The sequence below is a fragment of the Bradyrhizobium sp. WSM1743 genome, assembly GCF_000473065.1.
GTDB lineage: Bacteria > Pseudomonadota > Alphaproteobacteria > Rhizobiales > Xanthobacteraceae > Bradyrhizobium.
In genome coordinates this window covers 65,185-122,763 of the sequence record NZ_KI421492.1, presented here as the reverse complement: position 1 = coordinate 122,763, position 57,579 = coordinate 65,185, and the positions used below count along the sequence as shown (strand labels likewise).

Here is a 57,579-nt window from a genome sequence, read left to right as displayed (position 1 = left end):
CTGCGCGGCCGCATCGTCACCGTCGTCGACATGCGGGCCCGGCTCGGCCTGCCGAGACCTGAGGACGGCAAGACGGCGATGGCGGTCGGCGTCGACCTGCGCGGCGAATCCTATGGCCTGCTGATCGACCAGATCGGCGAGGTGCTGCGCCTGTCCGAGGACGGCAAGGAGGAGAACCCCGTCAACCTCGACCCCCGCATGGCCAAGCTCGCCGGCGGCGTCCACCGCCTCGACGGCCAGCTCATGGTCGTGCTCGACGTCGATCGCGTCCTCGAGCTCGAAACCAAAGTGCAGATGGCAGCGTAAGCCAACGAAAACATCGAAGCCGGAGAACCAAAATGAAAACGTGTTTGGTCGTCGATGATTCCAGCGTCGTACGCAAGATCGCGCGCCGGATCCTGGAAGGCCTGGAGTTCGAGGTCACCGAGGCCGAGGACGGCTCGAAGGCGCTCGAGATCTGTCAGCGCAAGCTGCCCGATGCGGTGCTGCTCGACTGGAACATGCCGGTCATGGACGGCTTCGAGTTCATGGGCCACATGCGCCGCCTGCCCGGCGGGGACCAGCCCAAGGTCGTGTTCTGCACCACCGAGAACAACGTGGCTCATATCGCTCAGGCGCTCTCTGGCGGCGCCAACGAGTACATCATGAAGCCCTTCGACAAAGACATCATCGCCGACAAGTTCGCTGAAGTTGGTCTGATCCCGGTCGGACAAGCCATGGTCTGAGTGTGTCTGGCCCAAAGTGTTTGGGCCAGAGTGTTCCAGTACAGCTTCGAAGAGGCCATCCGTGACCCCGACCGAGTATGAGTATCTGCGTAAGTTCCTGAAGGATAATTCCGGTCTCGACCTGTCAGCAGACAAGCAATACCTGATCGAAAGCCGCCTGCTGCCGCTCGCCCGCAAGGCCGGGCTCTCCGGCATCGCCGATCTCGTGCAGAAGCTGCAAGCCGGCTCGCGCCAGCTGATCACCGACGTGGTCGAAGCCATGACCACCAATGAGACCTTCTTCTTCCGCGACAAGGTCCCGTTCGAACATTTCCGCGACCACATCATGCCGGAGATCATCAAGGCGCGCGCCGGCAAACGCAGCGTGCGCATCTGGTGTGCCGCCGGCTCGACCGGCCAGGAGCCCTATTCGCTGGCGATGTGCCTGAAGGAGATGGGCGCGGCCCTCACCGGCTGGCGCGTCGAGATCATCGCGACCGACCTGTCGCAGGAGGTGCTCGAGAAGGCCAAGGCCGGCGTCTACAGCCAGTTCGAGGTGCAGCGCGGGCTGCCGATCCAGATGCTGGTGAAGTATTTCAAGCAGATCGGCGAGACCTGGCAGATCAATCCCGAATTGCGCGCGATGATCCAGCACCGCCAGCTCAACCTGCTGCACGATTTTGCCCAGCTCGGCACTTTCGACGTCATCTTCTGCCGCAACGTGCTGATCTATTTCGACCAGGACACCAAGATCAACATCTTCAACCGCCTGGCGCGCCAGATCGAGCCGGACGGCTTCCTGGTGCTGGGCGCTGCCGAAACCGTGGTCGGACTGACCGATACGTTCAGGCCGCTTCCGGAGCGGCGCGGCCTCTACAAGCCGAACGACCCGCGCGCGGCGGCGGCCAAGCCGGTTCTCGCCGCTACGGCGCCGCCGCGCATGGCGGCGATGGCGGGACGATAAGCATGGCCGAGGATGGCAAGGGCGCGGAGCGCGTGACATTCAGCCGAGGTTATGATGTCTGCATCATGGCCATCGATGGCACCTGGCGGCGCGACTGCAAGCTCAACGCGATCTCCGACACCGACGCCATTCTCACGGTGGAGGGCTCGATCCAGGGCTTGAACCTGAAAGAGTTCTTCCTGCTGCTGTCGTCGACGGGCCTCGCCTATCGTCGCTGCGAGCTGGTCCGCGTCAACGGCGCCGAAATGGACATCCAGTTCCTGCGCGGCAAGAACAGGAAGAAGCGCGGTACGGCCGGCGGCCACGACGCCGCGGCGTGATCTGGCCGCAGTCGTCGCCACTCTTTCCGATACGTTGCTTCACAATTGCTGAAAATATCAGAATCAATTGGCCGCATCAGCTTTACGTGCCCTAAGCGCGAGCCGTGTATCCGTTGACGGTCTCAATCTCAGGATACGGCAATGCCCAGAAGTTCTCTTTCCCCCATCCCGTCAAACCTGCCCGACGTCGCCGAGCGGCGTGCGCTTCAGCTCCTGGTGGTCGACGATGACGCCACGCAGCGCCGCCTGATCACGGTCGCCGCCAAGCAGGCCGGCCACGAAGTCACCGTGGCGCCATCCGTGGCGGACGCGATCGAGAAGCTCCGCGCTGCGCGCTTTGACTGCGTGACGCTCGATCTCGTGCTGGAGGACGGCGACGGCATCGACGTGCTGCGCGAGATGGCGAGCGTGAAATTTGCAGGCTCCGTGATCGTCATCAGCGGCATGGACGGCAAGCGCCGCAGTGCCGCCCGCAGCTTCGCCCGTTCCGTCGGGATCGAGCTTCAAAGTCTGCCGAAGCCGCTGGATCTCGCGGCTCTGCGCATCAGCCTCGCCAATCTCGGCAAGACCGCGATGGGCCTGCCGGCGATCCACACCTGGGGCGGTGTCGCCAACGACGCGATCGTGGAACGGCACCGCGCCTAAAGCGCGGAGCTGCTATGCGATCGGACGCGGTCGTCCGCCGCGCTATTCGGATTCCGACAGGCATTGCAGGGCGTGGCCGAGGCCGGCCCGGCAGGCGTTGAGGGCCGCGTTCGCGGTGGCATAACGGGGCGTGACGTCGTCGAGCAAGAAGACGTCCGCGGAACCTTCCGGATCGCTGCCGTGTTCTTGATCCATGGCTGCGGCGATCCGGCGCATGCTGGTCTCGATCTGTGCGATCAGTAAGCGAAGGTCCGCCGCAATCAGCTCACGGCTCTCGACTTCGGGCGTTGCGACAGGAGGCGGCGTGTCGGCCAAATTTAGCATGGATATTCTCCGTCAGCTGCAATTAGGCGCCACGCCGCTACTTGTGCGTTAAGTCCATGTCCCGTACAAATACGGGTGGGCCGAATCCGCGCCGAGCGCCATAACGATTGGCGCGGACGCGAGTCCTTCATGCCAACCGGATGTGGCACATGGCCGAACAAAGCTCTCGCGGTGAAATCTTCGTGGTCGACGACGACCCTGCCGTTCGCGACACCTTGTCGATGGTGTTGAAGGCGGCGGGCTATGAGGTGATCTGTTTTGCGGACGGCGCAGCGCTGCTCTCCGTCGCGCGAAACCGCACACCGGCTGCGATCCTGCTCGACGTGCATATTCCCGGAAAGTCGGGTCTCGACATCCTGAAGGAGTTGCAGGGCGAGGACTATCCGGCGCCGATCTTCATGATCTCCGGGCAGGGCGACATCGCGATGGCGGTGGGCGCGATCAAGAGCGGCGCGCTCGACTTCATCGAGAAGCCGTTCCGCGGCAGCGAGATCGTCGGCCGGCTCGACGAGGCGATCGGCGCCTATGCGCGCAGGCAGGCGGAGAACGCGTCTCCGAAATTCGGCTCGCTGCATTTCCCCGGACGCGAGCCGTTGACGCGCAGGGAGCGCGAGGTGCTGGAGCAGTTCGCCTCCGGCGCCTCCAACAAGGAAGCCGGCCGCACGCTCGGCATCAGCCCGCGCACAATCGAGGACCACCGCGCCAACATCATGAAGAAGCTCGGCGCGCGCAACGCCGCCGACCTGATCCGCATCGTGATGACCGCGGCCCAGCGCGCGTCGTAGCTCGCGAGGTCTTTTTCTCTCGTGCCCCGGACGCAGCGCGTCACATAGTGATGCGCTGCAGAGCCGGGGCCCATACCTCCAATTGCAAGGCAAGCAGTTCTGGGTCCCGGCTCTGCGTCGCAGCGCTTGCGCGCTGCGCCTTGTCCGGGACACGCGATGGTGCTCTATGCCTGCAGCGCCTTGCGGATGATCCGCGCCAGATCCGATTTGCGATAGGGCTTTGCGAGCAACAGAACACCCGAATCCAGCCGGCCGTGGTGGATGATCGCGTTCTCGGTATAGCCTGACGTGTAGACCACCTTGAGATCGGGGCGCGTCTTCTGAAGCTCGTCGGCGAGCTGCCGTCCGTTCATTTTGCCGGGCATGATGACGTCGGTGAACAGCAGGTCGAACGGCTTCCCGGCGGCGACGATCGCGAGCGCCTCGGCGGCGTTCGCGGCCTGCAAGGTGACGTAACCCAGCGAATGCAGCTGCGCCAGCACGTAGTCCCGCACCAGCCGGTCGTCCTCGACGACGAGGATCGTCTCGTGTCCGCCCTCGATCGTCGCGGGCGTCACGCCCTCGCCGACCGCTGTCGGCGTCTTGCCGGGCGGCAGATACATCTTGATCGTGGTGCCGTGGCCCTCCTCGCTATATATCTTGATGTGACCTGCGGACTGCTTGATGAAGCCGTAGACCATCGAAAGCCCGAGCCCGGTGCCTTTGCCCGGTCCCTTCGAGGTGAAGAAGGGGTCGAATACCCTGGCCAGCATGTTCGCAGGGATCCCGGTGCCGGTGTCGCTCACGGCGATCAGCACATAGTGCCCCGGCGGCACATCGTTCGCGCTGGCATACACCTCATCGAGATAGGCGACGCCAGTCTCCAGGATCAGCTTGCCGCCGCCGGGCATGGCGTCGCGAGCATTGAGCGCGAGGTTGAGGATCGCGGTGGTGAGCTGGTTGGGATCGACGATCCCGACGCAATTCTCGTCCTCGAACACCGATTCGATCTGGATCTGCTCGCCCAGCGTTGGCCGCAACAGCTTCGCGGTGTCGACGATCAGCGAGTTGATGTCGATCTCGCGCGGCTGCAGCGGCTGCTTGCGCGCGAAGGCGAGCAGGTGCTGGGTCAGATCGGCGCCGCGCGCGGCGGCCTCGTCGATCATCTTCGTGATGGCCGCGAGCTGCGGCTCTTTCGCGACCGCGTCCGCGAGAATCTCGATCGTCCCGGTGATGACGGTGAGAATGTTGTTGAAGTCATGCGCCACGCCGCCGGTGAGCTGGCCGACGGCCTCCATCTTCTCGGCATGGCGGATGCGCTCCTCGGCGGCCATCTTCTCGGTGAGGTCGCGGATGAATCCGTTGAACACAAAGCCATCGCGGCGTTTCAGCTCGGTAATGCTGAGTTCGACCTTGATAGCGGTTCCGTTACGGCGCTGGGCCTCGATATCGAAACGGCGGCCGAGGATTGCGGTTTCTCCGGTCGCCAGGAAACGCTCCATGCCGGCCGTGTGTGCGGACCGCTGAGCTTCTGGTATGATTAATGTGGTGAGCTTCCGGCCGATCGCCTCGCTACGAAGCCAGCCAAAGATTCTCTCGGCCTGCGAGTTCCAGTCCAGTATCGTTCCGGTTTCGTCGATTTGCACAAAACCATCGAGCGCGGTCTCGACGATGTTGCGGGCGAGGCGCTCGCTCTCGCGGAGCGATTCCTGCGCGAGCCGCGCCTCCGTCATGTCGCGTCCGACGAAGAAGAAACGCTGCGCCTGCTCGGACCAGTTGCCGAGCCAGGACAGCCAGACCTCGTGTCCGTTCTTGTGCAAGCAGCGGGTGTCGCCGAGCTTGCGATGTTCGCCACGCCGCACCGCGCGCATGTCCGCGCGGGACTGCTCCAGATGGTCGGGATGCGCGAAGTCGGCGCCGCTGCGGCCGATCATCTCGTCCGGCCGATAGCCGAGAATGGTCTCGCTGCTCGGGCTGATCTGCACGATATGGCCCCGCGCATCCATGACCATGATCAGGTCCTGCGACGTTTCGAAGATCTGGCGCCGCTCCTCGAGCTGCTGCTGCAGTGCCCGCTCGGCGCGGCGTGCCTCGGTCAGGCTGCGCGCAGATCCGGAGGCGCCGATGATCTCGCCCGACGGTCCCCTGATCGGCGAGAGGCCGAGCGAGATCTCGACCGGAGTGCCGTCCTTGCGCAGGCGCACCGTCTCGAAGCGTTCGATCGGCTCACCCCGCGCGATCCGCCGCAAATAGTCCTTGCCATGCTCACGGCGGTCGGGCGGCACAATGATCGACGTGGGCTTGCCGATCGCCTCATCCGCCGAATAGCCATAAAGACGCTCGGCGGCCGGATTCCAACCCGTGATGACGGCATCGAGCGTCTGCATCACGATCGCATCGTCGGAGGATTCCACCGCGGCGCTGAACAAGCTCTCGCGCGCCGCGTGATGGCTTCGCGCAGCCTCGGTGCGGCGATGCTCCTCGATCTCGCGTTCGAGCGCGGCTGTTTTCGCCCGGGTTTCCTCGACCATCTGGGCAAAGGCCCGTGCCAGCACGCCGGTCTCGCCGCTGGCATCGACGGGTATGTCCGCCGGCCGTCCGCTGCCGATGGCCTCCACCGCCTTGGTCAGACGCCCGATCGGGCGGGTCAATGAGCGCGCCAGCAGCACTGCGAGCGCGGCCGCGGCGAGAACGGCAAGCACGCCGACGAGCAGGGACGTCTTTTGAATGGCGGCCGGCACACGGCCGAAGACGGACGGGGGAACGGTCACGATGATGGCGACCCATTCCTTGCTCGCAAGCAGTGCCGGCGCGATGGCCGCGCCGCTCGGCCGGCCCGACTCATCGGTCGTGAGCCGCGTGGCTACGTCCGACGTGCCAGCCAGGGCCGAGAAGAATGGAAAGTCATTGCGCCAGTTGGTGGAATGGCCGCGCAATGAGCCGAATTCCTGTGTGCGGTCGGGATGGACGAGATAGTCGCCGCGCGAATTCACGACATAGAGCTCTCCTCCCGAACTCCTGGTCGAGCGGATGCGGTCGAGCGCCGGGCGCATGTCGATATTGGCGATGACGATTCCGAACGGCTTGTTGTCCGGCGTGAACAAGGGCGTCGCGACGCGAAGAGTCGGAACGTGCGGCTCCGTGGTCCCGCCCTGCCGCGTGGCGAGATCGACGGGCGAAACATAGATCTCGCCCGGCGCCAGCCGTATCGTTTCCTGGAAATAGGCTCGCTCGCCCTTGCCCTCCAGTTCGCCGTCGGGGACGATCCGGGCCGTCCCATTCGGGCCGGAGCGGTCGACGCGGACCAGCTCGCGCTGGTTATCGTCGAGACCGATGATTCGAAACTGTCCATAGCTGGGCTTGGCATCGATCTCGGCAGCAAGCCGGGCCGCGATGCGCTCGCGCCAGGTTTTCTCGGAGACGCCGTCGGAAGCGTCGATTCCTCCACCGAGGTGAGCGCGGATCAGGCCATTGATTGCCGCGGCGGAGCGATAGCCGGTCAAATCGCCGCGAGCGCCGGCGACGTAGGATTCGAGATTGGCTGCCAGCAGGCGGGACTGGGCTTCGACCCGCTCCAGGACCCGCGGAATGACGGCCTGTGTGGTGTTGCGATAGCCGAGCCATCCGACTGCGGCCACGGTGACCGCCACCAGCAGGATCATCGCGATGGCCAGCCGCGTTGCCAGCGTCGTTGCAAGTCTCATTGGGATATTCGCAGGAGTGGCCGTATCGCCGCGCCGTTTCTGCCTTGAGGAGGTGTTCTTGTCATCGGCGGCCGGAGCGGACATCGGACCCCTCCGTCTCGCCCGCCTTCAGGCAACCATCGACCACGGCAAGCAGTGCGCCGGGTCGGAACGGCTTTTGCAGGCTTGCCTAGCTTGGTCGCCATCTTCAGGAAGTCCGGCTCCGCCGGGGCCAGCGCCCGAATGCGACGCATCGTCTCCAGTCCGTCCATTCCGGGCATGAAGATATCGAGAAACAGCAGGTCGAACTGGCTGGCCTCGAACAACGCCGGTCCGTTGCGGCCATCGCCGGCGACCGTTACGTGATGACCGGCCCGTTCCAGCAGCAGCCGAATGGTGATCTGTACGGCCGGATCGTCATCCGCGATCAGGATGTTGGCCACGCCCGAAATCCTCCGAGGTCTGATGGAACGCCCCAGCGACCGCAAATCAAACCAATAAACACGAAATTGTTGCGCGGATTCCATCCGGCCTGCAAGCAGTTCGCGAGTGTCCCGGTGAATGCTCGTTTAAGCCAAAATTCTACGGCCAGGCCTATGCACGATTGCGTGCATTGGCCTTCGTGACGCCGATCGCCCTGTCTAATTGGCCAAATACTCCGGATGAAGACTCCGGATCTTGTCGAGCTCGCTCGGCGTGTCCTCGGGCCAGGGCGGGCTCGGTTGGTTCGAGAACCGCAACCTGCTCGACATACCTGCGGTCTTCGCAGGCCTCTTGACCGTGATCATCATCGGGCTCTTTGTCGAGAACCTGATCTTCCGCGCCATCGAGCGGAACACCGTCCAGAAATGGGGCACGCAATCATGACCAAGAAGAAGACGCCCGACCAGCTCCGCAGCGCGCGCTGGTTCGCGCCCGACGATCTCCGCTCGTTCGGCCACCGCTCCCGCACCATGCAGATGGGCTACGCGCCGGAGGAGTGGAAGGACCGCCCGATCATCGCGATCCTCAACACCTGGTCGGATGCGCAGCCCTGCCACATGCATTTCAAGTCGCGGGTCGACGACGTCAAGCGCGGCATCCTGATGGCCGGCGGCCTGCCGCTGGAAATGCCGGCGCTGTCGCTGTCGGAATCGCTGCTGAAGCCGACCACTATGCTCTATCGCAACCTGCTCGCCATGGACGCGGAGGAGCTGCTACGCAGCCATCCCGTCGATGGCGTAGTGCTGATGGGTGGCTGCGACAAGACCACGCCGGCGCTGCTCTTGGGCGCGACCTCGATGAACATCCCGGCGATCTATCTGCCGGCAGGCCCGATGCTGCGTGGCAATTGGAAGGGCAAGACGCTCGGCTCCGGCTCGGACGGCTGGAAATATTGGGACGAGCGCCGCGCCGGAAAGATCTCCGACAAGGATTGGCTCGACATCGAAGCCGGCATCGCCCGCAGCTACGGCACCTGCATGACCATGGGCACGGCCTCGACCATGACCGCGATTGCCGAGGCGATCGGCATGACGCTGCCCGGCGCCTCCTCGATTCCCGCCGCCGACGCCAACCACATCCGCATAGCCAGTGAATGCGGCCGCCGCATCGTCGAGATGGTCTGGGAGGACCTGACGCCGAAGGTGATCCAGACCCGGAAAGCCTTCGAGAACGCGATTGCGGTCGCCATGGCGATGGGCTGCTCCACCAACGCGATCATTCATCTGATCGCGCAGGCCCGCCGCGCCGGGCAGGACATCGGCCTCGACGATTTCGAGAAGGCGAGCCGCAAGGTGCCCGTCATCGCCAACGTCCGGCCCAGCGGCGATACCTATCTGATGGAAGACTTCTTCTATGCCGGCGGCCTGCCGGCGCTGATGGGCCAGATCAAGCAACATCTGCATCTCGACTGCATCACCGTCACCGGCAAGACGCTCGGTGAAAACATCGAGCATGCCGAAGTGCACAATGACGACGTGATCCGCTCGGTCGACAATCCCATCTACAAGGAAGGCGCGCTCGCCGTGCTCAAGGGCAACCTCGCGCCCGACGGCTGCGTCATCAAGCCCTCCGCCTGCGCGCCGCGCTTCCTCAAGCATACAGGACCTGCGCTGGTGTTCGATGACTACCCCTCGATGAAGAAGGCGGTCGACGATCCCGACCTCGATGTCACCGAAGACCACATCCTGATCCTGCGCAATGCGGGGCCGCAGGGCGGGCCGGGCATGCCCGAATGGGGCATGCTGCCGATCCCCACAAAACTCGTGAAGCAGGGCGTGCGCGACATGGTGCGCATCTCGGATGCGCGCATGAGCGGCACCAGCTATGGCGCCTGCATCCTGCACGTCTCGCCCGAATCCTACATCGGCGGCCCGCTGGCGCTGGTGCAGAGCGGCGATCGCATCACGCTCGACGTTGCCGCGCGCACCATCAATCTCGATGTGCCCGAGGCCGAGCTCGCCAAGCGTCGCGCTGCCTGGAAGCAGCCCGAGCGCCGCTTCGAGCGCGGCTATGGCTGGATGTTCACAAAACACATCAAGCAGGCCAATGACGGCTGCGACTTCGACTTCCTCGAGACCGATTTCGGCGCGCCGATCGGCGAGCCGTCGATTTATTGATGCTGTCGTTCCGGGGCGCGAAGCGAACCCGGAACTTCGAGATTCTCAGGTGCGCAACTGCGCACCATAGTTCGGCTTCGCCGCCCCGGAATGACGACAAGAAAGAGTACGAGATGACAAAACTCAGCGAAGCCACCCGCAACAAGCTCAAATCCGTCTCCACTGCCACCGTCGCCACCGCCTTGTTCAAGCGCGGCCTGCGCATCCAGATGATCCAGGACGTGCATCCGGTCGGCCCGGACCAGCCGACCATGGTCGGCGAGGCCTTCACGCTGCGCTACATGCCGGCGCGCGAGGACCTCAACACCATCGACGTCTTCAGGGATCGCTCCCATCCGCAGCGCAAGGCGGTCGAGGATTGTCCGCCGGGCGCGGTGCTGGTGATGGACAGCCGCAAGGACGCGCGCGCGGCCTCAGCCGGCGCGATCCTGGTGACGCGGCTGATGAAGCGCGGCGTCGCCGGCGTCGTCACCGATGGCGGCCTTCGCGATTCCGCAGAGATCGCCAAGCTCGGAATTCCCGCCTACCACCATCGTCCCAGCGCGCCGACCAACCTCACGCTGCACCAGGCCATCGAGATCAACGTCCCGATCGGCTGCGGCGATGCGCCGGTGTTCCCCGGCGACGTCATCCTCGGCGATGCCGACGGCGTCATCGTCATCCCCGCGCATCTCGCCGACGAGATCGCGGACGAAACTTTCGAGATGACCGCGTTCGAGGACTTCGTCACCGAGGAAGTCGGCAAGGGCCGCGGCATCTTCGGCCTCTATCCCGCCACCGATCCGCAGACGCTCACCGATTTTGCGGAATGGCGGAAGAAGAACGGGAGGTAGTTTCTTCGCCTCTCCCCGCTTGCGGAGTCTCCGCGACTGCTGGCGTGTTCGCGGATAGAGCCCCTCACCCCGACCCTCTCCCCGTAAGAACGGGGAGAGGGAGAAGAGTCACGCCTCCGCCATGCCCGCCGCCCACAGCGCGAACGCATACACGATCGCGACTTCGTCGAGCCGGTCGAAGCGTCCCGAGGCGCCGCCGTGGCCGGCGCCCATGTTGGTGCGGAGCAGGACCGGGCCGCCGCCGCTCATGGTAGCGCGCAGGCGCGCGATCCACTTGGCGGGCTCCCAATAGGTGACGCGCGGATCGGTCAATCCGCCCATCGCCAAAATCGCCGGATAGTCCTTCGCCGCGACATTGTCGTAAGGCGAGTAGGACAGGATGGTGCGAAAATCCGTCTCGCTCTCGATCGGGTTGCCCCATTCCGGCCATTCCGGCGGTGTCAGCGGCAGCGTGTCGTCGAGCATGGTGTTGAGCACGTCGACGAACGGCACCTCGGCGACGATGCCGGCGAACAATTCGCCGGCGCGGTTTGCGACCGCGCCCATCAGCATGCCGCCGGCCGAGCCGCCGTGGCCGACGATGCGCTTGGCGCTGGTGTACTTCGCATCGATCAGCGCGCGGGCGCTGGCTGCGAAATCGTCGAACGAGTTCGTCTTCTTCTCGCGCTTGCCGTCGAGATACCAGCCCCAGCCCTTGTCGGCGCCGCCGCGGATATGGGCGATGGCGTAGACGAAGCCGCGGTCGACCAGCGACAGGCGGTTGGCGCTGAACGAGGCCGGCATCGCCATGCCGTAGGAGCCGTAGCCGTAGAGCAGCAGAGGCGCCGAGCCGTCGAGCTTGAGCCCGCGGCGATGGAGGATCGAGACCGGCACCTCGGCGCCGTCATGCGATTTCGCCATGATGCGCGTGGTGACGTAGTCGGCAGCATCGTGGCCGGACGGGATCTCCTGCCGCTTGCGCAGCACGCGCGTGCGCTTGACCATGTCGTAATCGTAGACTTCCGACGACGTCGTCATCGACGAATAGGCAAAGCGCAAATTCGTCGTCTCGAATTCGTAGGAGCCCATCGTATCCAGCGAATAGGCGGCCTCGTCGAAAGCGATGGCGTGCTCTTCCTTGGTCGCAAGATCGCGGATCACGATCGCCGGCAGCGCATGCGCGCGCTCGAGCCGCACCAGATGGCCGGCATAGAGATCGATGTCGATGATGTAGATGCCGGGCCGATACGGGATCAGGTCGCGCCAGTTCGCCCGCTCGGGCGAAGAAAGCGGCGCCGTGACGATCTTGAAGTCGATGGCATCATCGGCATTGGTGAGGATGAACAGCTCGTCGCCACGGTCGGCGAGCGAATATTGCACGCCTTCCTCGCGCGCTGCGACGAGGCGCGGCGGCGCTTCGGGATTGGCGAGATCGATCAGCCGCTGCTCGCTTGTCTCGTGGTCGCCGCCGGCGATGACGCAGAAGCGGCCGCTGGTGCTCTCGTGCAGATGGGTGAACCAGCCGGCATCCTGCTCCTCATAGACCAGCGTATCGTCGGCCTGCTTGGTGCCGAGCTTGTGCCGCCACACCTGCATCGGCCGGTGATTGTCGTCGAGCTTCACATAGAAGAAGCTCTTGCAGTCGGCGGCCCAGACCACACCGCCGTCGGTCTCCTCGACGAGATCGTCGAGATCCGTCCCGGTCGCCCAGTCGCGCACGCGGATGGAGAAATATTCGGAGCCCTTGGTGTCGGCGCTCCAGGCCTGCCGCTTGTGATCATACGAGTGGCGGCTGCCGCCGAACTTGAAATATTGGTGGTTCTTGGCGAGCGCATCGCCATCGAGCACGATCTCGCCCTCGCCGCCGTCGCGCGGCATGCGGCCGAACAGCTCGTGCTGTCCGCCCTCGCGAAACCGGCGGAAATAGGCAAAGGGTCCGTCGGGTGACGGCACACTGGAATCGTCCTCCTTGATCCGCCCCCGCATCTCGCGCACCAGCGTCTTCTGCAGGCCCGCGGTGTGTCCGAGCAAGCTTTCGGTGTAGCCGTTCTCTTCATCCAGATATTTGCGGATATCAGGATCGAGCACGTTGGGGTCGCGCAGCACCTCCTGCCATTTCGCATCCTTCAGCCAGGCATAGTCGTCGGTCACGGCGATGCCGTGCCGCGTGAAGGAATGCGGCCGGCGCGGGGCGACGGGGGCGGTCTTGCTGCTGCTGTTGGGCAAATCGATCCTCGGCATAAAGGGGGCGTAGCTTGACCCTATATCAGATCGATGCCGGGGAACTTAAAGAAGGCTGATGCAAATGTGAGGCGCCGCGGCTGCGACACTCTCCGCCGTCGTCCCGGATCAGCGCTCCGCCCTGACAACGCTGCGCGTTGCCAGAGCTGCGCTTGTCGGGACGACATCGGAGTTTGTGGCGGGCACTTACGCCGCCACCTCTTCGCCGAGATACGCCACCGCCGCCTCCAGCCCGCCCTTGGCGTGCGGGATCTTCAGCGCGTTCAGGCCCACCTCGATCACGCCCAGCGTGCCGAGCAGCATCGGCGCATTCACATGCCCCATATGGGCGATGCGGAAAGCCTGTCCCGAGAGGTCGCCGATGCCGGTGCCGAGCACGACGCCGCACTTGTCCTTGCAATAGCGTTGCAGCACGGCGGGGTCGTGGCCGTTGCTCATGGTCACCGTGGTCACGGTGTTGGAGCGCTCGCTGGCCTCGGCCACGTTGAAGCCGAGCACCTGGCCTTCCGACCAGACGGAGACCGCGCGGCGAGCGGCTTCGCCAAGCAGGGCGTGGCGGCGGAAGGCGTTTTCAAGCCCTTCCTCGCGCAGCAGGTCGATCGCCTTGCGCAGCGCGAACAACAGGTGCACCGGCGCGGTGCCGGCATATTTGCGATAATTCTCGGTGCCCTCGCGCTCGCTCCAGCTCCAATAGGGCGTCGACATGTTCGCCTTCTTGTGCACCTCGAGCGCGCGCGCATTGGCGGCGACGAAGCCGAGGCCGGGCGGCGTCATCAGGCCCTTCTGCGAGCCGGACATCGCGACGTCGATGCCCCATTTGTCCATCTCGAACGGCATGCAGCCGAGCGATGCCACGGTGTCGACCATGTAGAGCGCGGGATGGCCGCTGGCCTTGATCGCCTTGCCGATCGCCTCGATGTCGTTCTGCACGCCGCTGGCCGTGTCGACCTGGACGACGACGACGGCCTTGATCCTGTGCTCCTTGTCGCGGCGCAGGCGCTCCTCGACCTCGTGCGGCCGCACCGCGCGGCGCCAGTCGCCCTTGAGCACCTCGACCTCGGCGCCCATCAGCGCCGCCGCATTGCCCCAGCCGATCGCAAAGCGCCCGCTCTCCAGCACCAGCACCTTGTCGCCGCGCGACAATACGTTGCTCAGCGCCGCTTCCCAGGCGCCGTGACCGTTGGCGATGTAGATGTAGGACTTGCCCTTGGTCACAAACAGCTTCGAGATGTCACTGAGCAGGCTCTCGGTCAGATCCAGCATCTCTTTGGAGTAGATGTCGATCGCCGGACGGTGCATCGCCCGCAGCACCTCGTCGGGCATCGTGGTGGGCCCGGGGATGGCCAGAAATTCCCGGCCCGCGCGAACGGTCATTGCTGTCAGTCCTTGTTGCTTGAGAACAGGATGGTGGGTCGCTGAGTCTCACTTTTACGCGGCGCGGCGCCGCAAGAAAAGCACGTAAAATGCAGGGCTGGGTTATCGCTTCGTCTCGCGGCAGCCGGCGGCCTCCGCCTCCTCGACCGAGCAGAACCAGCGGGTGCCCTTGCTGATCTTCATCTTGATCTGGGTGTACCAGCGGCTGGTCGGCTGGTGATAAATGCATTCGCCGGCGCTGTTCACATTGCCCTTGATGGTGCAGTCCGGCGAGGGCGCGACCGGCCCCGAGGCCGAGGCGAGCAGCACCGCATGCGCACCCTCCGGTGGCTTGGTGGCGCCCAGGATAGCGGTCTTCTTGTTGCGGACGCGCCAATCCCAGGGCGCGATAAAGGCGCCCTGCCACATGCCAGCTTTGGCCTCGCGTGCCGCAGCCTCGTCGGGCTCGTAGTCGTGCGAGATGCGGGTATAGGCTAGCGCCCAGCCGTTGCGCACCAACCATTTCTGGATGTCCTCGCCGCCGACGTCGCAGCGCGCCACGGTGCGGCCGCGCCGGTCCACCGACCTCGTGTGGCAGACCCAGGTCTTGCCTTCGGTGTATTTGGCGAGCTCGTCGCGGGCCGCGACGCCGCAGGTCCAGCGCTCGCTCTTGGTGTTGAGGCAGAGCTGATCGACCGCGGGCGCGTCGATGCCGCCGAGCCGGATGCGCGTGTTGCCGATCACCACGGCGTCGCCGGCGCGGACCTTTGCCGTGCCGGTGATGTCGGCGGCCTGCGCGAGCGAGGGGGCGAGCAGAGACAGCGCAATCAGGATCTTTCGCAACATGCCGGTCCGGTGTGATGAAAATCTCGATAGACGGCGCAATTGTGGTCGGCTTTTGGCCATCGGGCCAGCGTATGCCGAACAGATGGGCTTTCAACTTCCTGTCATTGGACCTCAGTCTCGTGTCCCGGACGCGGTGCGGCGTGCAACGCCGCTCCGCCGAGCCGGGACCCAGCAAGTTGCGCGCAGCGGTCTTGGCATGGGCCCCGGCTCAGCAGCGCACCGCTGAAAAGCGCTGCGTCCGGGGCACGTGGCCGTCTCACCCCCGCGCCAGCGCCCTTTTCGCCACCGCCAGCCCCATCAGCACGAACGCCGACGTCACCTCCGGCCCACCCACCAGAATCCGCGTCGGCGTCTTCATCTTGTTCCACTCATAGGCGCGGAACGGGCCGCGGCGGCCGCCTTCACCTAGCCCAGCGATGATGACGTTCAGCGCCGGTGCAAAGGCACGCGGGTCGGCGCCGAGATGGGCGAGCGCGATCAGCGCCAGCGCGGCGTCGAACACGTTCATCTCCGCGGCCATCAGCTCGCCCTTGACGTAGGACAGCACGCGGTGGCGGATGAAATCGAAATCGCCGTCGGGATCGATCGCGGCCTGCGCCGCCAGCGGCAATGCTAGAAAGGCGGCATAGCAGCGGCCGAAATAGGCGCTGTAGAGCTCCGGCAAATAATAGATGTGCGAGCGCGGGTTGGCGAAGGCGCCGCTCGCCGCCAGGCGCTTCTGGAAGCCGATGATCCGGTGCACGGTCGCGAGCCGTGCCGGCGTCTCAAGGATTTTCCAGCGTGCCAGGTTGCGAAAGCTGACCTCGAGAATGTCGAGATTGAGCGTGGGATCGAGATCGTTGCCGTAGGGACGCTCGCCTGCGAGATTGTCGATCCAGGTCGCAACCCCGCCCTCAAAGTCGATATTGTCGTTGAGCGGCACGGTCACCCGCGGCGCGTTGACGCCGGCGCGCACCTGATAGCCCGAGTAGAAATCCAGGAGCGGCTGGTCGATGATGGGGTCGGTGCAGCCGGCCTGCGTCGCTGCCGAGATCGAGCAGGCCGTGGTGTCGCAATCCGGCACGTAGATTCCGAAGCCAAGGTCCTGCTTGATTTGCGCGAAGTAGCGGGAGAACCGTGGATGCGGCGCCGGCGCGAGCGCGGTGATGACGTCAAAGCGCGCGCCGCCCAAGCCCTCGACCTCCTCGCGGCTGATGTTGACGCAGAAATCGACCATGTCGGCGATCGCGCGCTCCGCCGCGATCTTGTCGGCCGGCGAGGCGAGCCCGGTCTCGACATAGCTCAGCAGTGCCTCGATGAAGAATGCATCGTAATAGGCCGAGCGATGGCGGATCTGCACCGGCTCCCACATCGGCTCGGCAATGCCTTTCCAGGGCGGATTGACCACGGCGCGCGCCGGCGAGCGCGCGATGAAGACGCGGGCGAGATTGAACAGCAGCGAGGAATTCTTGTAGCCGCGTGCGTTCAGCCCCGTGAGCGCCATGATCAGCTCACGTCCGCGGAAATCGGGATCCCCGATCAGGTTGAAGGCGGCATAGGTCGGCAGGAAGCCGTTGCGGCGGTACGAACCGAGCAGATGCTGCGCGCAGTCGCGGATCGCGCCGTCGATCTGCGCGCTCTGCGGCAGGGCGGCGGTGAACGGCACCGGCGGCGGCTTGGGATGCTCGAGCGCGATGCTGTCGACGAGATCGGCGATCGGCCGCCCGACCGCCGCCCAGTCGGGCTGGATCTCGTCGCGGGCGTGGGTGAGTGCCTCGCGCAGCCGGCTCAGCCTGGCCTCGTCGCGCAGCTCGGGCAGGCCGGCGCGGCGGAGCAGTATCCGCAGCGCGGGATTGCCGAGTGCGGTCTTGTAGAATTTGGCCAGATGCGGATCGCCGCTGGCCGTGTCGGACAATACGGGATCGCAGACGTCGTATAGCGAGGGGCCGTCCTTCCGCGCCGTCAGCGCCCGGCAGGCGGCGCCGGCAAAATAATGAAAGCTCATGAAATACCTGGTCGCGGGGGGCCCGGCCGGGGCCGGCGAGCGCGCAGCCGTCCGCACACCACCCCCTGCAAGTCGTTGAAAAGGCTACCCGGATTCGCGGGAAATACAAATGTGATGGACGTCACGGAAAAGCCGGCACGAGGGGTGCGTAGTCGGCCTCCGGAAGGCTATGGGGGAACCAAAAATGCAGGAAACTGGCTCGGAGAATTAACCAACACATTCAGCTACTTAGCTCAAATTTTGAGCAATCTATTGCCCCAGGGCCTATATGCGGTTAAGGGTTTGTTTGGTGCGGCGCCGCAAATTGCGCGCAATTCGGGGGCACTTCCCCGGCCAATCCCTCAAACCTAAAGACGCTATCGCGCTACTCAAACAGTGTGCGCGCGCTTGGCTGGTCTTTGGCACAGGAAACGAACCGAGATGAATGTAAAGCAGCTCGAGCTTTCCCGACGTACGATCGCCGTCGCCGCCGCCCTCATCGGCACGGTGTCGCTCGTGATCGGCGCCCATGCTGCTCTCAACACGCGTGCGATCGACGCCGCCAAGGCTGTGACGACCGAGCAGATCACCGGTTCGATCGGCCAGAGCTCGCGCCTCGCGCTCGTCATCGGCAATGGACATTATCCCGACGCCAATGCGCCGCTGACGCAGTCGATCAACGACGCCCGCGCGCTGTCCTCGTCGCTGCGCAAGAACGGCTTTGACGTCGACATGGTGGAAGACGCGACCAAGGACGACATGGTCCGCGCCGTCAACCGCCTGAAGTCCCGGATCAAGCGCGACAGCGTCGTCATGCTGTTCTTCGGCGGCTACGGCGTGCAGGCGGGACGCGAGAGCTATATGCTGCCGGTCGACGCCGTGATCTGGAAGGAAAGCGACGTCCGCCGCCATGGCGTCTCCATCGACGGCGTGCTCGACATGATGAAGGAGCAGGGTGCCAAGGCCAAGCTGGTCGTGGTCGACGCCTCCCGGCGTAACCCTTACGAGCGCCGCTTCCGCTCCTACAGCCACGGTCTCGCGCCGATCAGCGCGTCCGACAATGCGCTGATCCTCACCTCCGCCTCGCCCGGCAAGGTCGTCGACGACGGCAAGGGCGAGCACAGCGTGCTGGTCAGCGAGTTCCTCAACAACCTCGGCAAGCCGGGCAGCGCCGAGAGCGTCTTCAACAAGACCCGCCTCGCCATCTCCCGCGCCTCAGAAGGCGATCAGGTCCCGACCGTGTCGTCATCGTTGCTCGAAGACGTCCATTTCGGCGAAGCCGGGGGCTAGTTTCTTACCTTCCCCTGAAGGGGGAGGGTCGATCGCGCGAAGCGCGAGCGGGGTGGGGTGATCTCTCCCCACGAACAGTGCCCGTGCCGAGAGATCACCCCACCCGCTTCGCATTTCGCTTCGCTGCATGCGAAGCGACCCACGGGCGAGCTACGCTCGTCCCGGACCCCTCCAGGGGAGGGTGAAGCATCCAGTTTCTCCGCGCGCTACTTCACCGCTTCCGCGCTCGCCATCACCGGACGCACCGGATCGCCTTCGCGCAGCAATGCGCCGGCGCGGGCGACGACGACATCGCCTTCGTTCAGGCCGTCGCGGACCTCGATATTGCCGCCCGACATCAAGCCGATCTCGACACGCTTGGTCTCGACGCGGTTGCGGCGGATCACCTGCACCACGGTGCCGGCGGATGAATATTGCACGGCGGTGAGCGGCACCGCGACGTTGCAGCTTTGCCCGGTCTTGATCAGCGCCCGCCCGCTCGCGTTCAGGAGCAGCCGCTTCTGCGAGGAGATGCCGATATAGACCATCCCCTGCTGAATGTTCGGCTCGACCGTCGGGCCGATGCGGCGCACCTTGCCGCTGATGTCGCCGGCGCCTGCGATCCGCACGGTGGCCTGCTGATTGACTGCGAGCTTGCGCACATCCGTGGTGGCCACGAGGCCGACGAGATCGTATTCGCTGCGCGCCACGATCGTGAACAGCGCCTCGCCCTTGGCCGAGGCGAAGTTGCCGATCTGCGCAGTCGAGGTCGCGATCACGCCCGCCACGGGTGCGGTGACCTGAAGCGTGCCGCCTTCGGGCAGCGCCAGCCGCGCCAGCACCTGGCCGGCGGTGGTGGTATCGCCCGCTTCCGCCAGCACCTCGGTGACCTTGAGGCCGGGTCGCTCGGGCCGCACCGAGGTTTCCTCCCGCGCGATGATCGTGCCGGTGGCTTCGACGATGTCGGAGAAGCAGGATTTCGCGACTTTCAGCACCGTGACCGCGGGCCCCTTGGGCGCATCGTCATCGGCGGCGCCGGCCGGATAGGGGGTGAAGACGAGCGCGCCGACAACGGCTGCTGGACACAGGTTTCGAACGACGGCACGGGACAAATGACGCATCGGAAATTCCACAGGGGCTATGCCTCCAATCGATAGCAGATGGCCGCCGCCCGCACTACGGCCGCGTGGTCCCGAGAGAGGATGCCGCGCCGCCGCTGGCAGTCGCGGCAAGTCCTTGATTAGTCGCGGGATTGGAGAACAGGTTCGCTCGAAGACGTCACGGCGCAGGGGCACGGACACCTGGGTGCGATCGCCCGGCTCATCAGTCAGCCGATGCTGCACGTTCAGGCCGGTCTGAGGGCATTTGAAGACAATCTGTCGGTCCATAGCCGGTGATATGGCCCGAAGGCGGACCCTGCGAAATTACGGGTGTTTACGTAGGTCCGCCGCCGCAGCCCCTCACGGCAGGCTCAGGAATTCGACCCAGTTCGGCTTCTTGCCGGTGGGGTAGGATTTCAGCCTGGCCAGCGCGCCGCTGCTTTGGTCGATGGCATAGACCGTCATGCTGTCCGAGAGCTCGCCGACCGCGGCGAGATAGCGCCCGCTTGAATCGATCTGGAAGCCGCGCGGCTGCTTCTCGGTCGGCACGCTGCCGATCGTGGTCAGCTTGCCGCTTGACCCATCGACCTTGTAGGCGGTGAGCGTGCTGGTGGTGCGCTCGGAGGCGTAGAGGAAGCGGCCGTCCGGAGTGATGTGGATGTCGGCGGCCCAAGGTTTGCCGGAAAACCCTTCCGGCAGCGCAGTGGTGCGCTGGATCTCGTCCCACGCGCCGCTTTTGGCTTCATAGGTGAATGCCGCGACGTCGCCGTTCAGCTCGTGGAGGAGATAGACGAACTTGCCGCCCGGGTGAAACACGAAGTGCCGCGGCCCCGATTTCTCCGGCACCTTGTGGGCCGGCGGATCGCTTGGCGTGAGCGTACCGGCGGCGGCGTCGAACGCGAAGCTCAGGATCTGGTCGGAGCCGAGATTGGTCGCGAACACGAAGCGGTTATCGGGCGAGGGCAGGAAGGCGTGGGCGTTCAGCCCGGTCGGGATCACCTGCTTGGGCTCGCCGACGACGCCGTTGGCAAGCAGCGGATTCAGCGCGACCTTGTTGCCGCCATAGGAGGCGCTGAACAGGAACTTGCCGCTGCGGTCGACGGCGATATGGGCCATGCTGTCCGCGAGCGGTCCGTTGCCGAGATGGCTGAGCTGGCCCGTCTTCGGGTCGATCGCAAAGCTCACCGCAAGGTATGGCTGCGAGCGGATGCCGGCGATCATCACGCGGTGGTCGGGCGTGATCGCGAGCGGCGTCGAGGAGCCGGGCTTTTCGACGCCCTTGAGGGCGGCCGTCTGCACGAGCGTCATCTCGCCGCTCTCGCTCATCTTGAACACGCTGATGTCGTTGCTGTCGGCGTTGCCGACATAGGCGAAGGTTTCGGCCATGCCGGCACGGACTCCAGAAATGAGAATGAGACAAGCGAACAGGACGGTGGCGATCGCAGCGCGTGGCGCGCGCGATGCGATGCATCGGATCGGTCTCAACATGGGCTCCTCCTGAAAGCCGGCTCGCGGCATTGTCGTTTTGCGGGCGAGGATAGCGGGAGGCGCGCCGCCGCACCAAACTCCAATTGGGATCGATCGATGCCGAAATCGTATCGGTCAGGATAGCGAGTTAACGCACCGCCGCCGTGCGGGAGGGCAGATGCGGGCCGGACGGGCGGTCCGGCGGCCCGAGCATGGTCCACACGGTGACCGCAACCAGGGTGGACGTCATGATGGTCCAGACGATCAGTCGTTTTCGCATCAGGCCAATCCCTCGGTAGAAATCGCGATGCACCAGGGCGCGCCGGCCATCGTGCACTACAAAGATGGGCGGTTCTATGAGCCCGTTCACAGTGCGAAAACGACCGATGCTGCTGCGAACCAATGCCGTGCGAACGCATTGAACCGCATGCCCCGCGAAAACGATCTCGAAGGAAGGCCCGACATGGGCGGCAAGCATGGCGGTCAAGCCGGCCAGCCCAAGCTTGCGCCGCGTCCGCACGAGGGCGAACGCGACGAGGACGTCGTGGCAAAGCGCCACACCGGCCAAACCGATCGGGCGCCGCCACCGACCAAACACAAATAGCGCCTCGCCCGCCCGCGCGCCGTTGCGGCGGGCCTCGCGCCGGAAACGCCGGCACCGCGATGCGGTTAGGGCGTGAATGAGAAAAGGGAGGCTGGCTCGTGTTTTGGATCTATTGGGACACCGCCTGGTCGCTGATCATCAGCGGCATCATGGTTGCCACCATCGTCAGCCACCCCGACGCCGAGTTCGCCGAAGTGCGGGCGGCCCGACGCTCGATGTGAGCTTCCCGATCCCGCGGCTCGTCCCGGCTCACGTCATGCTGCCGGGCATGAAGCAGCGGATCCTGGGACGGCCGTTGACGTAATAAGGCCAGACCATGGTGCGCCCGGCGCGGTTGGGCTCGGTGATGACGGTGTCGTCGGGCACCTCGATCCAGTTGCCGAGGAGCCGCACCCGGTAATGTCCGTCCCGCGTCTCCCAGTCGACGTCGGCCAGCGCAGTGCCGTCGGCGTCGGCACAACAAGGACCGCCGCCCTTGCTGTGCAGGCTCTCGAACCAGCCCTTGAGGGGAGAGTTTGCATAGCGCCCGTCGTCGCGGGCCTCCGCGGAGAGCCCGATGATGGCCGCAACCGCGACGAGAGGGATCATCCTGAAAGCCAAGACCGCCATGTCACCTCGCTCGCTATCGCACGCGCGCGCCACAGCGCAGCGAAAAGCCGCCTGCGACGCACGTGATGCAAAGTTAGCCGATGCCCGCCGGCCGGAGTTCCCGGCCGTCTCAGCGAGCCGATAACCGCGAACTCGGAGGTTTGATCCTATTTCGCGGAGGCGGTCGGGTGTCATGTGCAAGGTCAGCAAGTGAACCGAAGCGCACAGGCGAGGGGGCCTGCTTGTCTGGTTCGGAAGATCGGCTACAGCTGAACAAAGGGCAGGAATGACTTGGGAGGGGACATGTCCAACACGGGCTATGCACTGGCAGGCTTCGTCTCGTGGGCGCTCTTTCTGCTGGTCGTGATGGAGGCCATCCGAACGTATCTCGTGGCGACTGGAAAGGTTGCGGCCAACGCCTTCGCGCCGGACAACTCCGGACTATCGCCCTTCATGCAGCGTCTCGCACGGGCTCACGCGAATTGCGTCGAAGGTCTACCGATTTTCGGCGGCTTGTTGGCGATCGCGATCATGGTATCGAGAACAGATGTTACGGACCCTCTGGCGTTTTGGTTTCTTGGCGCACGGATTGTGCAGTCGATCATCCATCTCGCGTCGAACAGTCCGACGGCAGTAAGCCTCCGCTTCACCGCGTTCGCCGTCCAGATGGCGATTGGCATCTACTGGTCATGGAAGCTGATGGTCTAAGGACTGCTGCGAGTCACCAGTGCCGTCTCTGCTGTGATGCAGGAGTCCGAGTCGGCGGATTCGATGCCGCGGCTCGAAGCGACACTCACCGCTTGATCTCCCAGGTCAGCGCTTCCGCATTGCTCTTGGCGAATATCCTGGGCACGTCGAACTTGCCGGTCTTGAGGTCATAGCGGCATTTCCAATCCGCCAATCCCTTGACGGCGACGTTCTTCGGATGCTTGTCCATTTCGCCGGACAGCGAGATCAGGAGGTAGCGGTTGCTGGGCCAGTCGACGCCGAGCCAGCGATAAGCATCTTCGGTGCCCTTCATCAGATTGGCCGAGATGTGGTAGTCGAGCTTCATGTTCTTCGTGTCGGGCCTGCTGTGAAAATAGGCCCAGGCGAGATCGCTGAGCGATTTCTTCGTCGCGTTGACGAAGGTGCCTTTCTCGGCCCGGTAGAGCAAGAGGTCCTGCGAGCCCGAGCCGGTCTTCTGCATCCGCACCAGCCATTGCGAGTCGCCCGTGAAACGGAACCCGGCCGGATAGCCCTGCTCGGGCTTCAGCTCGGTCATCTCTTCGCCGCGTCGCGCCCAGACCTGCCATTTGAGGTCGAGATCCTCGTTCTCCTTCTTGTACTGTTCGAGCTTGGTGGCGCCGTCGGGCGAGGTGAAGGCGAGATCGGCATCGTCGGAAAGAGTGAAGCCGGGCGGCGGACCGGAGGCGGCCAATGCGGGCGAGGCGGCGGCCGTCAGGACAAGCGCCAGCCATCGCGCGGCACGGGAAAATACGGTCACGACAAAAATCCCTTGAAGAAATGCCGCGGTGCGGCCTTGATCGTTGGACACCCGCACGGTCGCTCCGGTTCATCCGCGCGAGGCATAATCCCATCGACCGTCTTGCTGCCGCAGCCAAATCGGCGCACTTTGCCGACCTCGGCTGATTTGCCATCCAAGGTCCTTTTCAGATGATCACCGCATCCAAGGCCTTCATTGCCTTCTGTCTGCTCGCGCTGGTCGGCACCGCGCTGGTGATCGGCCCGACCGAGCTGCGCCGCCTGCTCCCGGATGGAACGAACACCGCCGTTGCCGCCAAGCCCGATGCCCAGGTCGAACCCAAAGTCGAGTCCAAGGTGGAGCCCAAACCAGAGCTCAAGCCGGAACAGCCAAAGCTTGCCGCTAGCGCGCCGCCTGCACCGGCCTCCGAGCCGAAGGCGGGCGCGCTGGCCGAGACCCAGAAGCAGGTGGCCGCGCTCGGCGATCTCGCGCCGGTCAAGCCGGTGCCGGCGGATGCCGCTCCCCGCTTCGACGTCGCCCGCATCGACGATCACGGCGAGGCGGCGGTGATTGCGGGCCGCGCCATGCCGGGTGCAAGGGTCGAGCTGCTGCGCGACGGCAAGCCGCTCGATACCGTGGTCGCGGACGCCTCGGGCCAGTTCGTGATGACTCCGCCGCAGCTTCCTGCCGGTTCCTATGAACTGACGCTCCGGGCCAAGGCACCGGACGGCACAATTACGGAGTCCGGCCGGACCATGCCGGTGACCATCGCCGAGGCGGCGCCGCCGCCCGCGCGGCCCGCGCCAGTCGCGAAGCAGGATGTGCGGCAGGAGACGAAGCAGGCCGAGAAGCCCGACGATAAGCCCGATGTCGTGGCCGCCCTGCCGTCGGCCTCGCCGCGCCTGGCTTCAGTGCCCGACAGGCCAGCGGCCCGGCCGAAATTGATCGGCGCGCCAAAACCTAAGGCCCTGGCGCACGCGCCGGCGGCGACGGCGGTCGCATCGGCCTCGCCGGCGGACGTGCTCACCACCGCACCGGCGGAAGCAGGCGGCAGCCGGATCATCGCCCGCGGCGACAGCCTGTGGGCGCTCAGCCGGCTCGCCTACGGCGACGGCGCCCGTTACGGGGTGATCTTCAACGCCAACCGCGACAAGATCCACAACCCGAACCTGATCTATCCCGGCCAGACGTTTGTGATGCCGCAAAAGGCGCAGTGACGCCGCACCGGCATGGCCGGCGAGCGTTGCGACGCTTTGCCCTGCAACGCCGCGGAACATTCGGTTCCCTTGCGCGTCATTGTGATGCGACGCATTGCGCGCTTGGTGCGGGAGGGAGGACGTGGCCAGATCCGTGGTCAAGTCGGCGATCTTGTCGGGACGCATGGGCTTGGCGCTGGCCGGCGCGCTCCTGGTGATCGCGGCAGTGTTGCTGCCTAATAGGGCCGAGGCGCAGTTCGGATTGCGTGGCGGTCCGCTTGGGGTTGCGCGTTTCGCCGTCGGTCACATGATGGGCCTGTCGCGGTTGCGCCATTCCCGCATGGCCGTGCGCGGTGGCCGCTATCACTCCGCTGCGCTGAGGTCGCAGGACCCGCGCGGGGCCGAGCGCGGCCAGCTATCCAACCCTTACGTCCTGCGCGCGGCCCTCACGGCGCAAGCTGCGCTGGCGGGCTGGCAAGGCGGCCGCCGCCCGCAGGGCTGGTGGCGCCATCCCGACGGCAGCTACGGCTGGGTTGGCCCGGTGTTCTGGCCGTTCGCGCATGACGATCTCACCACCGCAATCATCTTCGGCGATTCGACCAGCCTCTCGCTGTACGGCTACGGCGACATCTATGCCGCACTCTTCACGCCCTATGCCGCGCCCGAGCTTGCCGCCTACACCGTGCCGCAAGGCCGGCGCGCGCGAAAAATCCCGTCCGCGGAAACGCTCTGCGAGGCCAGCGACACCGGCGGCCTGCCGGTCGACCGCATCGCGAGCGCTGTTCAGCCGAACGAGCTGCAGCGCACCGCGCTCGACGAGCTCGCATCGGCCTGGAATGCGGCGCGCGACACCATCCACACCGCCTGCCCGGCGCAGGCGCCCGCGAATGCGTCGGATCGCCTCGGCCTGATGCGCGAGCGCATCGAGGCCATGATCAAGGCGACGGACGCAATCGAAGCGCCGCTGACGAAGTTCGCCGGCCTGCTCAATGACGACCAGAAAGCCAGGCTCAACGCCCTCGCCAATGAGCGCCGCGCCGCGCTGGCGTCCTACCAGTCCAAAAATGCTGACAAGAACGCGAGCAAGGACGCCTCCAAGGACGGGCAGGCGGCCAAGGCCTGCCAGGCGGACTACGATCCTCTTTCTGACGAGAACGCGCAGCGCCAATACGAGCAACTCGTCCAGCAGCAATGGCCCGCCGCCGACATCGCCTCCACGCTCCACCTCGACGAGATCGCCCGCGCACGCCTCGAGGTGCTCCAGGACACCACGCTCCGCACCATGCAGACGCTGAGCGCCTGCCCGACAGAGCCCGCCGCAACCCCGCAGGCCCGCCTCGCCGCCGTGAAGACGCGGCTGCAGGCGATGCTGCAAGCGGTGAGCGGTGTGGCCGACGCGCTCGACGATTTCCAGGCGGATTTGAGCGACGAGCAGAAGGCGGGGTTCGAGGCGATCGGGCCGAAGCGGGGGGTGTGATTACCCGCACGCCCAGTCGAACTTCATATCCTTGAAATCCAGCTGCGCATTGCCACCGCCAAAATTGTAGCCGCCGAAATATTCCTCGAACTCGACGTAGAACGGGCTCATCTCCGGTACGGCCTGGCAGGGCCGCATGGTGCCGCCGAGATGGTTGTGGGCGTGATCCTTGGCCCAGTCGTGCAGGCGGAAATTGTCACTGCGCGGCACGCCGCCGATATAATAGTAGTAAGGCTGATAGCCGGTCGGCGGATTCTCGCGCGTGTACTCGTCCTGCGGGCCCTTGCCGGCATTGGGATCGCTCGCGCGCGGCGACAGCGCAATCGCGCGGGTCTCGCCGAGATCGGCGCGCGGTGGGGCAGCAAACATCTTCTTCGCGTAAGGCGCGGCAGCCTCGAAGAAGGCGCTGGCCCCGCCGACATCGAGCCAGCGCGGCCGCTCCCCCGTCGCCAGCGCAAGCGGCGCCGGCGGTGTCGCGAATGCGCCGTCATATTCGGACTGGGTCAGCAGCAAAGCGGCATATTCGTAGTCGAGAATGTCGGTCATGCGCGACAGCCGTGGATGCGATGGCAGCGCCAGCACGGCCTCGCGGATTTCAGGATCGTCGGGCGCGCCGCCGTCATTGTGATCGGGCGCCGTGGCGAAGAACGACACCGCGACGATGTCTTCGCCATGCACCCGATAATCTTCCGGCAGCAGAAGCGTAAAACCATGCATCAGCGGATAGCCGCTGACCGGATCGAGCGGCCATTGCTCGCTCGTGATGCCCGGCGGCAGCCCGTACACCCAGCCGTGATCGCGCGCGCGGTCCGCGGGCCGGTCCAGCATCTGCAAATCATAGGCACGCGAAGGCAAGGCAAGCGTCACGGGTCGTCTCCCAGAAATCGGCCTCGCCGTTGAGGCGATGGTTGGTCGCGGGGAGGAGGGATGTGGTTCGGGGCGTCTGCCGAGCGTTGCAACATTCAAGTGGTTTGCGGTGCTGCGCGCCCTGTTCCGTCACTCCTCAAGGAGGATATCGAGCGGATCGACGCCGCCAAGCCACCGGGGCCTGCTGTAAAGATCCCCGTGTGTGCGGTGTCACGCCGCCGATGTCAGCGGTCGCGCCCGTTCGATCCGCTTGCGATCGCGCGCTGAGTGCATCGCCTCCCACAAATCGGTTCGTCGCTGCACGTTCAGCCAGAAATCCGGGCTATTGCCGAACACGCGCGCCAGAATCAGCGCGGTGGCCGCGGTGACGTTGCGGCGGTCGTTGCAGAGTTCGTTGACGTGCTTGCGCTGCACCCCCATGGCCTCGGCCAACGCGCCCTGGGTCAGGCCCATCGGCTTCATGAATTCCTCGGTGAGGATTTCGCCGACCGTGGACGGCTTGCGCTTCGTCATCAGCATGGGTCACCTGTAGCTGTGGTCGTCCAGATAAAGGTCGGTCCATCCCCGCAAGCGATTGCGAGGGATACGAGATCGGCCCTCGGTGCTGTCGCAGCGCGACGAAGCACTGGAGAAGGCGTTCGTCCAGCTCAAGGCGCAGCAGGAAGAACGGCGAGCTGACCAAGCTGCTGCTCGCCGGTGTTTGCCCGATGAGTCAAACCGCGACGGCGCCCACGCGAGGTCCCTCGTAACCCATTGATTCCACAGCCCCCGCCTACTGTGCATGGGGTTGTTTTCGCACTTTTTGTGTTCGCTACCCCCGCCGCCGCACCGCCGCGGCGTCCACCACGTTCTCCACCTCCTCGCGCCAGCTCAAGATCTCCATCGCCAGCACCGGGTGATTGAACCCCTTCAGCTGGAGATCGTCGAGGGCGCGCGCCTCGACCCACGGCTCGACCATGCCGTAGACGCGGCGGCTGACCACGATCTGGCCTGCCTTGGCTTCGCCGCAGAGGCGGGAGGCGAGGTTGGTGACGCTGCCGATCGCGGCATATTCCAGCCGCTGCTCGAAACCGACCTGGCCGAGCGTGGCATAGCCGAGCGCGACGCCGATGCCGAACCCCAGGCTATGCCCGCGGTTGCGCCAGCGCTCGGTCAGCGGGCCGATGGTGTCGCGCATCTCCACCGCCATCTTCACCGCGCGCTTGATGTGGTCCTCGAACTGGATCGGCGCATTGAACAGGATCATCACGCCGTCGCCGGCATATTTGTCGAGCGTGCCCTCATATTTGAAGATCAGCTTGCCGAGCGCGGCGTGATATTCGCGCAGCACGTTCATCGCCTCTTCCGGCTCGGTCGCTTCCGTGAACGCGGTGAAGCCGCGCAGGTCGCAGAACACCACCGTGACCTCGCGGCGCTGGCTGGTGAGCAACCCTTCCGGGCTGTCGGAGGAGGCGATCAGCTGCGCCACCTGCGGCGCCAGGAAACGCTCGAGCTTGCGGATGCGCTCGATCTCGCCAAGCTGGGTCTTGACGCGCTCCTCCAGCGACTTGTTCCAGTCCTTGAGCTGCTCGGTCTGCTGCTTGAGCTTGTCGGCCTGGGCGCGCACGGTCTCGTGCGCCGCCTCCAGCGCGTGGCTCTTGTGCTCGACCTCGGTGAACAGGTGCGCATTGCGCATCGCCAGCACGGCCTGGTTGGCGAAGGTGCGCATCAGGCCGATGATGCTGGGCGCGAACGCGCCGCCGGCGCGGCGCAGGACCACCAGCGCGCCCAGCGTGCCCTGCTGGTCGACCAGCGGCACCACCAGCACCGAGCTGAAGCCGGCGGCGAGCGCGACCTCGCGCAGCGGCTGCTCGGCGGCATCGCCGAGCTCGGCAAGCGCGATCGGCTCGCCGCTTCTGGCAGCATCGCTCAGGATGTTGTCGCCTTCGCCGATGGTGACATGCGCGCCTTCGACGGATTTGTCGATGCCGTTGGCCTCGGCCAGGTTGAAGCGGCGCGCTTCGGCATCGAAGCCGTAGATCAGCACCGCGTCGGCACGGGTGATCTCGATCGCGCGGGCGGCGATGGTGGCAAGCACCGCGTTGAGATCGAGCGAGGAGGCCACCGCGCGGCCGACCTCCTCCAGCACCTTGAGCTCGTGGATCGATTGCGCGAGATCGCGCGTGCGCTCCTCGACCTTGGTCTCCAGGTTCGAATAGGTCTCCTGGATCTGGTCGGCCATGCGGTTGAACTGCCCGGCGAGGTCTTCCAGCTCGTCGGAGGTGTGCACGTCGATGCGGTGGCTGAAATCGCCTTCGCCGAGCCTGTGCGCGCCGTCGCGCAGCGCCGTGATCGGGATGATCATGCGGCGTGCCAGCAACGTGCCGGCCAGGATCGCGACCATCAGGCCCATGCCGATCAGAAGCGCGATGCGCACCAGCTGGTCACGGATCGGCATCAAGGCCTGCGTGGTCGGCTGCTCGAACAGCACGCTCCAGCCGAGCTTCGGCACGATGCTGGCGGCGCTCATCACCGCATGGCCGTTGAAGTCGGTGCCCGACGTGTCGGGCTCGTGGCCGGGCGCAATCGCAGCCGCCACCTGCGGCAGCTTGGAAAGGTCCTTGCCGATTTCGGGCACTTTTGATGACGTCGCCAGCACCCGGCCGCGCGGGTCGACGACATAGGCAAAGGCCGCCTTGCCGACCTGGGCGTCGGACAGGAAGTCGGAGAGGAAGCTGAGATCGATCTCGGCCACGGTGACGCCGGCATTGAAGCCGGAATGCGCCACCGAGATCGACATCAACGGCGTCCGGTCGGCGAACCAGGCCGGCGCATAGCTGACGCCGCGGGCGACGGCGTCGGTGAAGCGCATGTCGCGGGAGAGGTCGGCATTGCCGCCGGTCGTGGTCGACTGCCTGGAGACGCGCAGCACCTCGCGGCCTTCGCCGTTGAGCTGGAACAGCTGGTTGACGACCGAGACCTGGTGCAGGAGTGACGCGTAGTCGGCGCGGCGCTTCTCCAGCGTGTCCTGGCTCGCCCGCGTCACCCAGCTGATCTGGCGATCCAGCTCGGAGATCGACTGCTCGATCCGCCGGGCGGCTGCCTGCGCCTTGTCCTCCAGCCCGTCGGTCAGCTGTGTCCTCGTGGCGCGGTAGGAGATCCAGCTCTCCATCGCGCCGTTGACGGCGAGGACGAACACGACGAGGCCGACGAGGGAGACGACGTATTTGGCGAACAGGCCCTCGCGCAGAGATCGTGTCTTGTCGTTCGCTCCTGCCATCCCGATCCTCTCGCGCCGTCATCGACGCCGGCGCTACGGGCCGTACAGCCCCTTCCGGGCCGTTCTACCACAATTTGGGCCAAAGAGCCGTCGCGCGGCCGGTGTGGTTACTCCCTGTGGCCTCCCGCACAGGAAGAAGGGTGGTGAATTGTCGCAGCCCCATCCGCTCGGAGGAAGCAGCGGACGGAAAAGCCAATGTAAGGGGATTGGCCTGAAGTTATCGATTAAAGAGCTGCCGCAGCACGTCGTTCATTGGCTGACTGTCCTGCTGCGCGAGCGGCGGGTCCTCCAGAGCGGGGGCAGGCGAGGCCTGCGGCGCCGGTGAGGAGGGCGTTGCCGGCAGGCTGCGGCTGCGGCCGGTGCCAGTGCTGTTTCCTGCGCCACTGGAAAGCCCCTGCTGAATCAGATTGCCGATCGCCTCCCCCAGCGGGCCGCCGAGCAGGTTGTTTTGCCCCGGCTGCTGCGCTTGCGGATTGGCATTGCCGGTCGCATTGCCGCCGCCCGGTGCGGTGGTGCCACCAAGACCGAGGCTGCCCAGGATGTTGCCGAGCCCGGCGCCGTCAGGGCCGAACAGGCCTTTGCCCATCTCGCGCAGCTTGGCATAGGCGGCGTCGGGATTGTCCAGCATGCCGGCCATGTCAGGATAGATCCGCGGCTGCGACCAAGAGCCCTGGATCATCACGGGGATGCCGAAGCCGACCGGCTCGGAGGTGCGGCCCTGGCCTTCGGTCGTCATCACGAGCTTCGGCTCGACGCGAAAGCCCATCATCTTGGTGTCGAGCGCGATCGTACCGGCGCCGGTGACGCGCACCAGCGGCCCGATCAGGTTGAGATCGGTCGTCACCGCCTGGCCCTTGTCGATGCGGAAGGAGGCCGAGAGCTGCGACAGATCCGTGCTCTGCTCCTGACTGGGGTCCTGGTTTCCGTCCTGGTTTCCTTGCCAGCCGGACAGCGTGCTCGTCGTCAGCGAGCGGATCATCTGCGCGACATTGATGCCGCGGATGGCGCCGTCCTGAAAATTGACGAAAGCCGTGCCTTGCATGTTCGCCATCAGCGCGCGCTGGCTGTTGCCGGCGCTGCGCAAAGCGAGCTTGGCCTGCAGCTTGCCGTCGATGCGGTCGAATTCGGCGAGGCCCTGGAGCAGCGGCAGCGCGCGCACGCCGACGAGGTCGGAATGCATGGCAAAGCTCGGCGCGCCGGTGGTCGCATCCAGGATCACCTCGCCCGAGACTTGGCCGCCATAGGCACCGAGATTGGCGGTGCCGGCCTTCAGCACGCCGCCGGCGAGCTTGGCATCGAGCGCCAGCGGCGCGATGCGCGCATCGCCGATCACGGCCTCGTTCGCGGAGATCCTCACCTGCGCATCGACATAGTTGAGCCCGGATACGTCGATCGGCGCATTGCTCCAGGGCTGCCCGGACACGCCGTCCGGCGATTTCGCCAGCGGCATTGCGAGCCGCTGGAAGTCGAGGTCGACCTTGACCAGCGGCTTGCTCGCGATATCGACGGAAGCCCAGCCGTTGAATGCGCCGTCGCCGAGCTTGCCATTCACGCCGTTGATCATCACGACATCGCCATTGAGCCGCATCTCGGCATGGCCGGTGAGCTGGGACTTCAGCACGCTGGGCATGTCGATGGCGAAATCCACCGGAACCGTCGGCCGTTCGGCCGGCGAGCCCGGCGCGGTTGCCTTGATGTCGAACTTGGTCGGATGCTCGCCGACGCGCGCGGTGCCGGTGATATTGACCTTGCGGTCGCGGTCGACGATCGCATCGGCGTTGATGGCGCTGATGCGGCCCTCGACACGATCGCGCAGACGGGAGAACGCGACTTCGCCGTCGGTGACCTTGATGCGATCGATGGTCGCCCCGGTCATGTCGAGCGCGATCGGCTTCGACGGGGCGCCGGCATTTGGCAGGCGCTCACGCAGCAGTGGCTGGTAGAGCACGGGATGGGTGACGACGAGCTCGCTGATCTCAGGGCGGCCCGACCATACGCTGGCGAGCGACATGTCGGCCTGCACGCGGTCGACCGTCAGGCGCGTGATGCCGCTGCGGTCCTTGGGGTCGGCAAGCGTGAGGTCGTTCAGGGTGACGTTCAGCGTCGGCCACAGGCTGATCTTGGTGGTGCCGTCGATCGACAGGCGATAGCCGGTCGCACTGTCGACGCGCGAGGCGATCGTCGAGGTCAGGAAGCCCGAGGGGATCCCGACCACCAGCAGGATTGCGATCACGATGATGACGGCGGCCAAAGCCCCGCCGACGAATTTCAATGCTCTCATGTCGACTTTCCAACGACGGACAATCGGCGTCGAACCCGGCAGATGACCCGTCCTTTGCGCCTTGAGTTTATCCCCGGACGGGAAGCGGCTCCAAGCGCGTAAAAATAGTCAGGGGGTGCTGCAAAGTTATGTGACTTATGACACACTTCTCCCGCGCGGTTTTACGCGATCCTGAAGTTGATGGCTTCAAGCGATTTGCCGGGGAATAATGACCGGGACGTTCACAAGGACATTGACATGAGCAAGCAGGCCGAATTTGCGGTCATCCTGAAGATGAACCCGATGTTCGCTGATCTCGGCACAGACGAGCTCCAGCGGCTGTCCAATCTCTGCCACACCCAGCATTTGGGAAACGGCGAGGTGCTGTTCCAGAAGGGCGATCCCGGGGATGCGCTGTTCGGCGTGCGTCGCGGCCAGGTCCGGATCGAGACCGGCGCCTCCGACGGCAGCCGGCTGACGCTGAATTTCATGGGGCCGGGCGACCTGTTCGGCGAAGTCGCGGTGCTGGATGGTCAGAACCGCACGGCGGACGCCACCGCGGGCGAGGCCAGCGAATTGTTCGTGCTGCGGCGCGAAGATTTCCTCGGCTTCCTCGAGCGCGAGCCCAAGGTCGCGATCAAGATCATCGCCCTCTTGTGCCAGCGCATCCGCTGGCAGAGCGAGCGCATGGAAGAATCCATGCTGCAGCCGCTGCCGGTGCGGCTGGCACGGCGGCTCTGCGCGCTCGCCGCCGATTTCGGCTCCGAGGTCCACATCTCTCAGGAGCAGCTCGGCGTTTTCGTCGGCGCCGCCCGCGAAAGCGTCAACCGCCAGCTCCAGGCATGGCGCAAGGAAGCGATCCTGGATCTGCAGCGCGGCCGGATCTTGCTGCGGAACATGACGAAGCTGACGGCGATCGCGCGGAACGAGTAGGGCGGCTAAGTCCGTTCCTCACGACCGTGCTGAAAGGTCGATGACCGAATCCAGCAGCGCGACGGCTTCGGCGAGCACCGTTGCAACATCCTTCCCGCGCTCAGAGGCGATCTCCCTGAGACGAGCATCGGTGTCAGCGTCGATTTCAAGCGTGCGGCTTACAAGGTTCATGGTCAAAAGATAACAATTCGCCTGCGCATGTCGAGCCCGAGACCGCGGGAATATCTACTCCGCCGCCGGGTGCGCGATCTTCTTCGGTACCGGAGCCGCCTCCGCAGGCGCTGCTTCGTGATGGCCGGCAACTTCCGCATCCTCACTGTGCACGATGAGCCGCTTGGCGAAGCGCCAGATCAGGGCGCCGAAATCGTCCATCACCATGAACATCGCGGGCACGAACACCAGCGACAGGATGGTCGAGAAGATCAGGCCGCCGATCACCGCGAGCGCCATCGGCGAGCGGAACTCGCCGCCGGCGCCGACCGCGAGCGCGCTCGGCATCATGCCGGCGGCCATCGCGATCGTGGTCATCACGATCGGGCGGGCGCGCTTCATGCCGGCGTCGATCATGGCCTCCTCGCGCGGCTTGCCGGCGTGGATCGATTCGATGGCGAATTCCACCAGCATGATCGCGTTCTTGGTGACGATGCCCATCAGCATCAGGATGCCGATCCACACCGGCGTGGTGAGCTGCTTGCCGGTGACGAGCAGGGCCGCGATGGCGCCACCGATCGAGAGCGGCAGCGAGAACAGGATGGTGATCGGCTGCAGGAAGGTGCCGAACAGCAGCACCAGCACGGCGTAGACCATCATCAGTCCCGCCGTGATGGCGGTCGCGAAGCCATCCGACAATTCGTTCAGGCTTTCGGCGTCGCCGGAGGGCGAGACCTTCACGCCCTTCGGTAGCGTCTTCATGACCGGCAGGTCGTAGATCTTCTTGGTGGCATCGCCGAGCGCGGCGGAGCCGACGAGGTCGGCGGCAACAGTCGCCTGCCGTTCACGATCGTAGCGGTTGATGCTGGTCGGACCCTGGTCGAGCTTGACGTCGGCGATGACCGAGAGCGGCACGCCGCCCTTCTCGCCGCGCTCGCCGAGTGGCACGCGCAGCTGCTCCAGCGTCTTCAGATTGCCGCGGGCGGCATCCTCGAGCTGCACGCGGATCGGCACCAGGCGATCGCCCACGTCAAATTTGGCGAGTGCGGGTCCGACGTCGCCGATGGTGGCGACGCGGATGGTCTGCGACAGGCTTTCGGTGGAGACGCCGAGCCGTGCGGCGAGATCGGCGCGCGGCTCGATGCGCAGCTCGGGACGCTCCAGCGAGGTTTCCGAGATCACATTGGCGATGGTGGGAATGCGTTTCATCTGCGTCGCAAGCTCGCTCGCGACGTTGTTGACGATGTTGGGGTCGACACCGGTGACCACCAGCGAGATCGCGCGCAGGCCGTTCTCGTCCAGGAACCAGAAGCGGATATCGGGGACGTTCTCCAGCTCCTGGCTGATCGAGAATTCGAGCTCGCGCTGGGTGATGTCGCGGCTGTCCTTGGGCGTGTAGTTGATGATCAGGGCGGCCCGCCGGACTTCCTGGGTTCCCGGCGGGACGCGACCGCCGTCGACGAAGATGCTCTTGACCTCGGGCCGCTTGCGCAGGCGCGCGACGATGTCCTCGGTGACCTTTTCGGTGTAGGCGAGCTGGGTGCCCGGCGGCAGCTCGAGCGCAAGCAGCGAGCGGGCGCTGTCCTGGGCCGGTAGGAAGCCCTGCGGCAGCAGCGTGATGCTCCAGATCGAGGCGGCGAAGATTCCGAGGCCGATCAGCACCGTGATGAAATAGTGCTTCACCGACCAGGCCACGATTCCATGATAGGACCGCAAGATACGGCCGGGCGGCGGCTCCGCATGCGAACTGTGCTTGAGGAAGTAGGCGGCCAGCACCGGCGTGACGAAGCGGGCCGCAAGCAGCGAGAAGAACACCTGCACCGAGACCGTGATGCCGAACTGCTTGAAGAACTGTCCGGCGATGCCCGACATGAAGCTCGCGGGTGCGAAGATCGCGATGATGGTCAGCGAGATCGCGATCACAGCGAGGCCGATCTCGTCGGCGGCCTCCAGCGCGGCCCGGTAGGGCGACTTGCCCATGTTCATGTGCCGGACGATGTTCTCGATCTCGACGATGGCGTCGTCGACGAGAATACCAGTCGACAGCGTGATGGCGAGGAAGCTGACGAGGTTCAGCGAGAAGCCGAGCAGGTCCATCGCCCAGAACGCCGGGAAGATCGATAGCGGCAGCGAGATCGCGGCGATGATGGTCGCGCGCAGGTCGCGCAGGAACAGAAGCACGATGATGACGGCGAGGATGGCGCCTTCGAACAGGGTCGAGATCGCCGCGTGGTAATTGCCTTTGGTATATTCGACCGAGGTGTCGATCAGCTTCAGGTCGACATCGGGATAGGCGGCTTTCAGCGCGTCGATGCGCTTCTGCACGGCCTCGGCCACCTTCACGTCGCTGGCGCCCTTGGAACGCTTGATGCCGAGCGCGACCACCGGCTCGCCATTGAAGCGGGCAAAGGTGCGGCGGTCGGCGATGGTATCGGTGACGGTGCCGAGATCGTCGAGCCGGACCTCGCCGCCGCCGAACAGCGGGATCATGGTGCCGGCGAGATCGCCCAGCGTCTTGGCGCCAGCGAGCGTGCGGATCGCCTGGTCGTTCTTGCCGATCTCGGCGCGGCCGCCGGCGACGTCGACATTGGTGCCGCGCAGGCTCTGGCTGACATTGACGGCAGTCAGGCCCATCGCCTGCAGGCGATCGGGATCGAGCGAGACCAGGATCTCGCGCTCGACACCGCCGATGCGCTCGACCTGGGCGACGCCGCGCACGCCTTGCAGCGCGCGCTTGACCACGTCGTCGACGAAATAGGAGAGCTGCTCCGGCGTCTTGCCGGGCGAGATCGCGGCATAGGTCACGATCGGCAGGCCGATGACGTCGACGCGCTGGATCAGCGGCTCGGTGACGTTCTGCGGCAGGTTGGAGCGCACGCGAGTCACCGCGTCCTTGACGTCGTTGAGCGCGCGGTCCGTGTTGGTCTCGAGCGCGAATTGGATCGTGGTGACCGACAAGCCGTCGGTGATCTGCGAGGTGATGTGCCTGACGCCCTCGACGCCGGAGACCGCGTCTTCAACCGTCTTGGTGACCTGGGATTCGAGCTCGGCCGGCGCTGCGCCGAACTGCGAGACCGCAACCGAGATCACGGGGATGTCGGCCGAGGGCAGCCGTGTGATCGCGAGCTTGGTGAAGGAGGTCCAGCCGAGCACCAGCAGGATGATTGAAAAGACGACGGACGGCAGCGGATGACGTATAGACCATGCCGAGATATTGAGAGCCATCAGCGTACCCGCGTGCGATCGAGTTCATCGGCGAACATGGTCTTGATCTGGTCGCCGTCATGGAGCGAAGAGCCGGCGTCGGCCACGACGATTTCGCCGACCTCGAGCCCTTCCAGGATTTCTGTCGCGCTGTCGGACGACAGTCCGACCCGCACCTTGCGTGTCTCGACGATGTTGCCTTTGACGACCTGCACCGTCAGGTGATCGATCGCGGTCTTGGGCACTGCAACGCCGCAGCTTCGCTTGGCGTCGATCGAGGCGCGAGCGAACACGCCGACCTTCAGCGAGGGATTGTTGGTGACGCTGATGCGGACGCGCCCGAGCTGGGTGGTGCGGTCGATTTCGGGTGCAACCAGCCGGACCCGTCCGATCAAATCGGGCGCGTCGTCGCGGCTGATGCGCACGGTCGCGCCGGAACTGAGCTTGGACATGTGCACCGCCGGGACCTGGGCGTCGAGCTCGATCTCATTGTTGACGGCGATGCGGAACATCGGACCGGCCTGCGGCGAGGCCGGCGCGCCGACGATGGTGCGGACCTCGGTGATGAGACCCGGCGCGGGTGCTTTCATCGAGACCGGGCCTTGTGGGGCGGGTCGCTGCGGCTGGCCCGGAATCTGCGGCGGCGCGGTCAGGCGCGCCAGCTCCTGGTTGTCGGTGACCACAGTGCCTTCGCTGACCAGGAGGTCGGTGACCCTGGACCCCTCCTGGTCGGCAAGCACGACCGCCTCGCGGCGCGGCACGAAGAAGCCGGTCACCCGCACCAGGTCGGAGAAGCAGGCATTGGTCGACTTCGTCACGATGACGAGCGCCGTGCTTGGCGTCTCCTTCGGCTCGGCGCGCTTCCGATGCTCGAACAGATAATAGCCGACGCCGAGCGCGAGGACGAACACGACGGTTCCGGCCGGCTTGAGATATTCAGTCAAATTCATCGCGGAATCATCCTGACCTGGCTCACGGCCATCCGCGCGAGGCCCAAACAGAGCGCTTCCCGGAAATAAAGCGGCGTCCCGCAAGGCTGCGGGACGCGCTTTGGCAGCGAGACCTTACACCACATCACGACCTGTCACTGCAAAGGATTACGTCGTGCTCACTTCGATGCGGTGGTCTTGTTTTCCATGTTGACGACCTGCACGCGGCGATTGACCTCCGCCAGCGGCTGGCTCGGATTCTTGAGCTTGCTCTTGCCATAGCCGACGGTGACGAGATCGGTCGCGGAGATGTTGTACTTCTCGACGAGGTAGCGCTTGATCGAGTCCGCGCGACGCTCCGAGAGGTCCTGGTTGTAAGCTTCGCCGCCGGCGGCGTCGGTGTGGCCGGCGACCACGAAGGTCGAGCCCTTGAGGTCGGGACTGGTCAAGGCACGGCCGAGCGCCTGCACGGATGGCATCGACTTGGCGCTGATATTGGCGGAGTTGTAGTCGAACGTGATTTCGAGATCGATGTTCGGCTTGTCCTTGGCGACCGAAGCGATCTCCTCGCGCTCGGTCGACGATAGCGAGCGCGTTGAGCGGCCGCGCACGGACTGCAGCAGCTTGGTCTCCGCCGCGTTCGGCGCGGGTTCGGTCTGCGGGCCAATCGAGAGGCCGCGGGTCAGGGGCTTCTTCGGCGCCGGCGCCAGCGCGCGGACGATCTCGTCCTCGGTGACATTCTTGCTGTTGCCGTCATCGCCCGCGTATGCGGATGAGGTCGGCAATGACAGCGCGGCGCCGACGGTAATGATGGACAGGATCGCGGTAAGTCCTTTTGCAGTAGCCGATCTCATAGCCAGTCCCTCCTGCGCAGCCAGCTCGCGTGCATCCAAATTCCAGCAACATGCCCCGGAAAAGGACTGCTGCGGCATCCGCCCATTAGTGTTCCCTGGGCTGTTCAAGGTTCGAGGCTTGGACGGCCTCAACGCAAAAAATTATCAACGCACTCCGTAGCTTGCGAATTCCTGAACGATGTTCGGATCCATCGCCTTGGCATTGGCAATGTCCAGCGCCCCTTCCTGGGCCGAGCCGTTGCGTTGCTTGGCAAGGCCGCGTCCATAGAGCGAGGAGGTCAGGCGCGGATTGATCTTCAGGGCCGCGTCGAAATCGGCGATGGCGTTCTTCACCGCACCCGACTTGAGGTTGACGAGTCCGCGGCTGTCCAGCGCATCGACGAAGTTCGGCCGCAGCCGCAGCGCCTCGTTGCAATCCTTCAACGCGCCCTGGAGGTCGCCGACCACGGTGCGGGTCCAGCAGCGGTTGTTCAGCGCCTCGACATCCTTCGAATTGATCCGGAGGGTGTCGTCAAAATCCTTGATGGCGAGATTGTAGGCGCCCTTGCTGGCATAGACCTGGCCGCGCCGGTACAGCGCGTTCACGTCATCAGGATTGGCGGCAATCTTGGCGGTCAGGCTCTTGATCGTGGGATCGTCAGCCAGAACGGCGGCACTGGGTCCGCTGTCCGTGCTCGGCGCGGGAGCGGGATCAATCGGTTTCGCCGGCGGTGGCGGCGGGGGCAGAGCGGCCTCGATCTGCGGCTTCGGCGGTGGGGCCGGTGCAGGCGCAGGCGCAGGTGGAGCCGCAGGGGCGGGTGCCGCAGCAGTGTCGGCCGGCTTCGGCAGCGGAGGCGGTGCCGGCGGCGCGGGTGGAGCGGGCGGCGGGTTGTTGGCGACGACGGCCGGCGCAGCGGGAGGTGCGGGCGGTGGCGTTGCGGGACGCGATCCGCCGGCTCCCGGAATGAACGAGAAATCTTCGGCCAGTGACGAGGAAATCCACGGCACCTGCTCGCCGCGCGAGGCGCGGGTGACGCCCATCTTGGTGCGGTTCAGCGTCTCCTCGGCCATCAGGTCGGGGACGCGGATTTCCTTCAGCAGCTCCTGGACGAACAGGCTGTGGTCGCCGCCGGCGTCCGAGACCACCGAGGCCAGCGCCGCCGAATACATCACTAGCGTGCCGTTCGGCGCGATGACGGGCGTCAGGCCGGCCGAGAAGCTACGGAACCGGCGCTCGAACGGGTTGCGCCTGGAGGCATCGATCAGCGCGATCTTGACGCCGGCGCCGCGGGTGTTGAGCTCGCCGAGCACGGTCTCGAGGCTGAAACCGTCGCGGCGCACGTCGGATTCGGTCCAGATCTGCGCATCGACCGGCAGCAAATAGCTCTGGCGCGCCGACTGGATGCCGAAACCGCTGAAGAACACCAGCGCCACCGATCCCGGCTTGATCTTGCTGTAGAGCTTGTCGAAGGCGCGGCGCATGCCGTCGCCGGTCAGGTTCTCGCCGATCTCGACCGAAAAGCCGTCCCGCTTGAGCTCGTCGGCGACGTCGCGCGCATCGTTGATCGGTTCCTTCAACGGAGCATCCGCGTCCGGATATTTGGCGTTGCCGATGACCAGCGCAAAGCGGTCACCGGCCGCAAGCGATGGGACAGTCGGGACGAGCGAGATGAGCAAGGAGAGAAGAAAAAAGAAGCGAATTTTCATAATCAGCGCGGTCCAGCCAAAAAGGCGCCGTTCCAGCTTGCGCCGCGGCGACCTTAACTTACGCTTCCTGCATTATCAAACCGGGGACGGGGGGCGTCAACCGCTTGGAGATTCGGCATTATCGCGACGATTGACCGCAACGGATGGGTATGCCGCGAGGGGGATAGACGGGCTGTCATGGCAATGCTCGGCGCGACCTGGTTCGATCCTATCGGCAGCATGTTAGGGTCACCATGGCGATGAGAATGTGATTGGTCTCACATTGCAGCCCTGCCGCCGCCGCAACGCCCCACGTTTGACCTTTCCTGCCGGCGATGGCTTGGTGTGCTCGATCGTCCCACAGATCCAACTCAGAAAAGCAAGACCATGGGAAACGTCTACGAAATCTACGCCTTGCGCTACGCGACGATGTCGCCGCGCACCCCCCACATGAACTTCCTCCTGCCCGACCCGCATGACAGCGCGGCGCAGGATCTCGATTATTTCGTCTGGTTGATCCGAGGGCATGGCCGCGACATCCTGGTCGACACCGGCTTCAATGCCGAGGAGGCGAGCGCGCGGGCGCGCAAGCTGACGATCAATCCGGTCGATGCGCTGGAGCGTTTCGGCGTCGCGGCAACAGCCATTCGCGACGTCATCGTGACGCATCTGCACTACGACCATGCCGGCAATCTCGACCGCTTCCCGAATGCGCGCTTCCACCTCCAGGAGCGCGAGATGGCTTACGCGACCGGGCGCTGCATGTGCAACGGCCTGCTGCGCCACCCGTTCTCGGTCGAGCACGTCACGCAGATGGTGCGCCACGTCTATGGCGAGCGCGTCACCTTCTATTCCGGCGACGGCGAGGTCGCGCCCGAAGTCACCGTGCATCGCGTCGGCGGCCATTCCGACGGACTGCAGGTGGTCAAGGTCGAAACCGCGCGCGGGCCGGTGGTGCTGGCATCCGATGCTGCGCATTACTACGCCAATCTGCAGCGCAAGAGCCCGTTCCCGATCGTCTACAATGTCGGCGACATGGCCGCAGGCTGGGAGACAATCGAGCGCCTCGCCGGGCACCCCGATAGATTCATCCCCGGCCACGATCCGATCGTGACGGAGATCTATCCGCGCGCCAGCGACAAGGTCGACGCCTGGGCGCTGCACCTGCCGCCGACGCGATCGTTTGCGAAGTGACACGGTAGCGTCATTCCGGGGCGCGCAGAGCGCGAACCCGGAAGCCAGAGGTTGTGGAGCGAGATTCCGGGTTCGCCGCTTTGCGGTGCCCCGGAATGACAGCATCCACTAATACGCCTGCTTGGCGTCGGCCTCTTCGCTCGTCTGAATCAAATCGAGGCTCGCCTCGATCTTGCCGAGCAGGGCCGAGAGCTGCTTGCGCTCCTGCGCGGAGAGGCAGGCGAGGATCTCGTCCTCACGCCGCAGCAATTGCGGAAACAGCTCTTCATAGAGTGCGCGGCCCTTCCTGGTCAGCTGCAGGCGGAATTCGCGGCGGTCGGCTTCGTTCTCGACCCGCTCGATCAGCTCTTCGTGCAGCAGCATGGTGACCGCACGGCTGATGGTGGATTTGTGCGTGCGGGTGCATTGCGCGATGTACTGCGCGCTGCAGGCATCAACGCGGAAGCCGAGCGTGGCGATGACGCGCCAGGCCGGAATGTCGAGGCCATGCCGTTCCTGATATTCGACGGCAAGCGCGGAACTCACCTCCGCCGCAAGCCGGTTGAGACGGAACGGCACGAACTTGAACAAATCGAGCCGCGCCTTTGGTCGCGGTGAGGCCTCGTCGGTGTTCCGTGTCTTCAGCGCGAAGTCGCTGGATGTCCTCGCCAAGGAGAGCACTCCGAATTCCAGTTGACGGCCGGCCGGCTCCGGTCCAAAATAGTTGCACGTGAGACTATCTAGCAGATCAGTCCTCTCCTGACCAGAGCCGAGGTTAGTGTATGGCGCCGGCCAAATCCCAGTTCGGCTATCGACGCCACCCCGATCAGGATCGTCCCGGCCAGAATCCGGCGCATCCGGTCGTGGTCGTCGGCGCGGGTCCGGTCGGGCTGTCGCTGGCGATCGATCTTGCCCAGCGCGGTCAGCGCGTCGTGCTGCTGGATGACGCCGATCGCATCGGCGAAGGTTCGCGCGCGATCTGCTTCTCGAAGCGGTCGCTGGAATATTGGGACCGGCTCGGCGTCGGCGACCGCATGGTCGACAAGGGCGTGGTGTGGAGCGTCGGCCGCATCTTCCACGGCGAGCAGCAACTCTACCAGTTCAATCTGCTGCCGGAAGACGGTCACAAGCGGCCCGCCTTCATCAATCTCCAGCAATATTACGCCGAGGCCTATCTTGTCGATCGCATCAACGAGCTGCCCGAGATCGACCTGCGCTGGCGCAACAAGGTGACGGCGCTCGAGCAGCGCAACGATTCCGCGTTGCTGACGATCGAAACGCCGGAGGGCGCCTATCGCTTGAATGCGCAATATGTCATCGCCTGCGACGGCGCGCGGTCCTCGCTGCGGCAGATGGTCGGTGCGGAATTTGCCGGCCAAGTGTTCGAGGATCAGTTTCTGATCGCGGACGTCAAGATGACCGCGGAGTTTCCGACCGAGCGCTGGTTCTGGTTCGATCCGCCGTTCCATGCGGGACGCTCGGCGCTGCTGCACCGCCAGCCCGACGATGTCTGGCGCATCGATCTCCAGCTCAACCGTTACGCTGATCCTGTCGTCGAGAAGAAGCCGGAAAACGTGCGGCCGCGGATCGCGCGCATGCTCGGCCACGACGAGTTCCAGTTCGAGTGGATCTCGCTCTACAAATTCCAGTGCCGGCGGATGGACCGCTTCATCCATGGCCGTGTGGTCTTCGCCGGCGACTCCGCGCATCAGGTCTCGCCCTTCGGCGCGCGCGGCGCCAACTCCGGACTTGAGGACGCGGAGAATCTGTCCTGGAAGCTCGATCGCGTCTTGCGCGGCAGATCGCCCGCGATCCTGCTCGAAAGCTATCACATTGAGCGCAGCGCAGCGGCCGACGAGAACATTCGCGAATCCACCCGCTCGACCGATTTCATGGCACCAAACTCGCATCAGGAAGCGCGGCTGCGCAAGGCGGTGCTGTCGCTGGCCAAGGAAACGGAGTTCGGCAAGCGCATGGTCAATGGCGGCCGGCTGTCGGTGCCGTGCAGCTATGACTCGCCGCTGTCCTCGCTCGATGCGGATACGTGGCGCGGTGGACCCTCGCCCGGCTGCTCGATGCTCGACGCGCCCGTCGCAACGCGCGCCGGCGAGCAGATCTATCTGACGGATGCCTTCCGCGAGAGTGGAACGGACTTCACCTTGCTGTCGTTCAGCAATGGCGCGCCGATCGATGCGCCCGATGGCATCAAGGGCATCCGCATTGGTGGCGAGGGCGGACTTGCCGATCCCTCGGGCCTGGTCGCAAAGCGCTACCGCGCTGAGCCGGGTGCCGCCTATCTGCTGAGGCCCGACGGGTATGTCGCGGCGCGCTTCCGCCATCCGACGCGTTCGGCGATCGCGGCGGCGCTGGCGCGGGCCGAAGGTTTGTATTGAGGTTTCGCATGCCGCTTTCCACCAGCTCGAACTTCGCACGCCCGGACGATGCCTTCCGCGCCATCGTCGAGGCACATCGCGGTCTCACCGCGGAGCAGAGCGCCGATTTCGACGCGGCGCTGGTCCTGATCCTCGCCAATCATATCGGCGACATCGATGTGCTGCGCGAGGCGATCGGGCTTGCCAGGCGGCGCATGATCGACGGCCAGCAGCAGCAACAGCAACAACAATAAACCTGTAAGGACGAATTGATGGCGAAGAACTTCGCATCCACCGGCGATCTCTCCGAGAAGACAATCACCTTCTCCGAGATCGGCACCGATCTCTATGCCTTCACCGCCGAGGGCGATCCGAACACGGCCGTGATCGTCGGCGACGACGGCTGCCTCGTGTTCGATGCCCAGGCAACGCCGGCGATGGCGAACAAGGTGATCGAGCGCGTGCGCACCGTCACCGACAAGCCGATCAAATATGTCGTGCTGTCGCACTATCACGCCGTGCGCGTGCTCGGGGCCTCCGCCTACAAGGCGCAAGGCATCGTCGCCTCTCAGGAGACCTATCGGCTGATCGAGGAGCGCGGTAAGCAGGATTGGGATTCCGAATACGGCCGCTTTCCGCGGCTGTTCCAGGATGCCTCGAGCATTCCCGGCCTGACCTGGCCGACGCTGACCTTCGAAGGCGAGATGACGATTTACCTCGGCAAGCGCGAGGTGCGCCTGATGCAGCTTGGCGCGGGCCATACCTCCGGCGACATCGTCGCCTGGGTGCCGGACGCGGAGGTGATGTTCTCCGGCGACCTCATCGAATATCACTCGGCCTGCTATTGCGGCGATGCGCATTTGCGCGAATGGCCGATGACGCTGAACGAGATCCGCAACTTCAATCCCAAGGCGATCGCGCCGGGCCGCGGCGATGCGCTGAAGGGCACGGCCACCGTGCGCGAGGCCATCGCGATGACGCGGGATTTCGTCACCTCGCTCTATGGCGCGGCCGAAATCTCGGTCGCCAAGGGGCGTACGCTGAAGGAATCGATGGCGGCGACGCGAGAGGTGATGGATCCGAAATTTTCAAGCTTTGCCATCTACGAGCACTGCCTGCCGTTCAACGTGTCGCGCGCCTATGACGAAGCGTCGGGGATCGACGATCCCGTGATCTGGACCGACAAGCGCGACCAGGAAATGTGGGCCGCCCTGCAAGGAGGAGGATAGTTATGAACATCAATACCTCGCCTGACCAGATCATCCGCAGCTCGGCCCAGGTGACGCCGGGCTACATGTCCGGCTTCGGCAACAGTTTCGAGACCGAGGCGCTGCCGGGCGCGCTTCCGATCGGGCGCAACTCGCCGCAGCGCTGCGCCTACGGGCTCTATGCCGAGCAATTGTCGGGCTCGCCCTTCACCGCGCCGCGCGGCACCAATGAGCGCTCCTGGCTCTACCGCATCCGCCCCTCGGTGAAGCATTCCGGCCGCTTCGAGAAGGTCGATGCCGGTCTGTGGCGCTCGGCGCCTTGTCATGAATACGACCTGCCGATCGCGCAGCTGCGCTGGGATCCGACGCCGCTGCCGAAGGAGGAGCTCACCTTCGTTCAGGGCGTTCAGACCATGACGACGGCAGGTGACGTCAATACGCAGGCCGGCATGGCCGCGCATGTCTACCTCATCACCAAATCGATGGTGGACCAGCATTTCTACAATGCCGACGGCGAATTGCTGTTCGTGCTGCAGCAGGGCAATCTTCGCCTCGTCACCGAGTTCGGCCGCATCGATGCCGAGCCCGGCGAAATCGTGGTGATTCCGCGCGGCGTCAAGTTCCGCGTCGAGATCCCGAACGGTCCGGCGCGCGGCTATCTCTGCGAAAACTACGGCGGCGCCTTCACGCTGCCGGAGCGCGGGCCGATCGGCGCCAATTGTCTCGCCAATGCGCGCGACTTCCTGACGCCGGTCGCGAACTACGAGGACAAGGACACGCCGACCGAGCTGTTCGTGAAATGGGGCGGCTCGCTGTTCAAGACCACCTTGCCGCATTCGCCGATCGACGTCGTCGCCTGGCACGGCAATTACGCGCCGTACAAATATGATCTGCGCACGTTCTCGCCGGTCGGCGCGATCAGCTTCGACCATCCCGATCCCTCGATCTTCACGGTGCTGACCTCGCCATCGGAGACGGCGGGCACGGCGAACATCGACTTCGTCATCTTCCCGGAGCGCTGGATGGTTGCGGACAACACCTTCCGTCCGCCCTGGTATCACATGAACATCATGAGCGAGTTCATGGGCCTGATCTACGGCGTCTATGACGCCAAGCCGCAGGGCTTCGTCCCCGGCGGCATCTCCTTGCACAATTGCATGCTGCCGCATGGCCCCGACCGCGACGCCTTCGATCACGCCAGCAACGGCGAATTGAAGCCCGTGAAGCTGACCGGCACCATGGCCTTCATGTTCGAGACCCGCTATCCGCAGCGCGTCACCGCACACGCGGCGAAGTCGTCGACGCTGCAGGACGATTACGCCGATTGCTGGAAGGGCCTGGAAAAGCGGTTCGATCCGAACAAGCCCTAATCTTGCTTACCCTCCCCTGGAGGGGGAGGGTCGCTCGCGTCAGCGAGCGGGGTGGGGTGACAGTCTCTCCATTGAGGCGGTGCCCGAGTGGAGAGATCACCCCACCCCGTTTCGCATTCCGCTCCGCTTCATGCGAACCGACCCTCCCCCTCCAGGGGAGGGTGAAAGAGTTCAGCATCAGAATTTGCATCGGGAGAAACATGCCCCACCCCAACGACCCCAGCCTCCGCTCCTTCATCGACGTCGATCCTTCCTCGGACTTTCCGATCCAGAACTTGCCCTATGGCGTGTTCTCGACCGCGTCCAATCCGACGCCGCGGGTTGGGGTGGCAATCGGCAATTACGTGCTCGATCTCTGGGAGCTGGAGCAGGATTCCCGGCTCGATGTCGGCCCGCTCGGCGTTTTCTCCGGCGCCTCGCTCAATCCGTTCATGGCGCTGGGTCCAAAGGTCTGGTCGAAAACCCGCGCCCGTATCAGCGAGCTGTTGCGGCACGACAATCCGGAGCTGCGCGACAACGCGGAGCTGCGCAGCCGCGCACTCGTGCCGATGCGCGATGCGAGACTGCATCTGCCCTTCACGGTCTCCGGCTACACCGACTTCTATTCCTCGAAGGAGCACGCCACCAATGTCGGCGTCATGTTCCGCGGCAAGGACAACGCGCTGCAGCCGAACTGGCTGCACATGCCGATCGCCTATAACGGCCGTGCTTCCACCGTCGTGGTCTCCGGCACCAAGGTGAAGCGGCCGCGCGGGCAGCTGAAGCCGCCGAATGTGGAGCTGCCGAGCTTTGCGCCGTGCAAGCGGCTCGATTTCGAGCTGGAGATGGGCGTCGTGATCGGCCAGCCCTCGCCGATGGGCGGCATGCTCAGTGAGCAACAGGCGGAGGAGATGATCTTCGGCTTCGTGCTGCTCAACGACTGGAGCGCGCGCGACATCCAGCAGTGGGAATATGTGCCGCTCGGGCCGTTCCTCGCAAAAGCCTTCGCGACCTCGATCAGTCCCTGGGTGGTGACGCGCGAGGCGCTGGAGCCGTTCCGCCTGGAGGGCCCGGAGCAGGAGCCGGTGCCGCTCAACTATCTCAGGCAGGCCAAGCCGCAGAACTACGATGTCGAGCTCGACGTCTCCTTGCGCGCCGCGGATGCCAATGCGCCCGCCAGCATCAGCCGCACCAATTTCAAATACATGTACTGGTCCTCGGTGCAGCAATTGATGCACCACGCCTCAAGCGGCTGCGCCATGAATATCGGTGATCTCCTCGGGTCCGGCACCATCTCCGGGCCGGAGAAGAACCAGCGCGGCAGCCTGCTTGAGATCAGCTGGAACGGTACCGAGCCGGTCGAATTGCCCGGCGGCGCCAAGCGCTCGTTCCTGGAAGATGGCGACAGCCTCGTGATGCGCGGCTGGTGCCAAGGCAACGGCTATCGCATTGGCTTCGGCGAGGTCGAGGGGACGATTCTGGCGGCGGAGTAGTCTCGGTCCCTGCCACAGCCTCCGTCATTGCGAGCGCAGCGAAGCAATCCAGAATCTCTCCGCGGCGGCAGTCTGGATTGCTTCGTCGCAAGGGCTCCTCGCAATGACGTGGAGAGAGCCTACCGTTTCTCCGGCGGCACGTCGCGCACCCGCGCGCAATGTGCCGCGATGTCCTCCACGCTGTACTTCAGATGCACCCGCTTGTCGGACGGGACCTGTTTGCTCGTGCACACGCCCGCCCGCCATTCCTGCGCCGGCCTGATCGGGCGCGGGGCAAAGCCGCCGCCGCAGTTCGGGCAGACATTGAACAGCTTGGTCTCGACGCAGTCCGCACAGAACGTGCATTCATAGGAGCAGATCCGCGCATCCGTCGCGTCAGGCGGCAGGTCGCGGTCGCAATATTCGCAGTTCGGTCGCAGCTGGAGCGCCATGTTGAATCTCCGGACATGGAGCTGCGATCATCGCAGATCGCGCGCGTCGCGCGAATGCCATAGTTCCCTCGATTTCAGCCGGGCTTGATCTCCTTGAGCGGCAGCTTCGAGCTCTCCTTCAGCCTGTCCAGCACGATCGAGGAGCGCACATGCGCCACGCTCTGGTGCGGCATCAAGACGTCGTTGACGAGGTTGGAGAGGCCCTTGAGGTCGCGCAGCACAGCTTTGAGCACGTAGTCGGCATCGCCCGTCAGAGAATACGCCTCCTGGATCTCGTCGATCCGGTTCACCAGCGCGCGGAAGCGTTTGGAGTTGTCCGGCGAGTGGGTCGCAAGCCCGACCTGGATGAAGGCGATCACGCCGAAGCCGAGCGCCTCGCTGGAAAGATCAGCGTGATAGCCTGATATCACCTTCTCCTCCTCCAGCCGCATCCGCCGCCGCGAGCATTGCGAGGCGGAGAGGCCAGCTAGGTCGGCAAGCTCCTGGTTGGTGAGGCGGCCGTCGTCCTGCAGCGCACCCAGGATCTTGAGGTCGAAGGCATCCACGGAGATCATGCGTCAATCGCCAAATTCATGCACAAGTCGTGCATAGGCTAGCGGAATCGCGGCCTGTTTGCACGCCCCTTGCGCGCTGCACGAAGGATAATTCCTGTCAGCAGCAATTTGGGAGAACACCATGGGTCCGTTTCCGCACGATGCACCGCCGGCCACGATCAGTGCCGACAATCCGATGGGCACCGACGGCTTCGAGTTCGTCGAATACGCGCATCCCAATCCGGAAGAGCTGCACGCGCTGTTCAAGCTGATGGGCTATGCACCCGTCGCGCGGCATAGAACCAAGAAGATCACAGTCTATCGCCAGGGCGACATCAACTATCTCGTCAACGAGGAGCCGGGCACCCACGGCTATGAGTTCGTCGCGGCGCACGGCCCCTGCGCGCCATCGATGGCATTCCGTGTGGTCGATGCTCAGGCGGCGTATGATCGTGCGATCGCGCTCGGCGCCGAGCCTGCCGATGCATCATCCGCGCAGAAGACGCTCGACGTGCCCGCGATCAAGGGCATCGGCGGCAGCCTGCTTTATCTCGTCGATCGCTACGGTGACAAGGGTTCGGCCTACGATGCCGAATTCGAATGGCTGGGCGCGCGCGATCCGCGGCCGGTCGGCGCCGGCCTGTTCTATCTCGACCATCTCACCCATAACGTCCATCGCGGCCGCATGGATGTCTGGGCCGGCTTCTACGAAAAACTGTTCAACTTCCGCCAGATCCGTTTCTTCGACATCGAGGGCCGCGCCTCGGGCCTGTTCTCGCGCGCGCTGACCAGCCCGGACGGCAAGATCCGGATTCCGATCAACGAGGATGCCGGCGATTCCGGCCAGATCGAGGAATATCTCAAGACCTATCGCGGCGAAGGCATCCAGCACATCGCCTGCGGCTGCCGCGACATCTACCGCACCATCGAAGGCCTGCGCGAAGCCGGCCTGCCCTTCATGCCGTCGCCGCCCGACACCTATTTCGAGCGGATCGATGCGCGCCTGCCCAAGCACGGCGAAGACCTCGCACGGCTCCGGAAGAACGGTATCCTGATCGACGGCGAAGGCGTGGTCGAGGGCGGCCAGACCAAGGTGCTGCTGCAGATCTTCTCGGCCAACGCGATCGGCCCGATCTTCTTCGAGTTCATCCAGCGCAAGGGCGACGACGGTTTTGGCGAGGGCAATTTCAAGGCCCTGTTCGAATCGATCGAGGAGGATCAGATCCGCCGCGGGGTGCTGAAGGTGGAGAACGCGGCGTAGGGCGGCGCGATAGCCACGCTCGCGCATCATCCAAAGCTGTCGTCCCGGATCAGCGCTCCGCTCCGCTCGCTTGTCCGGGACGACAGTGATGATTGAAGCGAAAGCAGAGAGTCTAACGCCCGGCCCACGCCTTCGTCACCGCGGCGATATCCGCCGCTTCCGGCTCGCGCACGGCCGACGGCGTACGCGAAAACCGCGGCGCGGGCGCCGGCTGCTTCACGCCGTGGCGTTCGATGAAAACGTTGCGCGCGACCATGTGCGGATGCTGCGTGGCTTCCGACATGGTCAGCACCGGCGCGAAGCAGATGTCGGTGCCTTCCATGATCTTGCACCAGTCCTCGCGCGTCTTGCTCTTGAACACGGCCTTCAGCTTCTCCTTCAGCGCCGGCCAGGCCTTGCGGTCCATCTGCGCGTCGAAATCCGCATCCGTCAGGCCCGCATGCTCGCGCAGCAGCGCGTAGAATTGTGGCTCGATCGAGCCGATTGAAATGAAGTGTCCGCAGGCGCATTCATAGACGCCGTAGAAATGCGCGCCGCCGTCGAGGAAGTTCTGGTTGCGGCCCTCGGTCCAGCGGCCGAGCGTGGTCATGTCGAAGAAGAACGACATCAGCGAGGCCGCGCCGTCGCACATCGCGGCGTCGACCACCTGCCCCTTGCCGGACTTTTGCGCTTCCAGGAGCGCTGCGAGCACGCCGACGACGAGATAGAGCGCACCGCCGCCGAAATCGCCGACCAGGTTGAGCGGCGGCACCGGCGCTTCCTCCGTGCCGATCGCGGCGAGCGCGCCGGTGATGGAGATGTAGTTGATGTCATGGCCGGCGGCGTTGGCGAGCGGGCCTTCCTGGCCCCAGCCGGTCATGCGGCCATAGACCAGTTTCGGGTTGCGCGCGAGCACGACGTCCGGCCCGAGCCCGAGCCGCTCCATCACGCCGGGACGGAAACCTTCGACCAGCGCATCGGCGCTGGCGAGCAAGTCGAGCACCTCTGCGATCGCCGCCTTGTCCTTGAGGTCGAGCTCGATCACCTTGCGGCCGCGGCCCGCCACCGACTTCATGCTCTTCTTGGCACCGACCCGGTCGAGCGTGACGACGTCGGCACCCATGTCGGCCAGCATCATGCAGGCGAACGGGCCGGGGCCGATGCCGGCGAACTCGACGATGCGGAAGCCCGAGAGCGGGCCGGAGGTGCGGATGGACGAGTTTTGGGTGGGTTTATCGAGCACGTTGTTGTTTCCTCGGATCGCGGGCAAGTGCCGGTGATCCGGCAGGCGCCTCTGACGTTGCTCTTGGGGGCGAGTTAATTGGCTGATTAACTTTTCCCGCCTTCACGCCAGCGAGGCAAGCTGTTTTCATGCATAGGCGCATAATAAAAGCGGCGCGCACCGGAGTGCGCGCCGCGGAAAATTTGTGCTGAGACGCTGGCGCGGGATCGTCAGCCCGCTGCCGCCACCGCACGCTGCGCCATCACCTTGACGAGGTTGGCGCGGTACTCCGCCGTGCCATGGATGTCAGCGAGCAATCCGCTCGCCGGAATGCTGACGCTGTCGATCGCTGCCGGCGACCAGTTCGCCTTCAGCGCGGCCTCGATTGCGGGCACCCGCATCACGCCATTCTGCGAGGCGCCGGTGGCGGCGACCCGAACCTCGCCCGACTTGGTCTGCGCCACGAACACGCCGGTCAGCGCGAAGCGCGAGGCCGGGTGTCGCATCTTTTCGTAGCCTGCCTTCGTCGGCACCGGGAACGACACGGCGGTGATGATCTCGCCGTCTTCCAGTGCCGTGGTGAACAGGCCCTGGAAGAAATCCTCCGCCGCGATCGACCGCTTGTTGGTCTTCACGGTGGCGCCGAGCGCGAGCAGAGCGGCCGGGAAATCCGCGGCCGGATCGTTGTTGGCGATCGAGCCGCCGATCGTGCCGCGGTAACGCACGGCGGGATCGCCGAGCACCGAGGTGAGATAGGCGATTGCAGGGATCGCCTTCTTCACATCGGCATTCTGCATGATGTCGTAATAGGTTGTGGCCGCCTTGATGGTCAGCGTGTCGCCTGACAATTCGACGCCCTGCAGCTCCTTGATCCTGCCGAGATCGATCACGTCCGACGGCGCCGCAAGGCGCTGCTTCATGACCGGCAGCAGCGTCTGCCCGCCAGCGAGGAATTTCGCCTCGCTGCTCTTGCCGAACAGGCTGGCGGCTTCGTCGACAGAGGAGGGGCGATGATAGGTGGTCTGGTACATCTTTGGTCCTCCTTCTCAAGCCGCGTGGATCGTGCGCCACACCCGATCGGGGGTTGCGGGCATTTCCAGATTGTTCTTGCCGATCGCATCCGTGATCGCGTTGATCACGGCCGCAGACGCTCCGATCGCGCCGGCCTCACCGCAACCCTTGATGCCCAGGGGATTGCCCGGGCACAGCGTCGTGGTGTGGGAGAGATTGAACGAGGGCAGGTCGTCGGCGCGCGGCATGGCATAATCCATGAACGAGGCCGTGACCGGCTGGCCGTTGGCATCGTAGATGGCGTGCTCGAGCAGCGCCTGACCAATCCCTTGCGCGAGGCCGCCATGGACCTGGCCCTCGACGATCATCGGATTGATCAGCCGGCCGAAATCGTCGGCTGCGACGAAGTTGATGAACGAGGTCTTGCCGGTGCCAGGATCGACCTCGAGCTCGCAAATATAGGCGCCGGCCGGGAAGGTGAAGTTGGTCGGGTCGTAGAAGGCGCTCTCCTTCAGGCCCGGCTCCATGCCCTCAGGCAGATTATGCGCCGTGTAGGCCGCGAGCGCGACCATCGGGAACGCGATCGCCTTGTCGGTGCCGGTCACCTTGAACTCGCCATTCTCGATGACGATGTCGGCTTCCGACGCCTCCAGCGCATGCGCCGCGATCTTCTTGGCCTTGGATTCCATCTTCTCCATCGCCTTCAGGATTGCGGTGAGGCCGACGGCCGCCGAGCGCGACCCGTAGGTGCCCATGCCGAACTGCACCTTGTCGGTGTCGCCATGGACGATCGAGACCTGGCTGATGGGAACGCCGAGACGGTCTGCCACGAGCTGGCAGAAGGTGGTCTCGTGACCCTGGCCATGGCTGTGCGAGCCCGTGAGGATCTCGATGGTGCCGACCGGATTGACGCGGACCTCGGCCGATTCCCACAGGCCGACGCCGGCGCCCAGGCTACCGACCGCCTTGGACGGCGCGATGCCGCAGGCCTCGATGTAGCAGGACACGCCGATGCCGCGCAGCTTGCCTTGTGATTTTGCTTGCGCCTTGCGGGCAGGGAAGCCGGCATAGTCGATCGCCTTCATCGCGGCGTCGAGCGAGGCGTTAAAGTCGCCGGTGTCGTAGGCCATGATGACAGGCGTCTGGTGCGGGAACTGGGTGATGAAGTTGGTCCGGCGCAACTGGGCCGGATCGACATTCAACTGCCGCGCCGCCGTTTCCATCAGCCGCTCGATCAGATAGCTCGCTTCGGGGCGGCCGGCGCCGCGATAGGCGTCGACCGGCGTGGTGTTGGTGTAGACCCCGATCACCTCGGCATGGATCGCCGGGATGTTGTACTGGCCCGACAGCAGCGTCGCGTACAGATAGGTCGGCACTGACGATGAGAACAGCGACATGTAGGCGCCGAAATTTGCGTAGGTCCTCACCTTCAGGCCGATGATCTTGTTGTCGGCGTCGAAGGCCATCTCGGCATGGGTGACATGGTCGCGGCCATGTGCGTCGGTGAGGAAGGCCTCGGTGCGGTCGCCGGTCCATTTCACGGGACGTCCGACTTTCTTCGAGGCCCACAGCGCCACCATCTCCTCGGGGTAGATGAAGATCTTGGAGCCGAAGCCGCCGCCGACGTCGGGCGCGATCACGCGCAGCTTGTGCTCTGGGGCGATGTTGTAGAACGCCGACAGCACGAGCCGGGCGACGTGCGGGTTCTGCGAGGTCGTATAGAGCGTGAAATGCTCTTCCGCCGCGTCATAGTCGGCGATCGCCGCGCGCGGCTCCATCGCGTTCGGGGCGAGGCGGTTGTTGGTGACGTCGAGCTTCACCACGTTGGCGGCTTTCGAGAAGGCGGCATTCACTGCGCTCTCGTCGCCGATCACCCAGTCATAAACCTGGTTGCCGGGGGCCTCGGGATGAAGCTGCGGCGCGCCGGCCTTGATCGCGGCCTGCATGTCGGCAACTGCGGGAAGCTCCTCGTAATCGACGACGACGGCTTCCGCCGCGTCGCGCGCCAGATTTTTGCTCTCTGCGATAACGACGGCGACGGCCTGGCCGACGAAGCGCACCGTCTCCGGCGCCATCGCCGGCCATGCGCCCATTTTCATCGGGCTGCCGTCCTTGGAGGTGATGGCCCAGCCGCAGATCAGGTTGCCGACCTTGTCGTCGACGAGCTGCTTGCCGGTGAGCACCGCGACCACGCCCGGCATCTTCAGCGCGGCGGAGGAGTCGATCCCCTTCACCTTGGCGTGCGCATGCGGGCTGCGGATGAAATAGGCATGGGTCATGCCCGTCAGCTTGATGTCGTCGACGTAACGGCCCTTGCCGGTAATGAAACGCTTGTCTTCCTTGCGCACGACGCGCGCGCCGATGCCTTCAACACCCATGTCTGGTCCTCCCGACCGGAAATTTGTTGACCCGCGCTTTCCCTCGAAGGCGGCGGTGGTTTTCTTCTCGCGGCGGCCGCTTTATTCGGCCGCCTGCGCAACCTTCATGCGTCCGGCCGCATCCAGCACGGCTTTCACGATATTGTGGTAGCCGGTGCAGCGGCAGATATTGCCCTCGAGCTCCTGGCGGACGGTGGCTTCGTCGAGCTGGCCACCGTGGCGCTGCACGATGTCGATCGCGGACATGATCATGCCCGGCGTGCAATAGCCGCATTGCAGGCCGTGGTTGTCGCGGAACGCGGCCTGCATCGGATGCAGCTCCTCGCCCTTGGCAATGCCTTCGATCGTGGTGACGCTCGCGCCGTCGGCTTGTCCCGCCAGCATGGTGCAGGATTTCACCGCCCGGCCGTCCATGTGCACGACGCAGGCGCCACACTGGCTGGTGTCGCAGCCGACATGGGTTCCCGTGAGATTGAGGTGATCGCGCAGGAGCTGGACCAGCAGCGTGCGGTCCTCGACGTCGACAGCAACGGCCTTGCCGTTGACCGTCAGTTTGACTGTAGACACGGTGGAGTCCTCCCGGGATTGATTTTGATTGTTTCTAATTAGAGACCAGCGGGCCGGAACTTTGCAACTGGGATTTTGGTCGCCGGCGTCATGGAAAAGTCATTGATGCAGGGCGGCGTGCGATTGATTTGGTTGATGGAGCTGTGAGCCAGCGGGCGGGCTGGTGTGGGATGCCAGTCATCGTCTCTGAATCGGCCGTTGGCCGAGGTGCCTGTGCAGGTGCCAAATTTACCGCCCTTTATCGATTCTGCCTTAGTTTTGCGCATTCAGATCGGAGGGAAGGCGCCTCCAGATCGCGGCTGAATAGAATAATGGGGGTTGGGAATGTCTGGGCGTATCGCGTCGCCGTCTAAGCGCACATTATTTCCGACCCTCAGGTTCCGCGCTAAAATCATTCTCGGCTTCGCCGCCGTGCTGGTGATCTCCGCCGGCAGCATGGCCTTCTCCTATTTCGGCTTCGAACGGGTTGCCTCCGGGGTCGGATCGTACCGCAGCAGCGTGTCCGAGGCCGATCTTGCCCGCAACATCGACCGCGAGCTGCTCGCCTATCGTTCGGCCGTCAAATATTTCGTTGTCACCGGCAAGGAAGACGACGCCAAGGCGGCGCTGGATGCTGAAGGCAGCCTGAAGAATGCCATCGACCAGGCCGTCAAGGGGGCCAAGAAGCCGGCGCGGCAGGAGAGTCTCGACAAGCTCGCCAAGGAGTTTTCCAAGTTCTCCGCGACCTTCGCAAAGGTGCTCCAGGCCAAGCGCGACAGCGCACTGCTGGTGCAGAACCAGCTCAGCCGCAACGCCAACCAGCTGAAATACAAGCTCGACGACATCGGCAACAACGCGTCCGACGCCGAAGCACAGGCGATCGAGTTCGGCACCAAGCAGGTCAATGCCCAGTTCCAGACCGCGAGTGCGGCGGCGACCAATTTCGTGCTGACGTCCGACCAGGCGATCGCCACCAGCGCGCTGGCGCGGCTGAAATTCGTCGAGAACTCGCTTGGCGCGGTCTACTCCATGGACGACAAGATCGTCGCTGGCCTCAAAGATGCCAAGGCGCTGCTCGGGGCCTATCGCGAAGCGCTGGAGAAGCTGATCGCCAACGCCAAGCTGGTCGATGATCTCGTCACCGAGATGAACGGCTCGGCCGGTGCGATCTTGCAAGGCGCGACCGCCATGAAGGCGGACCTCGTCGCCGAACAACAGCGGCTGGATTCGGAGTCGGAGGCGACCATAGGAAAGACCGAGCAACTGGTGCTGATGCTGGCTATCGGCGGCACGCTGCTCGGCGCGGTCCTCGCCTTCCTGCTCGGCACCGGTATCTCGCGTCCGATGATCGCGATGTGCAAGGCGATGCGGGAGCTTGCCTCGGGCAATTTCGACGTCGTGCTGCCGGGTTTGGGGCGCAAGGACGAGATCGGCGAGATGGCCGGCGCGGTCGAGGAGTTCAAGGTTCAGGCNGTGGCCAAGGCCGAGCGCGATGCCGCCGCCAGCGAAGTCCAGAACCGGGAGCAGGCCGCCAGCCGCCGCGCCGAGCTGATCCGCTTTGCCGATGATTTCGAGAGCGCGGTCGGCGCCATCGTCTCCAACGTCTCGGCCTCGGCCGTGCAGCTGGAATCGGCGGCCTCCACCCTGACCCGCACCGCCGAGACCACGCAGAGCCTGTCGAGCCAGGTCGCCGGCGTNTCCGAGCAGGCCTCCTCCAACATGCAGTCGGTCGCGACCGCGACCGAAGAGCTCTCGGCCTCGGTCGAGGAGATCGGCCGCCAGGTCCGCGATTCCAGCCGCATNGCGGAGGCCGCCGTGATGCAGGCCAAGGAGACCGACGGCCGCATCGGCAAGCTNTCGCATGCCGCCCAGCAGATCGGCGAGGTGGTCAAGCTGATCACCGCGATNGCCGAGCAGACCAACCTGCTCGCGCTCAACGCCACCATCGAGGCCGCCCGCGCCGGCGAGGCCGGCCGTGGCTTCGCGGTCGTGGCGAGCGAGGTGAAGTCGCTGGCGAGCCAGACCGCGAAGGCGACCGACGAGATCTCCTCGCACATCGCGGGGATGCAGGGCGCCACCGCCGAGTCGGTCGCCGCGATCAAGGAGATCGGCGCGAC

Annotated in this window: 50 protein-coding genes and 2 pseudogenes; 24 read left to right on the top strand and 28 right to left on the bottom strand. The window is 65.0% G+C overall.

The window, feature by feature from the left end:
- The 5 genes from YU9_RS0138950 to YU9_RS0138930 form a co-directional block, all read left to right on the top strand.
- On the top strand, positions 1–306 hold a 306-nt coding region (locus tag YU9_RS0138950), incomplete at its 5' end, for a chemotaxis protein CheW (protein WP_027577510.1).
- A gap of 32 nt (positions 307–338) precedes the next feature.
- The gene (locus tag YU9_RS0138945; RefSeq protein ID WP_027577509.1) at positions 339–725 is read left to right on the top strand and encodes a response regulator; all 387 of its coding nucleotides are present in this window, start codon (positions 339–341) and stop codon (positions 723–725) included.
- A gap of 61 nt (positions 726–786) precedes the next feature.
- Positions 787–1,668: a protein-glutamate O-methyltransferase CheR gene (locus tag YU9_RS0138940; protein ID WP_027577508.1), complete on the top strand. Its 882-nt coding sequence runs from the start codon at positions 787–789 to the stop codon at positions 1,666–1,668.
- Positions 1,669–1,670: 2 nt separating this feature from the next.
- Complete coding sequence (locus YU9_RS0138935; RefSeq protein ID WP_027577507.1) at positions 1,671–1,988, top strand: hypothetical protein; 318 nt, start codon at positions 1,671–1,673, stop codon at positions 1,986–1,988.
- Positions 1,989–2,129: 141 nt separating this feature from the next.
- Positions 2,130–2,633: a response regulator gene (locus tag YU9_RS0138930; protein ID WP_027577506.1), complete on the top strand. Its 504-nt coding sequence runs from the start codon at positions 2,130–2,132 to the stop codon at positions 2,631–2,633.
- Between the two features lie 42 nt (positions 2,634–2,675).
- Here the strand turns inward: YU9_RS0138930 and YU9_RS0138925 are convergent, their stop codons facing one another.
- A complete protein-coding gene (locus YU9_RS0138925; protein ID WP_027577505.1) occupies positions 2,676–2,957 on the bottom strand; it encodes a hypothetical protein in 282 nt (93 codons plus the stop codon).
- A 149-nt stretch (positions 2,958–3,106) separates the two neighbouring features.
- Between YU9_RS0138925 and YU9_RS0138920 the strand changes: the two genes are divergently transcribed.
- Positions 3,107–3,742: a response regulator transcription factor gene (locus YU9_RS0138920; protein ID WP_027577504.1), complete on the top strand. Its 636-nt coding sequence runs from the start codon at positions 3,107–3,109 to the stop codon at positions 3,740–3,742.
- 164 nt (positions 3,743–3,906) lie between these two features.
- Here YU9_RS0138920 and YU9_RS0138915 read toward each other — a convergent pair whose 3' ends face one another.
- Entirely contained in the window at positions 3,907–7,509 is a 3,603-nt protein-coding gene (locus YU9_RS0138915) for a PAS domain S-box protein (protein ID WP_027577503.1), read from the bottom strand.
- Positions 7,487–7,847 (bottom strand): annotated as a pseudogene (locus YU9_RS44130) (response regulator). The gene YU9_RS0138915 and the pseudogene YU9_RS44130 overlap by 23 nt, the downstream one beginning before the upstream one ends.
- A 250-nt stretch (positions 7,848–8,097) precedes the next feature.
- On the opposite strand from YU9_RS44130, the pseudogene YU9_RS0138905 reads away from it, so the two are divergent.
- From YU9_RS0138905 to YU9_RS0138895, 3 genes and pseudogenes are all read left to right on the top strand, one after another.
- Positions 8,098–8,271: pseudogene (locus tag YU9_RS0138905) on the top strand (ABC transporter permease); the annotation flags it as partial.
- Positions 8,268–10,004 carry an L-arabinonate dehydratase gene (araD, locus tag YU9_RS0138900; RefSeq protein ID WP_027577501.1) on the top strand — a complete coding sequence of 579 codons (1,737 nt, stop codon included), beginning with the start codon at positions 8,268–8,270 and terminating at the stop codon, positions 10,002–10,004. The pseudogene YU9_RS0138905 and the gene araD, both read left to right, overlap by 4 nt.
- 113 nt (positions 10,005–10,117) lie before the next feature.
- On the top strand, positions 10,118–10,837 hold the full coding sequence (locus tag YU9_RS0138895; protein WP_027577500.1) for a ribonuclease activity regulator RraA: 720 nt from the start codon (positions 10,118–10,120) through the stop codon (positions 10,835–10,837).
- Positions 10,838–10,945: 108 nt separating this feature from the next.
- On the opposite strand, the gene YU9_RS0138890 is transcribed toward YU9_RS0138895, so the two are convergent.
- The 4 genes from YU9_RS0138890 to YU9_RS0138875 all read right to left on the bottom strand — a co-directional run bounded on the left by YU9_RS0138890 (position 10,946) and on the right by YU9_RS0138875 (position 17,240).
- Positions 10,946–13,042 (bottom strand): S9 family peptidase, encoded by a 2,097-nt coding sequence (locus tag YU9_RS0138890; RefSeq protein ID WP_371259262.1) that lies wholly within the window; start codon positions 13,040–13,042, stop codon positions 10,946–10,948.
- Between the two features lie 201 nt (positions 13,043–13,243).
- On the bottom strand, positions 13,244–14,431 hold the full coding sequence (locus YU9_RS0138885; RefSeq protein ID WP_027577498.1) for an alanine--glyoxylate aminotransferase family protein: 1,188 nt from the start codon (positions 14,429–14,431) through the stop codon (positions 13,244–13,246).
- A 102-nt stretch (positions 14,432–14,533) separates the two neighbouring features.
- On the bottom strand, positions 14,534–15,256 hold the full coding sequence (locus YU9_RS0138880; RefSeq protein WP_027577497.1) for a thermonuclease family protein: 723 nt from the start codon (positions 15,254–15,256) through the stop codon (positions 14,534–14,536).
- Between the two features lie 256 nt (positions 15,257–15,512).
- Complete coding sequence (locus tag YU9_RS0138875) at positions 15,513–17,240, bottom strand: hypothetical protein (protein ID WP_027577496.1); 1,728 nt, start codon at positions 17,238–17,240, stop codon at positions 15,513–15,515.
- A 420-nt stretch (positions 17,241–17,660) separates the two neighbouring features.
- Here YU9_RS0138875 and YU9_RS0138870 point away from each other — a divergent pair, with 420 nt between their 5' ends.
- Positions 17,661–18,509 carry a caspase family protein gene (locus tag YU9_RS0138870; protein WP_027577495.1) on the top strand — a complete coding sequence of 283 codons (849 nt, stop codon included), beginning with the start codon at positions 17,661–17,663 and terminating at the stop codon, positions 18,507–18,509.
- A gap of 206 nt (positions 18,510–18,715) precedes the next feature.
- Here the strand turns inward: YU9_RS0138870 and YU9_RS0138865 are convergent, their stop codons facing one another.
- The 3 genes from YU9_RS0138865 to YU9_RS50910 form a co-directional block, all read right to left on the bottom strand.
- Complete coding sequence (locus tag YU9_RS0138865) at positions 18,716–19,609, bottom strand: efflux RND transporter periplasmic adaptor subunit (RefSeq protein WP_027577494.1); 894 nt, start codon at positions 19,607–19,609, stop codon at positions 18,716–18,718.
- A 339-nt stretch (positions 19,610–19,948) separates the two neighbouring features.
- Positions 19,949–21,076 (bottom strand): lactonase family protein, encoded by a 1,128-nt coding sequence (locus YU9_RS0138860; protein ID WP_027577493.1) that lies wholly within the window; start codon positions 21,074–21,076, stop codon positions 19,949–19,951.
- A 127-nt stretch (positions 21,077–21,203) separates the two neighbouring features.
- Entirely contained in the window at positions 21,204–21,335 is a 132-nt protein-coding gene (locus tag YU9_RS50910) for a hypothetical protein (protein ID WP_256375945.1), read from the bottom strand.
- Positions 21,336–21,362: 27 nt separating this feature from the next.
- Between YU9_RS50910 and YU9_RS44125 the strand changes: the two genes are divergently transcribed.
- Both YU9_RS44125 and YU9_RS50905 read left to right on the top strand, forming a co-directional pair.
- A complete protein-coding gene (locus tag YU9_RS44125; RefSeq protein ID WP_036019461.1) occupies positions 21,363–21,659 on the top strand; it encodes a hypothetical protein in 297 nt (98 codons plus the stop codon).
- Positions 21,660–21,757: 98 nt separating this feature from the next.
- On the top strand, positions 21,758–21,880 hold the full coding sequence (locus tag YU9_RS50905; protein WP_256375944.1) for a hypothetical protein: 123 nt from the start codon (positions 21,758–21,760) through the stop codon (positions 21,878–21,880).
- Positions 21,881–21,908: 28 nt separating this feature from the next.
- On the opposite strand, the gene YU9_RS0138840 is transcribed toward YU9_RS50905, so the two are convergent.
- On the bottom strand, positions 21,909–22,268 hold the full coding sequence (locus YU9_RS0138840) for a hypothetical protein (protein ID WP_027577492.1): 360 nt from the start codon (positions 22,266–22,268) through the stop codon (positions 21,909–21,911).
- Positions 22,269–22,550: 282 nt separating this feature from the next.
- On the opposite strand from YU9_RS0138840, the gene YU9_RS0138835 reads away from it, so the two are divergent.
- Complete coding sequence (locus tag YU9_RS0138835; RefSeq protein WP_027577491.1) at positions 22,551–22,955, top strand: MAPEG family protein; 405 nt, start codon at positions 22,551–22,553, stop codon at positions 22,953–22,955.
- An 85-nt stretch (positions 22,956–23,040) separates the two neighbouring features.
- Here the strand turns inward: YU9_RS0138835 and YU9_RS0138830 are convergent, their stop codons facing one another.
- Positions 23,041–23,733, bottom strand: coding sequence for a hypothetical protein (locus YU9_RS0138830; RefSeq protein ID WP_027577490.1), 693 nt, complete (start codon positions 23,731–23,733; stop codon positions 23,041–23,043).
- 170 nt (positions 23,734–23,903) lie between these two features.
- On the opposite strand from YU9_RS0138830, the gene YU9_RS0138825 reads away from it, so the two are divergent.
- Together YU9_RS0138825 and YU9_RS0138820 are read left to right on the top strand one after the other, a co-directional pair.
- Positions 23,904–24,929, top strand: a complete 1,026-nt coding sequence (locus YU9_RS0138825) for a LysM peptidoglycan-binding domain-containing protein (protein ID WP_027577489.1) — start codon at positions 23,904–23,906, stop codon at positions 24,927–24,929.
- Between the two features lie 121 nt (positions 24,930–25,050).
- Complete coding sequence (locus tag YU9_RS0138820; RefSeq protein ID WP_027577488.1) at positions 25,051–26,385, top strand: Spy/CpxP family protein refolding chaperone; 1,335 nt, start codon at positions 25,051–25,053, stop codon at positions 26,383–26,385.
- Here the strand turns inward: YU9_RS0138820 and YU9_RS0138815 are convergent, their stop codons facing one another.
- From YU9_RS0138815 to YU9_RS0138795, 4 genes are all read right to left on the bottom strand, one after another.
- Positions 26,386–27,252, bottom strand: a complete 867-nt coding sequence (locus YU9_RS0138815) for a hypothetical protein (protein WP_027577487.1) — start codon at positions 27,250–27,252, stop codon at positions 26,386–26,388.
- 210 nt (positions 27,253–27,462) lie between these two features.
- The gene (locus tag YU9_RS0138810; protein WP_027577486.1) at positions 27,463–27,771 is read right to left on the bottom strand and encodes a HigA family addiction module antitoxin; all 309 of its coding nucleotides are present in this window, start codon (positions 27,769–27,771) and stop codon (positions 27,463–27,465) included.
- A gap of 292 nt (positions 27,772–28,063) precedes the next feature.
- Complete coding sequence (locus YU9_RS0138800; protein WP_027577485.1) at positions 28,064–30,511, bottom strand: adenylate/guanylate cyclase domain-containing protein; 2,448 nt, start codon at positions 30,509–30,511, stop codon at positions 28,064–28,066.
- A 217-nt stretch (positions 30,512–30,728) separates the two neighbouring features.
- The gene (locus tag YU9_RS0138795) at positions 30,729–32,792 is read right to left on the bottom strand and encodes an AsmA family protein (protein ID WP_027577484.1); all 2,064 of its coding nucleotides are present in this window, start codon (positions 32,790–32,792) and stop codon (positions 30,729–30,731) included.
- Between the two features lie 237 nt (positions 32,793–33,029).
- On the opposite strand from YU9_RS0138795, the gene YU9_RS0138790 reads away from it, so the two are divergent.
- A complete protein-coding gene (locus tag YU9_RS0138790) occupies positions 33,030–33,704 on the top strand; it encodes a Crp/Fnr family transcriptional regulator (RefSeq protein ID WP_027577483.1) in 675 nt (224 codons plus the stop codon).
- A gap of 18 nt (positions 33,705–33,722) precedes the next feature.
- Here the strand turns inward: YU9_RS0138790 and YU9_RS48660 are convergent, their stop codons facing one another.
- The 5 genes from YU9_RS48660 to YU9_RS0138765 form a co-directional block, all read right to left on the bottom strand.
- Complete coding sequence (locus tag YU9_RS48660; protein WP_156952391.1) at positions 33,723–33,881, bottom strand: hypothetical protein; 159 nt, start codon at positions 33,879–33,881, stop codon at positions 33,723–33,725.
- A 48-nt stretch (positions 33,882–33,929) separates the two neighbouring features.
- The gene (locus YU9_RS0138780) at positions 33,930–37,079 is read right to left on the bottom strand and encodes an efflux RND transporter permease subunit (protein WP_027577482.1); all 3,150 of its coding nucleotides are present in this window, start codon (positions 37,077–37,079) and stop codon (positions 33,930–33,932) included.
- On the bottom strand, positions 37,079–38,008 hold the full coding sequence (locus tag YU9_RS0138775; protein WP_027577481.1) for an efflux RND transporter periplasmic adaptor subunit: 930 nt from the start codon (positions 38,006–38,008) through the stop codon (positions 37,079–37,081). The genes YU9_RS0138780 and YU9_RS0138775 overlap by 1 nt, the downstream gene beginning before the upstream one ends.
- 158 nt (positions 38,009–38,166) lie before the next feature.
- A complete protein-coding gene (locus YU9_RS0138770; protein WP_027577480.1) occupies positions 38,167–38,841 on the bottom strand; it encodes an OmpA family protein in 675 nt (224 codons plus the stop codon).
- Between the two features lie 144 nt (positions 38,842–38,985).
- Entirely contained in the window at positions 38,986–40,527 is a 1,542-nt protein-coding gene (locus YU9_RS0138765; RefSeq protein WP_027577479.1) for a caspase family protein, read from the bottom strand.
- Between the two features lie 366 nt (positions 40,528–40,893).
- Between YU9_RS0138765 and YU9_RS0138760 the strand changes: the two genes are divergently transcribed.
- Entirely contained in the window at positions 40,894–41,700 is an 807-nt protein-coding gene (locus YU9_RS0138760; protein WP_027577478.1) for an N-acyl homoserine lactonase family protein, read from the top strand.
- Positions 41,701–41,808: 108 nt separating this feature from the next.
- Here YU9_RS0138760 and YU9_RS0138755 read toward each other — a convergent pair whose 3' ends face one another.
- The gene (locus YU9_RS0138755) at positions 41,809–42,351 is read right to left on the bottom strand and encodes a MarR family winged helix-turn-helix transcriptional regulator (RefSeq protein ID WP_027577477.1); all 543 of its coding nucleotides are present in this window, start codon (positions 42,349–42,351) and stop codon (positions 41,809–41,811) included.
- Between the two features lie 110 nt (positions 42,352–42,461).
- On the opposite strand from YU9_RS0138755, the gene YU9_RS0138750 reads away from it, so the two are divergent.
- From YU9_RS0138750 to fahA, 5 genes are all read left to right on the top strand, one after another.
- Complete coding sequence (locus YU9_RS0138750; protein WP_027577476.1) at positions 42,462–44,072, top strand: FAD-dependent oxidoreductase; 1,611 nt, start codon at positions 42,462–42,464, stop codon at positions 44,070–44,072.
- 8 nt (positions 44,073–44,080) lie between these two features.
- Entirely contained in the window at positions 44,081–44,305 is a 225-nt protein-coding gene (locus YU9_RS0138745; protein ID WP_027577475.1) for a DUF2783 domain-containing protein, read from the top strand.
- A gap of 18 nt (positions 44,306–44,323) precedes the next feature.
- On the top strand, positions 44,324–45,280 hold the full coding sequence (locus tag YU9_RS0138740; RefSeq protein ID WP_027577474.1) for an MBL fold metallo-hydrolase: 957 nt from the start codon (positions 44,324–44,326) through the stop codon (positions 45,278–45,280).
- 2 nt (positions 45,281–45,282) lie between these two features.
- On the top strand, positions 45,283–46,629 hold the full coding sequence (gene hmgA, locus YU9_RS0138735; RefSeq protein ID WP_027577473.1) for a homogentisate 1,2-dioxygenase: 1,347 nt from the start codon (positions 45,283–45,285) through the stop codon (positions 46,627–46,629).
- Between the two features lie 200 nt (positions 46,630–46,829).
- Positions 46,830–48,101 carry a fumarylacetoacetase gene (gene fahA / locus YU9_RS0138730; RefSeq protein ID WP_027577472.1) on the top strand — a complete coding sequence of 424 codons (1,272 nt, stop codon included), beginning with the start codon at positions 46,830–46,832 and terminating at the stop codon, positions 48,099–48,101.
- 119 nt (positions 48,102–48,220) lie between these two features.
- Here fahA and YU9_RS0138725 read toward each other — a convergent pair whose 3' ends face one another.
- Both YU9_RS0138725 and YU9_RS0138720 read right to left on the bottom strand, forming a co-directional pair.
- A complete protein-coding gene (locus YU9_RS0138725; RefSeq protein WP_027577471.1) occupies positions 48,221–48,532 on the bottom strand; it encodes a DUF1272 domain-containing protein in 312 nt (103 codons plus the stop codon).
- 74 nt (positions 48,533–48,606) lie between these two features.
- Positions 48,607–49,086, bottom strand: a complete 480-nt coding sequence (locus YU9_RS0138720; protein WP_027577470.1) for an Lrp/AsnC family transcriptional regulator — start codon at positions 49,084–49,086, stop codon at positions 48,607–48,609.
- Between the two features lie 121 nt (positions 49,087–49,207).
- Here YU9_RS0138720 and hppD point away from each other — a divergent pair, with 121 nt between their 5' ends.
- Positions 49,208–50,326, top strand: coding sequence for a 4-hydroxyphenylpyruvate dioxygenase (gene hppD / locus YU9_RS0138715; protein WP_027577469.1), 1,119 nt, complete (start codon positions 49,208–49,210; stop codon positions 50,324–50,326).
- A 112-nt stretch (positions 50,327–50,438) separates the two neighbouring features.
- Here the strand turns inward: hppD and YU9_RS0138710 are convergent, their stop codons facing one another.
- From YU9_RS0138710 to YU9_RS0138695, 4 genes are all read right to left on the bottom strand, one after another.
- On the bottom strand, positions 50,439–51,548 hold the full coding sequence (locus YU9_RS0138710) for a CaiB/BaiF CoA-transferase family protein (RefSeq protein ID WP_027577468.1): 1,110 nt from the start codon (positions 51,546–51,548) through the stop codon (positions 50,439–50,441).
- A gap of 209 nt (positions 51,549–51,757) precedes the next feature.
- Entirely contained in the window at positions 51,758–52,558 is an 801-nt protein-coding gene (locus YU9_RS0138705) for a xanthine dehydrogenase family protein subunit M (protein ID WP_027577467.1), read from the bottom strand.
- A 15-nt stretch (positions 52,559–52,573) separates the two neighbouring features.
- Positions 52,574–54,916: a xanthine dehydrogenase family protein molybdopterin-binding subunit gene (locus tag YU9_RS0138700; RefSeq protein WP_027577466.1), complete on the bottom strand. Its 2,343-nt coding sequence runs from the start codon at positions 54,914–54,916 to the stop codon at positions 52,574–52,576.
- An 81-nt stretch (positions 54,917–54,997) separates the two neighbouring features.
- Positions 54,998–55,483, bottom strand: coding sequence for a (2Fe-2S)-binding protein (locus YU9_RS0138695; protein ID WP_027577465.1), 486 nt, complete (start codon positions 55,481–55,483; stop codon positions 54,998–55,000).
- Positions 55,484–55,807: 324 nt separating this feature from the next.
- Here YU9_RS0138695 and YU9_RS0138690 point away from each other — a divergent pair.
- The coding region (locus YU9_RS0138690) for a methyl-accepting chemotaxis protein (RefSeq protein ID WP_027577464.1) at positions 55,808–57,579 on the top strand (1,772 nt) is incomplete at its 3' end.

Excerpts from the sequence above, each read along its gene's own strand:
- YU9_RS0138945 (WP_027577509.1), top strand. The coding sequence starts at position 339 with ATGAAAACGTGTTTGGTCGTCGATGATTCCAGCGTCGTACGCAAGATC.
- YU9_RS0138935 (WP_027577507.1), top strand. The coding sequence starts at position 1,671 with ATGGCCGAGGATGGCAAGGGCGCGGAGCGCGTGACATTCAGCCGAGGT.
- YU9_RS0138930 (WP_027577506.1), top strand. The coding sequence starts at position 2,130 with ATGCCCAGAAGTTCTCTTTCCCCCATCCCGTCAAACCTGCCCGACGTC.
- YU9_RS0138925 (WP_027577505.1), bottom strand. The coding sequence starts at position 2,957 with ATGCTAAATTTGGCCGACACGCCGCCTCCTGTCGCAACGCCCGAAGTC.
- YU9_RS0138920 (WP_027577504.1), top strand. The coding sequence starts at position 3,107 with ATGGCCGAACAAAGCTCTCGCGGTGAAATCTTCGTGGTCGACGACGAC.
- YU9_RS0138915 (WP_027577503.1), bottom strand. The coding sequence starts at position 7,509 with ATGTCCGCTCCGGCCGCCGATGACAAGAACACCTCCTCAAGGCAGAAA.
- araD (WP_027577501.1), top strand. The coding sequence starts at position 8,268 with ATGACCAAGAAGAAGACGCCCGACCAGCTCCGCAGCGCGCGCTGGTTC.
- YU9_RS0138895 (WP_027577500.1), top strand. The coding sequence starts at position 10,118 with ATGACAAAACTCAGCGAAGCCACCCGCAACAAGCTCAAATCCGTCTCC.
- YU9_RS0138885 (WP_027577498.1), bottom strand. The coding sequence starts at position 14,431 with ATGACCGTTCGCGCGGGCCGGGAATTTCTGGCCATCCCCGGGCCCACC.
- YU9_RS0138880 (WP_027577497.1), bottom strand. The coding sequence starts at position 15,256 with ATGTTGCGAAAGATCCTGATTGCGCTGTCTCTGCTCGCCCCCTCGCTC.
- YU9_RS0138875 (WP_027577496.1), bottom strand. The coding sequence starts at position 17,240 with ATGAGCTTTCATTATTTTGCCGGCGCCGCCTGCCGGGCGCTGACGGCG.
- YU9_RS0138870 (WP_027577495.1), top strand. The coding sequence starts at position 17,661 with ATGAATGTAAAGCAGCTCGAGCTTTCCCGACGTACGATCGCCGTCGCC.
- YU9_RS0138865 (WP_027577494.1), bottom strand. The coding sequence starts at position 19,609 with ATGCGTCATTTGTCCCGTGCCGTCGTTCGAAACCTGTGTCCAGCAGCC.
- YU9_RS0138860 (WP_027577493.1), bottom strand. The coding sequence starts at position 21,076 with ATGTTGAGACCGATCCGATGCATCGCATCGCGCGCGCCACGCGCTGCG.
- YU9_RS50910 (WP_256375945.1), bottom strand. The coding sequence starts at position 21,335 with ATGCGAAAACGACTGATCGTCTGGACCATCATGACGTCCACCCTGGTT.
- YU9_RS44125 (WP_036019461.1), top strand. The coding sequence starts at position 21,363 with ATGCACCAGGGCGCGCCGGCCATCGTGCACTACAAAGATGGGCGGTTC.
- YU9_RS0138840 (WP_027577492.1), bottom strand. The coding sequence starts at position 22,268 with ATGGCGGTCTTGGCTTTCAGGATGATCCCTCTCGTCGCGGTTGCGGCC.
- YU9_RS0138835 (WP_027577491.1), top strand. The coding sequence starts at position 22,551 with ATGTCCAACACGGGCTATGCACTGGCAGGCTTCGTCTCGTGGGCGCTC.
- YU9_RS0138825 (WP_027577489.1), top strand. The coding sequence starts at position 23,904 with ATGATCACCGCATCCAAGGCCTTCATTGCCTTCTGTCTGCTCGCGCTG.
- YU9_RS0138810 (WP_027577486.1), bottom strand. The coding sequence starts at position 27,771 with ATGCTGATGACGAAGCGCAAGCCGTCCACGGTCGGCGAAATCCTCACC.
- YU9_RS0138800 (WP_027577485.1), bottom strand. The coding sequence starts at position 30,511 with ATGGCAGGAGCGAACGACAAGACACGATCTCTGCGCGAGGGCCTGTTC.
- YU9_RS0138795 (WP_027577484.1), bottom strand. The coding sequence starts at position 32,792 with ATGAGAGCATTGAAATTCGTCGGCGGGGCTTTGGCCGCCGTCATCATC.
- YU9_RS0138790 (WP_027577483.1), top strand. The coding sequence starts at position 33,030 with ATGAGCAAGCAGGCCGAATTTGCGGTCATCCTGAAGATGAACCCGATG.
- YU9_RS0138780 (WP_027577482.1), bottom strand. The coding sequence starts at position 37,079 with ATGGCTCTCAATATCTCGGCATGGTCTATACGTCATCCGCTGCCGTCC.
- YU9_RS0138775 (WP_027577481.1), bottom strand. The coding sequence starts at position 38,008 with ATGAATTTGACTGAATATCTCAAGCCGGCCGGAACCGTCGTGTTCGTC.
- YU9_RS0138770 (WP_027577480.1), bottom strand. The coding sequence starts at position 38,841 with ATGAGATCGGCTACTGCAAAAGGACTTACCGCGATCCTGTCCATCATT.
- YU9_RS0138765 (WP_027577479.1), bottom strand. The coding sequence starts at position 40,527 with ATGAAAATTCGCTTCTTTTTTCTTCTCTCCTTGCTCATCTCGCTCGTC.
- YU9_RS0138760 (WP_027577478.1), top strand. The coding sequence starts at position 40,894 with ATGGGAAACGTCTACGAAATCTACGCCTTGCGCTACGCGACGATGTCG.
- YU9_RS0138750 (WP_027577476.1), top strand. The coding sequence starts at position 42,462 with ATGGCGCCGGCCAAATCCCAGTTCGGCTATCGACGCCACCCCGATCAG.
- YU9_RS0138745 (WP_027577475.1), top strand. The coding sequence starts at position 44,081 with ATGCCGCTTTCCACCAGCTCGAACTTCGCACGCCCGGACGATGCCTTC.
- YU9_RS0138740 (WP_027577474.1), top strand. The coding sequence starts at position 44,324 with ATGGCGAAGAACTTCGCATCCACCGGCGATCTCTCCGAGAAGACAATC.
- hmgA (WP_027577473.1), top strand. The coding sequence starts at position 45,283 with ATGAACATCAATACCTCGCCTGACCAGATCATCCGCAGCTCGGCCCAG.
- fahA (WP_027577472.1), top strand. The coding sequence starts at position 46,830 with ATGCCCCACCCCAACGACCCCAGCCTCCGCTCCTTCATCGACGTCGAT.
- YU9_RS0138725 (WP_027577471.1), bottom strand. The coding sequence starts at position 48,532 with ATGGCGCTCCAGCTGCGACCGAACTGCGAATATTGCGACCGCGACCTG.
- YU9_RS0138720 (WP_027577470.1), bottom strand. The coding sequence starts at position 49,086 with ATGATCTCCGTGGATGCCTTCGACCTCAAGATCCTGGGTGCGCTGCAG.
- hppD (WP_027577469.1), top strand. The coding sequence starts at position 49,208 with ATGGGTCCGTTTCCGCACGATGCACCGCCGGCCACGATCAGTGCCGAC.
- YU9_RS0138705 (WP_027577467.1), bottom strand. The coding sequence starts at position 52,558 with ATGTACCAGACCACCTATCATCGCCCCTCCTCTGTCGACGAAGCCGCC.
- YU9_RS0138700 (WP_027577466.1), bottom strand. The coding sequence starts at position 54,916 with ATGGGTGTTGAAGGCATCGGCGCGCGCGTCGTGCGCAAGGAAGACAAG.